This window comes from Stenotrophomonas maltophilia, from assembly GCF_002799245.1.
GTDB classification, from domain to species: domain Bacteria; phylum Pseudomonadota; class Gammaproteobacteria; order Xanthomonadales; family Xanthomonadaceae; genus Stenotrophomonas; species Stenotrophomonas maltophilia_S.
The window spans coordinates 278,414-335,048 of the sequence record NZ_NEQV01000005.1 but is presented as its reverse complement, the minus strand read 5'-3'; the positions used below and the strand labels follow the sequence as shown (position 1 = coordinate 335,048).

The 56,635-nt window shown below is 64.1% G+C and carries 51 protein-coding genes (1 of these 51 only partly in view); 18 read left to right on the top strand and 33 right to left on the bottom strand.

Going from position 1 to position 56,635, the window contains the following annotated elements; genetic code table 11:
- Positions 1-98 carry the final stretch of a UDP-N-acetylmuramate dehydrogenase gene (gene murB / locus B9Y64_RS16470; protein WP_100441761.1) on the top strand. It extends 964 nt beyond the left edge of the window, so 98 of the gene's 1,062 nt are visible here — the last part of the coding sequence; the start codon falls outside the window, past its left edge; the stop codon is at positions 96-98.
- Positions 99-130: 32 nt separating this feature from the next.
- Positions 131-1,018 (top strand): DMT family transporter, encoded by an 888-nt coding sequence (locus B9Y64_RS16465; protein WP_100441625.1) that lies wholly within the window; start codon positions 131-133, stop codon positions 1,016-1,018.
- A 126-nt stretch (positions 1,019-1,144) separates the two neighbouring features.
- On the opposite strand, the gene B9Y64_RS16460 is transcribed toward B9Y64_RS16465, so the two are convergent.
- The 4 genes from B9Y64_RS16460 to B9Y64_RS16445 form a co-directional block, all read right to left on the bottom strand.
- Positions 1,145-2,149, bottom strand: a complete 1,005-nt coding sequence (locus B9Y64_RS16460) for an aminoglycoside phosphotransferase family protein (RefSeq protein ID WP_100441624.1) — start codon at positions 2,147-2,149, stop codon at positions 1,145-1,147.
- Between the two features lie 99 nt (positions 2,150-2,248).
- Complete coding sequence (locus B9Y64_RS16455; RefSeq protein WP_100441623.1) at positions 2,249-3,283, bottom strand: DUF418 domain-containing protein; 1,035 nt, start codon at positions 3,281-3,283, stop codon at positions 2,249-2,251.
- Complete coding sequence (locus tag B9Y64_RS16450) at positions 3,280-3,870, bottom strand: TetR/AcrR family transcriptional regulator (protein WP_100441622.1); 591 nt, start codon at positions 3,868-3,870, stop codon at positions 3,280-3,282. Before B9Y64_RS16450 ends, B9Y64_RS16455 begins: the two co-directional genes overlap by 4 nt.
- A gap of 87 nt (positions 3,871-3,957) precedes the next feature.
- Positions 3,958-4,761, bottom strand: a complete 804-nt coding sequence (locus tag B9Y64_RS16445; protein ID WP_100441621.1) for an APH(3')-II family aminoglycoside O-phosphotransferase — start codon at positions 4,759-4,761, stop codon at positions 3,958-3,960.
- A gap of 419 nt (positions 4,762-5,180) precedes the next feature.
- On the opposite strand from B9Y64_RS16445, the gene B9Y64_RS16435 reads away from it, so the two are divergent.
- Positions 5,181-7,127: an EAL domain-containing protein gene (locus B9Y64_RS16435; RefSeq protein ID WP_100441620.1), complete on the top strand. Its 1,947-nt coding sequence runs from the start codon at positions 5,181-5,183 to the stop codon at positions 7,125-7,127.
- Here the strand turns inward: B9Y64_RS16435 and B9Y64_RS16430 are convergent.
- On the bottom strand, positions 7,124-7,735 hold the full coding sequence (locus B9Y64_RS16430; protein WP_100441619.1) for a TetR/AcrR family transcriptional regulator: 612 nt from the start codon (positions 7,733-7,735) through the stop codon (positions 7,124-7,126). The genes B9Y64_RS16435 and B9Y64_RS16430 overlap by 4 nt on opposite strands.
- A gap of 105 nt (positions 7,736-7,840) precedes the next feature.
- Here B9Y64_RS16430 and B9Y64_RS16425 point away from each other — a divergent pair, with 105 nt between their 5' ends.
- On the top strand, positions 7,841-8,917 hold the full coding sequence (locus tag B9Y64_RS16425; RefSeq protein WP_100441618.1) for an MBL fold metallo-hydrolase: 1,077 nt from the start codon (positions 7,841-7,843) through the stop codon (positions 8,915-8,917).
- 27 nt (positions 8,918-8,944) lie between these two features.
- Here B9Y64_RS16425 and B9Y64_RS16420 read toward each other — a convergent pair whose 3' ends face one another.
- Positions 8,945-9,442 (bottom strand): helix-turn-helix transcriptional regulator, encoded by a 498-nt coding sequence (locus tag B9Y64_RS16420; protein WP_100441760.1) that lies wholly within the window; start codon positions 9,440-9,442, stop codon positions 8,945-8,947.
- Between the two features lie 521 nt (positions 9,443-9,963).
- Between B9Y64_RS16420 and B9Y64_RS16410 the strand changes: the two genes are divergently transcribed.
- Complete coding sequence (locus B9Y64_RS16410; RefSeq protein WP_100441616.1) at positions 9,964-13,083, top strand: discoidin domain-containing protein; 3,120 nt, start codon at positions 9,964-9,966, stop codon at positions 13,081-13,083.
- Between the two features lie 174 nt (positions 13,084-13,257).
- Here the strand turns inward: B9Y64_RS16410 and B9Y64_RS16405 are convergent, their stop codons facing one another.
- The 9 genes from B9Y64_RS16405 to B9Y64_RS16365 form a co-directional block, all read right to left on the bottom strand.
- The gene (locus tag B9Y64_RS16405) at positions 13,258-14,235 is read right to left on the bottom strand and encodes an ABC transporter substrate-binding protein (RefSeq protein WP_100441615.1); all 978 of its coding nucleotides are present in this window, start codon (positions 14,233-14,235) and stop codon (positions 13,258-13,260) included.
- 16 nt (positions 14,236-14,251) lie between these two features.
- Positions 14,252-15,997, bottom strand: coding sequence for an amino acid ABC transporter permease/ATP-binding protein (locus tag B9Y64_RS22465; RefSeq protein WP_100441614.1), 1,746 nt, complete (start codon positions 15,995-15,997; stop codon positions 14,252-14,254).
- Entirely contained in the window at positions 15,994-16,545 is a 552-nt protein-coding gene (locus B9Y64_RS16395) for a GNAT family N-acetyltransferase (protein ID WP_100441613.1), read from the bottom strand. Before B9Y64_RS16395 ends, B9Y64_RS22465 begins: the two co-directional genes overlap by 4 nt.
- Positions 16,542-17,762, bottom strand: a complete 1,221-nt coding sequence (locus B9Y64_RS16390) for a M20 aminoacylase family protein (protein WP_100441612.1) — start codon at positions 17,760-17,762, stop codon at positions 16,542-16,544. The genes B9Y64_RS16395 and B9Y64_RS16390 overlap by 4 nt, the downstream gene beginning before the upstream one ends.
- Before the next feature lie 4 nt (positions 17,763-17,766).
- On the bottom strand, positions 17,767-19,110 hold the full coding sequence (locus tag B9Y64_RS16385; protein WP_100441611.1) for an LLM class flavin-dependent oxidoreductase: 1,344 nt from the start codon (positions 19,108-19,110) through the stop codon (positions 17,767-17,769).
- An 18-nt stretch (positions 19,111-19,128) separates the two neighbouring features.
- The gene (locus tag B9Y64_RS16380) at positions 19,129-20,106 is read right to left on the bottom strand and encodes an MsnO8 family LLM class oxidoreductase (RefSeq protein ID WP_100441610.1); all 978 of its coding nucleotides are present in this window, start codon (positions 20,104-20,106) and stop codon (positions 19,129-19,131) included.
- A gap of 14 nt (positions 20,107-20,120) precedes the next feature.
- Positions 20,121-20,483 carry a DUF3088 family protein gene (locus B9Y64_RS16375; protein WP_100441609.1) on the bottom strand — a complete coding sequence of 121 codons (363 nt, stop codon included), beginning with the start codon at positions 20,481-20,483 and terminating at the stop codon, positions 20,121-20,123.
- 156 nt (positions 20,484-20,639) lie between these two features.
- Entirely contained in the window at positions 20,640-21,221 is a 582-nt protein-coding gene (gene msuE, locus B9Y64_RS16370; protein WP_100441608.1) for an FMN reductase, read from the bottom strand.
- 45 nt (positions 21,222-21,266) lie between these two features.
- Positions 21,267-23,843, bottom strand: coding sequence for a TonB-dependent receptor plug domain-containing protein (locus B9Y64_RS16365; RefSeq protein ID WP_100441607.1), 2,577 nt, complete (start codon positions 23,841-23,843; stop codon positions 21,267-21,269).
- Between the two features lie 339 nt (positions 23,844-24,182).
- On the opposite strand from B9Y64_RS16365, the gene ftrA reads away from it, so the two are divergent.
- Positions 24,183-25,184: a transcriptional regulator FtrA gene (gene ftrA / locus B9Y64_RS16360; RefSeq protein ID WP_100441606.1), complete on the top strand. Its 1,002-nt coding sequence runs from the start codon at positions 24,183-24,185 to the stop codon at positions 25,182-25,184.
- Between the two features lie 34 nt (positions 25,185-25,218).
- On the opposite strand, the gene B9Y64_RS16355 is transcribed toward ftrA, so the two are convergent.
- From B9Y64_RS16355 to B9Y64_RS16345, 3 genes are all read right to left on the bottom strand, one after another.
- Complete coding sequence (locus tag B9Y64_RS16355) at positions 25,219-25,713, bottom strand: hypothetical protein (RefSeq protein ID WP_100441605.1); 495 nt, start codon at positions 25,711-25,713, stop codon at positions 25,219-25,221.
- A 91-nt stretch (positions 25,714-25,804) separates the two neighbouring features.
- Positions 25,805-26,392 carry a TetR/AcrR family transcriptional regulator gene (locus tag B9Y64_RS16350; RefSeq protein WP_100441604.1) on the bottom strand — a complete coding sequence of 196 codons (588 nt, stop codon included), beginning with the start codon at positions 26,390-26,392 and terminating at the stop codon, positions 25,805-25,807.
- A gap of 145 nt (positions 26,393-26,537) precedes the next feature.
- Positions 26,538-27,482, bottom strand: coding sequence for an AraC family transcriptional regulator (locus B9Y64_RS16345; RefSeq protein ID WP_100441759.1), 945 nt, complete (start codon positions 27,480-27,482; stop codon positions 26,538-26,540).
- A gap of 107 nt (positions 27,483-27,589) precedes the next feature.
- On the opposite strand from B9Y64_RS16345, the gene B9Y64_RS16340 reads away from it, so the two are divergent.
- Positions 27,590-28,429 carry an oxidoreductase gene (locus B9Y64_RS16340; protein ID WP_100441603.1) on the top strand — a complete coding sequence of 280 codons (840 nt, stop codon included), beginning with the start codon at positions 27,590-27,592 and terminating at the stop codon, positions 28,427-28,429.
- Positions 28,430-28,477: 48 nt separating this feature from the next.
- On the opposite strand, the gene B9Y64_RS16335 is transcribed toward B9Y64_RS16340, so the two are convergent.
- Positions 28,478-30,247 carry an oleate hydratase gene (locus tag B9Y64_RS16335; RefSeq protein ID WP_100441602.1) on the bottom strand — a complete coding sequence of 590 codons (1,770 nt, stop codon included), beginning with the start codon at positions 30,245-30,247 and terminating at the stop codon, positions 28,478-28,480.
- A gap of 94 nt (positions 30,248-30,341) precedes the next feature.
- Positions 30,342-30,866, bottom strand: coding sequence for a GNAT family N-acetyltransferase (locus tag B9Y64_RS16330; protein WP_100441601.1), 525 nt, complete (start codon positions 30,864-30,866; stop codon positions 30,342-30,344).
- Positions 30,867-31,061: 195 nt separating this feature from the next.
- Between B9Y64_RS16330 and B9Y64_RS16325 the strand changes: the two genes are divergently transcribed.
- From B9Y64_RS16325 to B9Y64_RS16290, 8 genes are all read left to right on the top strand, one after another.
- Complete coding sequence (locus tag B9Y64_RS16325; protein WP_100441600.1) at positions 31,062-32,861, top strand: DUF885 domain-containing protein; 1,800 nt, start codon at positions 31,062-31,064, stop codon at positions 32,859-32,861.
- Between the two features lie 112 nt (positions 32,862-32,973).
- The gene (locus B9Y64_RS16320; RefSeq protein WP_100441599.1) at positions 32,974-33,429 is read left to right on the top strand and encodes an SRPBCC family protein; all 456 of its coding nucleotides are present in this window, start codon (positions 32,974-32,976) and stop codon (positions 33,427-33,429) included.
- Between the two features lie 11 nt (positions 33,430-33,440).
- Positions 33,441-33,755, top strand: coding sequence for an ArsR/SmtB family transcription factor (locus B9Y64_RS16315; RefSeq protein ID WP_005416268.1), 315 nt, complete (start codon positions 33,441-33,443; stop codon positions 33,753-33,755).
- A gap of 2 nt (positions 33,756-33,757) precedes the next feature.
- A complete protein-coding gene (locus tag B9Y64_RS16310; RefSeq protein ID WP_100441598.1) occupies positions 33,758-34,216 on the top strand; it encodes an SRPBCC family protein in 459 nt (152 codons plus the stop codon).
- A gap of 133 nt (positions 34,217-34,349) precedes the next feature.
- Positions 34,350-34,769, top strand: coding sequence for a helix-turn-helix domain-containing protein (locus tag B9Y64_RS16305; RefSeq protein ID WP_100441597.1), 420 nt, complete (start codon positions 34,350-34,352; stop codon positions 34,767-34,769).
- Positions 34,766-35,632 carry an alpha/beta fold hydrolase gene (locus B9Y64_RS16300; protein WP_100441596.1) on the top strand — a complete coding sequence of 289 codons (867 nt, stop codon included), beginning with the start codon at positions 34,766-34,768 and terminating at the stop codon, positions 35,630-35,632. The genes B9Y64_RS16305 and B9Y64_RS16300 overlap by 4 nt, the downstream gene beginning before the upstream one ends.
- Positions 35,625-36,002 carry a DUF4180 domain-containing protein gene (locus tag B9Y64_RS16295; RefSeq protein ID WP_100441595.1) on the top strand — a complete coding sequence of 126 codons (378 nt, stop codon included), beginning with the start codon at positions 35,625-35,627 and terminating at the stop codon, positions 36,000-36,002. The genes B9Y64_RS16300 and B9Y64_RS16295 overlap by 8 nt, the downstream gene beginning before the upstream one ends.
- Positions 36,003-36,099: 97 nt before the next feature.
- The gene (locus tag B9Y64_RS16290; RefSeq protein ID WP_100441594.1) at positions 36,100-36,864 is read left to right on the top strand and encodes a COG4705 family protein; all 765 of its coding nucleotides are present in this window, start codon (positions 36,100-36,102) and stop codon (positions 36,862-36,864) included.
- Here B9Y64_RS16290 and B9Y64_RS16285 read toward each other — a convergent pair.
- The 3 genes from B9Y64_RS16285 to B9Y64_RS16275 all read right to left on the bottom strand — a co-directional run bounded on the left by B9Y64_RS16285 (position 36,861) and on the right by B9Y64_RS16275 (position 39,045).
- Positions 36,861-37,643: a 3-hydroxybutyrate dehydrogenase gene (locus B9Y64_RS16285; protein WP_100441593.1), complete on the bottom strand. Its 783-nt coding sequence runs from the start codon at positions 37,641-37,643 to the stop codon at positions 36,861-36,863. The genes B9Y64_RS16290 and B9Y64_RS16285 overlap by 4 nt on opposite strands.
- A gap of 60 nt (positions 37,644-37,703) precedes the next feature.
- A complete protein-coding gene (locus B9Y64_RS16280; RefSeq protein ID WP_100441592.1) occupies positions 37,704-38,183 on the bottom strand; it encodes a tetratricopeptide repeat protein in 480 nt (159 codons plus the stop codon).
- Between the two features lie 130 nt (positions 38,184-38,313).
- Positions 38,314-39,045 (bottom strand): hypothetical protein, encoded by a 732-nt coding sequence (locus B9Y64_RS16275; RefSeq protein WP_100441591.1) that lies wholly within the window; start codon positions 39,043-39,045, stop codon positions 38,314-38,316.
- Positions 39,046-39,683: 638 nt separating this feature from the next.
- On the opposite strand from B9Y64_RS16275, the gene B9Y64_RS16270 reads away from it, so the two are divergent.
- A complete protein-coding gene (locus B9Y64_RS16270; protein ID WP_100441590.1) occupies positions 39,684-40,259 on the top strand; it encodes a 5' nucleotidase, NT5C type in 576 nt (191 codons plus the stop codon).
- 95 nt (positions 40,260-40,354) lie between these two features.
- Here B9Y64_RS16270 and B9Y64_RS16265 read toward each other — a convergent pair whose 3' ends face one another.
- The gene (locus tag B9Y64_RS16265) at positions 40,355-41,194 is read right to left on the bottom strand and encodes a type 1 glutamine amidotransferase domain-containing protein (RefSeq protein ID WP_100441589.1); all 840 of its coding nucleotides are present in this window, start codon (positions 41,192-41,194) and stop codon (positions 40,355-40,357) included.
- Between the two features lie 96 nt (positions 41,195-41,290).
- Between B9Y64_RS16265 and B9Y64_RS16260 the strand changes: the two genes are divergently transcribed.
- Positions 41,291-42,214, top strand: a complete 924-nt coding sequence (locus B9Y64_RS16260) for a LysR family transcriptional regulator (RefSeq protein ID WP_100441588.1) — start codon at positions 41,291-41,293, stop codon at positions 42,212-42,214.
- 554 nt (positions 42,215-42,768) lie between these two features.
- Positions 42,769-43,125: a hypothetical protein gene (locus B9Y64_RS16255; RefSeq protein WP_100441587.1), complete on the top strand. Its 357-nt coding sequence runs from the start codon at positions 42,769-42,771 to the stop codon at positions 43,123-43,125.
- 81 nt (positions 43,126-43,206) lie between these two features.
- Here the strand turns inward: B9Y64_RS16255 and B9Y64_RS16250 are convergent, their stop codons facing one another.
- The 9 genes from B9Y64_RS16250 to guaB form a co-directional block, all read right to left on the bottom strand.
- The gene (locus B9Y64_RS16250) at positions 43,207-44,127 is read right to left on the bottom strand and encodes a restriction endonuclease (protein ID WP_275539679.1); all 921 of its coding nucleotides are present in this window, start codon (positions 44,125-44,127) and stop codon (positions 43,207-43,209) included.
- A 496-nt stretch (positions 44,128-44,623) separates the two neighbouring features.
- Complete coding sequence (locus B9Y64_RS16245; protein WP_100441585.1) at positions 44,624-46,231, bottom strand: type I restriction-modification system subunit M; 1,608 nt, start codon at positions 46,229-46,231, stop codon at positions 44,624-44,626.
- Positions 46,228-47,358, bottom strand: a complete 1,131-nt coding sequence (locus B9Y64_RS16240) for an AAA family ATPase (RefSeq protein WP_100441584.1) — start codon at positions 47,356-47,358, stop codon at positions 46,228-46,230. Before B9Y64_RS16240 ends, B9Y64_RS16245 begins: the two co-directional genes overlap by 4 nt.
- Positions 47,355-48,653 (bottom strand): restriction endonuclease subunit S, encoded by a 1,299-nt coding sequence (locus tag B9Y64_RS16235; RefSeq protein WP_202909073.1) that lies wholly within the window; start codon positions 48,651-48,653, stop codon positions 47,355-47,357. Before B9Y64_RS16235 ends, B9Y64_RS16240 begins: the two co-directional genes overlap by 4 nt.
- On the bottom strand, positions 48,643-51,627 hold the full coding sequence (locus B9Y64_RS16230; RefSeq protein ID WP_100441583.1) for a type I restriction endonuclease subunit R: 2,985 nt from the start codon (positions 51,625-51,627) through the stop codon (positions 48,643-48,645). Before B9Y64_RS16230 ends, B9Y64_RS16235 begins: the two co-directional genes overlap by 11 nt.
- A gap of 71 nt (positions 51,628-51,698) precedes the next feature.
- Positions 51,699-52,601, bottom strand: coding sequence for a transcriptional regulator (locus B9Y64_RS16225; RefSeq protein ID WP_238379920.1), 903 nt, complete (start codon positions 52,599-52,601; stop codon positions 51,699-51,701).
- Between the two features lie 368 nt (positions 52,602-52,969).
- On the bottom strand, positions 52,970-54,535 hold the full coding sequence (gene guaA / locus B9Y64_RS16220; protein WP_005413109.1) for a glutamine-hydrolyzing GMP synthase: 1,566 nt from the start codon (positions 54,533-54,535) through the stop codon (positions 52,970-52,972).
- Entirely contained in the window at positions 54,532-55,008 is a 477-nt protein-coding gene (locus tag B9Y64_RS16215) for a hypothetical protein (protein ID WP_202909076.1), read from the bottom strand. The genes guaA and B9Y64_RS16215 overlap by 4 nt, the downstream gene beginning before the upstream one ends.
- Before the next feature lie 107 nt (positions 55,009-55,115).
- Positions 55,116-56,573, bottom strand: a complete 1,458-nt coding sequence (gene guaB, locus B9Y64_RS16210; protein ID WP_100441757.1) for an IMP dehydrogenase — start codon at positions 56,571-56,573, stop codon at positions 55,116-55,118.
- Positions 56,574-56,635: the final 62 nt, after the last annotated feature.

The window sequence follows — 56,635 nt, the reverse complement described above, 5'->3', positions numbered from 1 at the left end:
AACTGCTGGCACTGGCGCGCCGCATCTCGGCCTCGGTGCTGGAAAAATTCGGCGTGCCGATCGAACCGGAGCCCCGCCTGCTCGGCGCACAGTGGTGAACCACCCCGCCCTTTCTCCAGGCGCCACCCCGATGCGGGCGGCGCTGCTGATGCTCGGCAGCACGATGGCGTTCGGCCTGATGGCCGTGGCCATCCGCTACGCCACCCGCTACGTCCCGACCCAGGAAGTGGCGTTCTTCCGCAATGCCTTCGGCCTGCTGGCACTGCTGCCGATGCTGCTGCGGCCCGGCCGTGCTCCCTTGAAGACACAGCAGCTGCCGCGCTATTTCGTGCGCAGCGCGATCGGCCTGGGCTCGATGCTGTGTGCGTTCTGGGCATTGGGTCATCTGCCGTTGGCGCAGGCGGTTTCGCTCTCGTACTCCACGCCGCTGTTCGTCACCATTGCCGCCGTGTTGTGGCTGGGCGAAACCGTGCGCGTGCGCCGCTGGGCCGCGGTCGTGGTCGGCTTCATCGGCGTGCTGGTGATCGTGCGTCCCGGCACGGCCGGCTTCACCGCCGGCAGCCTGGTCGCGGTGGGTGCGGCCGTGCTCAGCTCGCTGGTGGCGATCCAGATCAAGCAGCTGACCCGCGTCGACAGTGCCGATACCGTGGTGCTCTATACCTACGTGTTCTGGGTGCCGCTATCGCTTGTCCCGGCGCTGTTCGTCTGGGTCTGGCCGACCGGGTTGGCCTGGCTCTGGCTGCTGGCGACCGGCGTGCTCGGCACCATCGGCCAGCTGTTGTGGACCCGTGCGCTACGGCTGGGCGAAGTTTCCGCCCTGACCCCGATCAGCTTCCTGCAGCTGCCGCTGGTGACGCTGTGTGGCTGGCTGTTGTTCAACGAAAGCGTGGACCGCTGGACGATCATGGGTGCCGGCATCATCCTGGCCGCCAACGCCTATATCGCCCACCGCGAAGCCGTGCTGTCGCGCCGCGCCGCGAGCGCGGCCGCCTCAGCCGCCGCCAAGCCCGCCGAGTAGATCCAGCTCTGCGCGGGTGATTCCTGCGCATCGGCCGGATCAACGCTGGCGGCGCGAAGAGCAGCCGCGCGCAGGCCCGGCCCTGCACAAGAGCGCAACGCAGCGCCATCCACACCACAGGTGGCGCTACAGCGCGCGATACACCCGCTCGGCCGCGTCGAACACATTGCCCGGTGCGAACTGTTCGCTGAGGAAATGCAGCGACTGCCGGCGCAGCTGCGGCGAACGATCCTCTCCATCGCTGCCCAGCAGCACCTGCTGGAACTCGATCAGGTCCTGCAGGATGCGCCAGTGCCGGTACCAGGCGATCCAGCGCGCGTCGCCGTGGTCACTGCCATAGCCTTCCTCGAATCCCAGCGGATTCTCGCGCCCCCAGCGCCCACCGACAGCGGCACCGATGAACATCAGGTCACGCTCGCGTGGCGCCAGCGACAGGCCATCCCAGTCAATCAGGTGCAGGCCACCGTCGTTGCCCATCAGCAGATTGCCGGCGTGCAGGTCGGTATGGCAAAGGTGCAGCTGCACCGGGACATCCTGCAACGCCGCATGCAGCTGCAATGCCCGCCCATGCAGCGCCGCGATGCGCGCGCGTTGCTGGTCCCAGACGGAAACGAAGGCACGGCCCAGCCCATCCCTGGCGGCCGCCAGACCTTCGCCGGCCAACCATTGCCCGACGGTATCAAGCGCTGCGGTTTCCATCCGCAGGCTCGGCAGCGCCTCGTGCAGCTCCGGTGGCGGGCATGCCTCGTGCAGGCGCCGCAGCACCTCGCCCAAGCGTTGCCACTGCGCGCGACTCAACGCCGCCTCGAAGCCGGACTGGCCTTCCACATACGGGAACAGGGTGAACTGCAGGCCCCAGCGCTGCACCGACGCGCCACCGGTCAGAGCCGGCCAGGGCGCAACGATTTCCTCGATGCCCAGCGTGCCACGCAGCCAATGCAGGGTGTCCCAGACAGCAGGGGCCACCTGGTAGCTGCGGCACTTCAACCACCATTGCCCACGGCGTGCATCGATGCGATACACACTGGCGTTGGCATCGGCGCCCACAGGGCGTGGCACCACTGCGGTGGCGGTGATGCCATAGGACTGCTGAAGGACTTCGCCGAGATGCTGCGCCGAAGCGAATGACATGGATGCAAGCGGAAAGAATTACCTGCCGCCACTATCGCAGATGCGCGCGCCGCGACACAGACATGTCCGTCACAACATCGTGCCTGGATGACCAACATGCTAGCCAGCGATGCGCCGCATCACCGCTTCCAATGGCCCCCGCGCGAACCGCCAGGACCACAGCCACGCGGCGCCCGTGGCCAGCATCAGGAACAGCAGGGCCCACAGCAGCACGGCCGGCAGCGAAGCACTGCCATTGAGCAGGCCCAGCCATTCCAGCGTACCCATGCCCAGCAGGATGTGGGCAACATACAAGGTCAGGGTCATTCGCCCTGCCGCAGTGAGCGGCTCCAGCCAATCCCCCGGATACCGGCAGGTGACCCACAGGCACACGGCAATCGCGCTGCAGGCCGCGCCCGCGCCGGTCAACACGTAGGCCGGTCCCGGCGGCATCGGCTGCGTCCCCAGCCACAGCTGCCAGGGCGTTCCCTGCGCAAGCTGCTGCACAGCCTGGCCCGCGCCGATCAGCAGCACGCCCAGCAGCAACACGGCACGCTGCACCCGCGGCTGTGACAACTGCAGGCGCGCCAGCAGCATGCCCAGCAGGAAGAAGCACATCCAGGGCAGCAGGGGATGGAAGCCGTTGAACAGCAGATTGCGCGCGGCACCCGGCCATTGCCAGAGACCGGCGTACTGCAGCGTCTGCCAGTTCCAGCCCTGGCTGTAGTCCCAATGCAGCAGGGCCCAGAACGAGCAGGCCGCCAGGACGACGATGCTGGCCAGCAACACCTGCGGCGAAACGCGCAGCCACAGCACCGCCAGCGCGAAGTACACCGCGTAGTAGTGCAGGATGTCGGCCGGGAACAGGGTCAGGTTGAGCAGGCCCAGCACCAGCAGGAACACGGCGCGGCGCCAGGTCTGCACGCTGGCCTGGACCCAGCCCGAGCGCTGCGTGGCCAGTACCAGGCCAAGCCCAGCCAGGGTGACGAAGGTCGCCGAGGCCTTGCCCTCCAGCAGATGGAAGCATCCAGCCAGCCAACCCTCACCGTCTGCTTCGACGGCCATCGCCAGGCGGAAGTTGACCAGCACCATGCCGGCCAATGCGAAGTAGCGCGCCAGATCCAGCCCGTGCAGGCGGCGGTCTGCAGCACTCATGCGCGCGCGCCCAGCAGCGCAGCCAACAACGCCGGATCCAGCACGGCTGTGCGAGCGTCGCTGCCCTCGCCCAGCCCCCGGCGCAACGCATCACTCTCGATGGCATCCAGCAGTACCTGCGCCTGAAGGCCAGCGGTCAACGCCGGGCGCCGGCGTTCGCGGCGGGCTATGCGTTGCAGTGCATCGGCCAATGCCTGCTGCAGGCGACGGCGATTGGCAGCGAACGCTTCGGCCACCGCCGCATTGCGCGCACTCTCGGCCAGCACCTCGACGCTGAGCAACGCCCATTCCGGTTGCCGGCACAGCGCGTGGAAGTCGTGCAGGAAGGCCAGCACCTGCGCGCGTTCGCCGTCGGCTGCGGCCAGCCGTTGCAGCAACGGCGCCAGTTCCTCGCTTTCGGCCACGGCCACCGCAAGGATGATCGCCTCCTTGCCCGCGAAGTGGTTGTAGAGATTGCCCAGGCTGACGCCGGCCGCCTGCGCGATATCGCGCATGCTGGTCAGGTGGAAGCCCTTGTCCAGGAAACACTGCAGGGCCGCCTGCAGGATCTGCGCGCTGCGTTGCTCATTGCGGTCGGCTCGGTTCATGACGCAGATAGTGAACGAACGTTCGTCCATTTTTAAGGGTCGACAGATCCGCCGGCAGGGCACCGTTCAGCCCTGCCCTGCGGGGATTCAGAAGAACTCGTCGAGCAGACGGTAGAACGCCAGCCGCCGCTCATCGGCCGCAACGCCATAACGCCGGAACAGCGGCGCGACCCAGCGCGTGTCGCCGAAGTTGTGGACCAGGCTGCGCGCGGCCAGCGCCAGATCCTGGTAGCGATCGGCTACGCCCAGCCGGCCACAGTCGATGAAACCACTGAAACGGCCCTCTGCTGCCAACAGGTTCGGCAGGCAGGCATCGCCATGGCTGACCACCAGATCCTCGTGGCCAGGCCGGGTGGCGCGCAGTTCGGCAAACACCTGCTGCGCGCTCTGCCCCAGGCGCTCGTCATCGAAGTCATCGGCGTCGACCAGGCCCGCCTCGACCCGTGCCTGCGCGGCCTGCAGGCGCGAGGCCAACCGCTGGTCGAACGGGCATGCCGCCACCGGCAGGGCATGCAGGCCCCGCAGCGCATCGGCCAGCAGTTCCACCAGGTGCTGCGGCGCGAGCTCCGGTGACGAGGCCAGATCGCGGCCGGGCAAGGCACTCATCAGCAGCCAGCGCCGCCCCGTCTCCTCGGCGGTGGCGATCACCGCAGGCGCCGGCTGCCCTTGTGCCAGCAGCCAGCGCAGGCGGGCGATCTCATCGCCCAGCTCACTGAAGGCATTGATCACTTCCGATTTCAGGAAAGCGTCGGCGTGTCCCGGTCGATGCACCCGCGCAACATCCGCGCGCGACACGCCGATCGACTGCCGCTCGATGCGCGCAGCAGCCAGTGCGTGCTGCCACGCCCGGGGCAACGGCATGCCATCGAGGCTGGTGTGGGTTGCATCCATGCCGGGGTGATCCTGTTCTGTTGCTGATGACCCCACGGATTCTGACTCATTGTGCGTTGAGCGTCGCCCACAGCAGAGCCGTGAGATATGAGATACAAGCCTGCTCCGAACAGCCTGTGCGCCACCCGGCTGCGCAACCGCGCCTTGCCCCGTGCCGGCTCTTCGATGGGGAGCAATTGCTGGCCGCTGGCAGCATGTACCCGTGGGATCTTGATCCAGCGCTGGCCTTCATCGGCGTGCTGTCCCTGGCTGAAGCCCGCGGTTGCGGCCATGATCGACATCAGCAACCGCGTACCCGGGTGTTTGTCAGTTTCATGGCCGAATACATCCGTCCCGGAAACGGCCACTGCAATTGAACCTGCGCGCTGCTGCGACTACGCTGCTCGTCACTGGCCGTCGGTCACAGGCGAGAACCTGCTATGGATGCGCTTTCAAGGGTCTCGGCCCAGGTCCTGGACAGCGCCCTGCCCAGCCTGCCGCTGTACCTGCTGCAGGCCACCGCGGTGATCGGCATGATCGGCGTGCTGCTGGTCGCCACCCGTCACGCCGGGCACGCCATTGAAGGCCGTCGCCTGTACGTCGGCGTGGCGCTGGGCCTGATCTACCTGTTCAATTCCTGGTTCGTGGCCCGTTACACCCAGGGCATGGTCAAGCTGCACCTCGGCTTCGACATCCTGCTGGTCAGCGGCCTGCTCGGTGGCTGGCGTGGCGGCCTGGCCTGCCTGGCCGCCGCCCTGCTGGCCCGCTACCAGTTCGTCGGCACCCAGTTCTTCCTGCCTGCCAGCCTTGAGGCGGCGTTGCAGATGATGGCCGGCGTCTGGCTGCGCAGGCGCCTGCATCCGCGCATGCTCAACGAACTCTCACCGCGCATGATCCTGCAGGCGTGGTCCGTGCGTATCGGGATGACCGCGTTGGGCCTGGCGCTGGGTGTGGCGATCATTGGCGCCGATCAACTGCCGGTGGCCGAACTGGCAATCCAGCGCGTGCTGGCACTGCCGGTCTCGCTGCTGGTGCTCGGCGCGGTGTTCGCGCTGGTCTACAACGATGCCCAGATCGATGCGCAGCGCCAGCGCGAACAGGCGTGGCTGCGCATCGATCCGATCAGCGGCCTGCCCAACATGCGGGCGCTGGGCGAACGGCTGCAGCATTTCTGGCGCGGCAACGATGGCCTGGGCAGCGCCTGCCTGGTGGTGGTCGAGATGGGCAACCTGCGCGACCTGCGCCTGCGCTATGGCCCGCTGCAGGACAGCGGGCTGTGGCATCACGATACGCCAGCGGACGTCCACCGCCTGCTGCCATCGCTGGCTGCGGACGACGTGGAGGTCTACCAGTTCGGCGACGCCGCGCTGGCCATCCTGGTGCGCGGCATGTCATTGATCGAGCTGCGCAGCCAGGCCCATATCACCGAGCTGGCCAGCAATCTTGCCGATCGCATCGGCCGCGACTGGCCAGGTTTCCGGCCACTGTTCCGCTGCGCGGTGGTCGAGCTGAAACCTCCGGCCACCGCCGACGAAGGTCACCTGCCGTTCCGTGCCATCACGCTGGCACTGAGTACGATCGAGTCGGGCGTGGTGTTTTTCGATGCCCCGATCCAGCGCGACAGCGAGATCGATACCCTGATCGAGATCGCACTCGAGCGCTGGCTGCAGCGGGGTGACGCGCCACTGTGCTACCAGCCCAAGCATCGCCTGCGCGACCGCCGGCTGGTGGGTGCCGAAGCGCTGCTGCGCATGCGCGATGGCGAAGGCCGGCCGATTGCGCCGATGCGGGTGATCTCGCTGCTGCGCCGGCAGGGCCGGCTGGCAGACCTGGAATGGGCCACGCTGCAGTCGGCGGTGCATTTCCTGCAGCGCTGCCGGCAGGACGGCACGGCACTGACCATCGCAGTCAATGTTTCAGCGGAATCCCTGCGCCTGCCCGACTTCGGCCTGCGCCTGCAGGAACTGCTGCAGCTGCACGACATCCCCGGTGCGATGCTGCGGCTGGAAATCGTCGAGTGGACCGAGATCGTCGAGCGTGACGTGGTCGATGCCAACATCGCACAACTGCTGGCGGCCGGGGTCACCCTGTCGCTGGATGACTTCGGCGCGGGCTATTCAACCCTGATCCTGCTTTCGCAGCTGGCCATCGCCGAGGTCAAGATCGAGCAAGCGCTGATCGCTTCGCTGTCCGACGCCAAGTCGCAGTCGATCGTGCGCTTCATCGTCGAAGTCGCGCACCGCTGCGGCGCGATCGTGGTGGCCGAAGGTACTGAAACCCTTGCGCAGGAACAGCAACTGCGCGCACTGGGGGTGGATGTCGGCCAGGGCTATCTGTACTCAGCCGCGCTGCCGGCCGACGAGTTCCGTCGCTTCGCCGCCAACTAGACCGCGTAGAACCCCAGGAACATCGCCACCGCCGAGTCCGCCACGCGTGCACGTTCCTGGGCGGTCAACGGAGGCTGCCCCATCGTCACCTGCGGCCAGAACGCGAAGCTCTTCACCAGCCCGTGCAGCTGGTGGCCGGCAAATTCCGGATCGACCTCGCGCAGCCGGCCGTCGGCGATCGCCGCGCGGATCCAGGCACTCTCGCCACTTTCCTTCTCGCCCATGCGGCAGACGATGGCCTGCGCGCGCTCGGGTGAGTGGATGATCTCGGCCATCGCAACCCGCGCCAGGTCGATGAAGTTTCCATCACTGAGCAGTTCCAGCTTCTGGCCCAGCAACTGCAGCAGCTGCGCCTGCAGCGGCTGGTCGGCGCGGTACGGCAGTGTGTCGCTGGCCACACTGCGCTCCCACAGCTCCTCCAGGATCATCGAGAACAGCGCTTCCTTGCTCGGGAAGTGGTTGTAGACGGTGCGCTTGGAGACCTCCGCCGCCTCGGCGATACGGTCCATGCTGGTCGCCTCGTAGCCCGAGGCACGGAACTCCTCCACCGCCGCACGCACGATGGCATCGCGTTTGCGGTCGGTCAGGCGTTGCGGGGCATCGGACATGGCGGGAACCGGATAACTGAACGGATGCCACCATTTTACACTCGGCAGTGTACTTTTGAAAAACACGAAACTACACTGTGCAGTGTACTCCGTGGACATCACCCCATGAAGCGCCTGCTCCTTGTCCTTTTGCTTGGAATCCTCGCCGTGACCGCCTACACCTTCTGCAAGTCCTGGTCCCTCCCCGACTTCCCCGATTCGCCGCAGTACCGTGATGGCAAGTTCCGCAATGCCCTGCCCCGTCCGGCCATGGGCCTGCGCGATGGTGCGGAGATCTGGTGGACGTTCCTGTTCAACAAGCCCAAGGGCACCGTGCCTGCTCACCCGATTCCGGTGAAGCCACTGGACCGCGCCACGCTGGACGCCGCACCGGATCGCAGCCTGTTCCGGCTTGGGCACTCCACGATCCTGCTGAAGCTGCGTGGCCAGTACTGGCTGACCGACCCGGTGTTTTCCGAGCGCGCATCGCCGGTGCAGTGGATGGGGCCGGCACGCTTCCATGCGCCACCGATCAGCATCGACGAACTGCCACCGATCACCGGCGTGATCCTCTCGCACAACCACTATGACCATCTCGACCATGCCGCGGTGATGCAGTTGGCCGGCAAGACCGCGCGCTTCATTGCACCGCTCGGCGTCGGCGACCAGCTGATCGCGTGGGGGGTGGACGCGCGCAAAGTCGAGCAGCTGGACTGGTGGCAATCCACCGAAGCCAATGGCCTGCGCCTGACCGCTACCCCGGGCCAGCACTTCTCCGGCCGCGGGCTGGGTGACAGCGACCGCAGCCTGTGGGCCTCATGGGTGATCCAGGACGGTGACTTCCGCATCTTCTTCAGCGGCGACACCGGCTACTTCGACGGCTTCAAGGCCATCGGCGAGAAGTACGGTCCGTTCGACCTGACCATGATCGAGACCGGCGCCTATGATCCGCGCTGGGCGTTCGTGCACATGCAGCCGGAACAGACGCTGCAGGCGCACCTGGACCTGCGTGGCAAGTGGCTGCTGCCGATCCACAACGGCACCTTCGACCTGGCCCTGCACGAATGGCAGCAGCCGTTCGAGCGCATCACAGCATTGGCCGCCGCGAAGAACGTGCCGGTGGCCACGCCGATGATGGGCGAAGCGCTGGACATGCAGGCGCCGCAGGCGGGTACACGCTGGTGGGAGACGGTGGAGCTGTAATGCGATGGGCTCCGATCCTGGCCACCACTATCTCTTTGAGTGAAGCCTGCGCCCTTCCCGGGCCAGATTGAGCTGCAACGCGGCGGCGGCGAGTTCGGTCATTTCCGTTGTGACCTTGCCGCTGCCGCGCGCTCGCAGCCAATCGAGAATGTCGGCAAGGTGCCAGATCGAGGTCGAGCCGTCGTGCACCGGGGACGGAAACGATTGCGGATTGGCCAGCATGAGCTTCCGCATGTTCTGACGCGACATTCCAAGCAGATCCGCGACATCAGTGAGCCCCACCAGGTCGGGGCTCACTTCAACCAGCTCGGCGCCGGGAATGGCCCGCTGCACATCATCAAGCGCCGAACGCAGGGCAGTCCCCGCACTGTCCGCTTCGCGGCAGAAGGCCAGGGCCAGCCTTCCTGGTAGACCGATGCCCACAAGCGCATCGTCACAGCCGCCCTCGGCCAGGCGCTGCTCGAGGACACCGATTTCATCGCATGTGTCCGGCACGCGGTACTTCAGGGTGAAATTGAATTCCATCATTGCCCCCCTCGCTTCTGACGAAGCCTGGTTTCATTGTTCACGGCTGCAGTTCTCGACTACACGCCGCAAGGCCCTTGCATGATTGCTGCCACTACGCGGCGTGCTCCAGATGCTCACGATGCAGAACTCTCCGCATCGGCAATCGGTGTCGTTGTAAGGGCAATACATCCGGCCCCATGCATGACCGCCCGCCATGCGGAGCCTCCACCCACGCTCCTCCATGAACTGCAACGCCGCTTCGATGTCCTTGTCCGGATGACGCGCCCGAGGCATTCCCTGCTCTCCGCAGTCTGCACATGATATTGGATAGTTGTCAAATGACAACCCAACTGAAACAACACCCGTTGTGACCCTGGCCAATCCGGGCTATGCGTCCAGAGCCATATCCGTCAGCCCTCCCGCCTCCCGCGATGACAGCGCCAGCGTCGAGCGGCGCTGCAGTGCGTCATGTAACCGATTACATCCCTTGCTAGCGTAGCGCTCACCCTGTTCCGGTCGAACCTGCGAGGCAGTCCGTAATGACGTTGCACGCCGAACGCTCCAAGGTCTCCCGCTCCGCCACCCCATGCCGATCTGCCGCCGCCCTGTTGCTCGCCGCCCTGGCGTACTCCGTGCAGGCGCAGCCTCTTCCACCGCGCAGCCAATGGCAGGCAGGCAGTTCCTCGCAGCAGGTGCCGGCAATGGCGATCGGCCATCTGATCGACGGCGACCCGAAGACCGTCACCGGCGGCGCCTTCAGCCCCGGCCACTGGTTCCAGATCGATCTTGGCGCACCAACACTGCTGGCCGGCGCGCGCCTCACCTGGGATGTATCCAACCCGGAAGGCTATTCACTGCAGACCTCAACGGACGGCACGCACTGGCAGACCGCGTACACCATGGCCGATTCGCTGGGCGATGTGGAAACGCTGTACTTCGCGCCGCGCCAGGCACGCTACCTGCGGCTGGCCAGCCCCCAGCGCACCTCTGACTGGGGCGTGTCAATCTTCGAGATGGAGCCGCTGGACAACACGCTCAGCGCACGCATCAGCGGTGTCGATGCAACGCAGGCAGCGGCGCTCTGGCAAGGCGGTGGCACCGTGGCGATTCCGGCCGGAAAAGGTGGATCGCATACGCTCGAGATCACGCTGCCGCAGGCTCAGTTGACGGCTGGCCTGGTGGTCGACTGGGCCGATGGCGCGCGCGGCGCCGCCCGACTGCAGGCACAGGATGCACAGGGCCGCTGGCAGGACCTCGCACACGATGCACAGGCGGCCAGCCATCGGCAGAGCTGGCTGGCTGCTGGCACGGCACAGCCTCTACGTGCATTCCGCCTGAGCGTGGACGGCGCTGCACCGCAGCTGGCTCGCCTGCGCCTGCTCGGCCCAAAAGCCGTAATGACGCCGATGAAGCAGTATCAGATCACCGCCAGCGGCGCGCAGCGCGCGTTGTTCCCGGCGTCGCTGCAGATGCAGCAGACCTACTGGACGGCCGTCGGTGTGCATGCAGGACGGCAGAAATCGATCTTCGACGAATACGGCAATCTGGAGGCCTTCAAGGGCGCGCCGCTGGTGCAGCCGATCTGGCGCAACGCCGACGGCCAAACCGCCGGCGCCGCCGGGCAAGCCGTGCAGCATGCCCTGCGCGACGGCTGGAAGCCGATGCCCTCTACCACCTGGTCTCCGCAACCCGGCCTGCAGCTGCGCAGTGAAGTGTTCGCCATCGAGCGCGATGGCCAGCCGGTGACCTTCCTTCGCCATCGCCTGCACAACACCGGCAGCACCCGCATCGACGGCACGCTCAGCCTGGTCGTGCGCCCGATGCAGATGAATCCGCCGTGGCAGAACGGCGGGCTGTCACCGATCCGCGACGTGGCCATCGAAGGACAGGCCGTGCGCATCAATGGGCGCACGCTGCTGCAGTCGCTCACGTCGGTGGCTGCTTCGGCCGCCGCACCGTTCGGCAAGGACGGCGCTACCGAAATCACCGCGGACATCGCTGCCGGTCAACTGCCTTCCACGCAGCGGGCGCGTGATGACCAGGGTCTTGCCTCGGCGGCTTTGAACTACCGCATCTCGTTGGCACCGGGAGCCAGCGATGCCATCGTGGTCGCGTTCCCGCTGGGCACTGCCGCCACCGATGCCAATGGCGTGCTGCCCGAAGCACCCGCGCTGGATCTGGCCACGCTGCCCCGCGATGCCAATGCCGCGTTCGATTCCCTGGCCACGCAGGCGTCTGCGGACTGGCAGGCTCGGCTGGGCCAGGTCGGCCTGCGCCTGCCCGATCCGTCACTGGTCGACATGCTGCGCGCGCAGGCTGCCTACATGCTGATCAACCAGACCGGCCCGGCCATGCAGCCCGGCCCGCGCAACTACAACCGCTCCTTCATCCGCGATGGCATGGCGACCTCGGCGGTGCTGCTGCGCATGGGCGAAGCCCGCGTCGCGCGCGACTACCTGGCCTGGTACAGCGCGCACGGCGTGCATGCCAACGGCCTGGTTTCGCCGATCCTCAACGACGATGGCAGCGTCAATACCGGCTTCGGTTCGGACATCGAGTACGACAGCCAGGGCCAGTACGTGGCGCTGGTCGCCGACGTTGCACGCCTGGATGGCGGACCAGAATCCGTGCGTGCCTACCTGCCCAAAGTGAAGGCCGCGCTGCGCTTCCTGCAGGAACTGCGCGAGCGCACGCTGGTACCTGGCTACAAGGCCGACCAGCCAGCGCCGGAGCGCTTCGCGGGCATTCTTGCGCCATCGATCAGCCATGAGGGCTATCCGTCACCCACCCACAGCTATTGGGATGACTACTGGGGGCTGAAGGGGTGGCACGACGGCGCCTGGCTGGCCGAAGCACTGGGTGACCACGAGACCGCCGCCTGGGCCCGTGAGCAGTACAGACTGCTGTACGACGCACTGCATGCCTCGATCCGGGCCACGATGGCGTGGAAGGGCATCGACTTCATTCCGTCCTCGGCGGACCTGGGCGATGGCGATCCCACTGGCGTATCGATCGCGCTGGACCCTACCGGCGCGCAGAGCGTGCTGCCCGCCGAGGCGTTGAAGACCACCTTTGCGCGTTACCTGGAGGACGTCCGCAAGCGCAGCCAGCCCGGTGCGCTGTACGCCTACACGCCGTACGAAATCCGCAACGTGCTGAGCTATGTGCACCTGGGCCAGCCGCAGGCAGCCGATGAGCTGCTGCAGGGCCTGTTGCATGACCGGCGCCCGCTTGAGTGGCAGGTGCTGGCCGAGGTCGTGCACTCACGCCTGCGTTTCCCGCGCTACCTGGGCGACATGCCGCACACCTGGATCGGCGCCGAGTACGGCCGCACGCTGTTCGGCATGCTGATGCGCGAGGACGATGATGCGTTATCGCTGCTGCCGGGCACGCCGCCGTCGTGGGTGGCTGGCGATGGGTTGGCGGTCGAGCGTCTGCCAACCGCGTATGGCACGTTGCAGATGCAGGCGCGGCAGCGCGACGGGGTGCTGACGGTGACGCTTGGCCAGGGGCTGCGCAGCGGAACGCCGGTGAAGGTCTGGTGGCCGGAGCGCACCCTGCCGAAGACGGTGCGTGTGGATGGGCGTAGCGTTTCCGGCTTCGATGCCGAGGGCGTGCGCTTGGCGAAGCCGTTCCGGACGCTGGAAGCGCGTTGGTAGAGCAGCCGAGCGTGGCTCGGCTCTACCGAAAGCAGACTCCGCGAGTAGATCCACGCCATGCGTGGATGCTCCTGTAGAGTCGAGCCATGCTCGACTCATCGCGCACCGCGCGAACTGCAGCCGAGCATGGCTCGGCTCTACAAAAGCGGCGGTGGCGCCGGGTCATGCTCGGCGTCATTGCAGCGTGGGCAACCCCGGCGGGTTGGTCTGCGACTGCGGCACCGCTTCCTCGGCCACATTCCACCGCTTCAACGCCTGCGCATAGGTGCCGCTGCCGATCTGGGTGTTCAACGCCTGCGTCACCGCGTCGGCCAGGCCACTGCCCTTGCGCGTGGTCACCGAAATCGCCGCGGCGTTCGGCCAGCCACCGGGGAACAGGCCTACACGCCGCACCTTGCCGTCGCGTGCCGAGTACGCGCCGGTGGCATTGGGCTCGAACGAGACATCGGCGCGGCCGGTGATCACCGCCAACCGGCCCACCACGGCGTCGTCGAAGTACTGGTACTGCACCGGCTTCAAGCCGGCCGCAATGTTCTGCTGGTCCCACTGCCGCAGAATCTGGTCCTGGTTGGTGCTGGCACCGACCACCACCTTCAGCCCGGCGACATCGGCCGGCTTTTCAATCTTCTGGATCGGCCCATCGCTGCGCGTGTAGATGCCGAGCAGGTCGTAACGGTAGCTCGAGAAATCGAACTTCTTCTTGCGCTCCTCGGTGACCGTCACGTTCGACAGCACGGCATCGTACTTGCCCGACTCCAGCCCCAGCGGCCAGTCGGCCCATGCCACCGGTACGATCACCAGCTTCAGGCCCAGCCCGTCGGCAATCAGCCGCGCGATGTCGGGCTCGATGCCCACAACGTCCTTGCTGTCGGCGCCGTAGTCGGCCAGCGGCAGCTGCCCCGGATGGGTGGCTACCGTGAACGCACCGGGGGTGACGAAGCGGTAGCTGGCGGGAATCAACGCCTGTGCCTTCGGATCGAACGTACCTTTCAGCACGGCCGTGTTCGCGCCCGCCAGGCTGGTCGCAGCCACGACGCCGGCATCCGGTGCTTGCCGTACGCGGGAATAGACGATGCCGGCGATACCGACGACCAGAACGCCTGAGATCACCAGGGTGCTGCGGGAGATTCGACGCGGTGCTGCAGGGCTCATGGTGTTCCTTCCGGGGTTACAGGGTCTTGGCCAGGAAATCGGCAGTGCGTTGCTGGCGCGGGCGCTCGAACAGGGCCTCGGGCGTGCCCTGCTCGATCACCCGTCCCTGGTCCATCATCACTACGTGGTCGGCCACGCGGCGGGCGAAGCCCAGTTCATGGGTGACGATCACCAGCGTGGTGCCGGAGCTGGCCAGCTCTTCGATCACGCTGAGCACTTCGGTCACCAGCTCCGGGTCCAGCGCCGAAGTCGGCTCGTCGAACAGCAGAACCTTCGGCTGCAGCGCCAGTGCGCGGGCAATCGCGATGCGCTGCTGCTGGCCACCGGACAGCTGGCGCGGGAAGGCATCGGCCTTTCCGGCCAGGCCGACCCGTTCCAGCAGCGTCCGCGCCTGCTGCTCGGCCTGAGCGCGTGGCATGCCGCGCACCGCGATCGGCGCCTCGATGATGTTCTCCAGCGCGGTCATATGCGGGAACAGGTTGAAGCCCTGGAACACCATGCCCACTTCGGCACGGCGGCGGCGGATCTCGCGCTCCGGCAGCTCGAACAGGGTGTCACCGTCGCGACGGTAGCCGATCAGCTGGCCGGCAACGGTCACGTAGCCGCTGTCGGCGCGCTCCAGGTGGTTGATCAGCCGCAGCAGCGTGGACTTGCCGGCGCCGGACGGGCCGATCAGCACGGTCACGCTGCCGGCGCGAAGGTCCAGGTTCACGTCTTCCAGCACCGGCTGTTCACCGAACACCTTGCCCACGCCATGCAGCGACACCGCCGCCCCCTCGCCTGCCTCGACCGGGGCCGCAATGCGCGGACGGCTGGCCACGCGCGGCGCTGCATCTGCGGGTCCACGCAGCGGCTGCGAGACCCGCGACACCGAGCGCTCGCGCTGCAACTGGCCGCGCGCAAAGCGCTGCTCCACGCGCCGCTGCAGCAGAGACAGCACGGTCAGGATCACCAGGTACCAGACCGTGGCCACCATCAGCAGCGGCACCACCTCCAGGTTGCGGCGGTAGATCACCTGCACGGTGTAGAACAGCTCCGGCAGCGCCAGCACGTAGACCACCGAGGTACTCTTCGCCAGGCCGATCACATCGTTGAACGCCGCCGGCAGGATCGAGCGCATCGCCTGCGGCAGGATGATGCGGCGCACCTGGCGGCCACGCGGCAGGCCGAGTGCGGCCGCGGCCTCGTACTGGCCGTGGTCGACCGAAAGAATGCCACCGCGGATCACCTCGGCCGAGAACGCGGCCTGGTTCAGGGTCAGCCCCAGCACCGCGGCAGTGAACACGCCGATCAGCTGCGTGGTCGGGTACGAGAACAGGCTGATGCCGGTGAACGGCACCCCCAGCTCGATGGTGCTGTACAGATAACCCAGATTGTTCAGCAGCAACAACAGCACCAGCAGCGGGATCGAACGGAACAACCATACATAGCCCCACGACACCGCCGACAGCAGTGGCGAACCGGACACACGCGCCAGTGCAAGCAAGGTACCCAGCGCGAAACCAAGGCCGGTACCGAGCGCGGTCAGCAGCAACGTGCGACCCAGGCCTTCCAGCACCGGGCGCGCGAAGAACCACTCGGCGAAGGTACTCCACCCCCAGCGCGGGTTGCCCAGCACCGATTGCAGTGCGATCAGGATCAGTGCCAGCGCCAATACGGTACCGACCACCTGCAACGGGTGCCGCGCAGGCACGATCTTCAACGTCGGTGCTGGCGCCGGCCGTGCAGCGATGCCCTCCAGTGCGGTCGACGGCGTGCTCATGCGTGGGCTCCCTGCAGCTGTGGCTGCGCAGGCGTGATGACGGGCGCCGCCGCCCGCAGGCGCTTCTCGAACGGCAGATGCGCAATGGCCTCCGGATCGGCATCCAGATCGAACAGCGCGGTATAGCCGTGGCTGAGGTACAGGCCGACCGCCTCAGGCTGGCGGAAGCCCGTCGTCAGGAACACACGCAGGTAGCCCTGGCGCGCCGCCTGCTCTTCCAGTTCCTGCAGCACGCGCCGCGCGATGCCCTGCCGGCGCAGCCCCGGCAACGTCCAGATGCGCTTGAACTCGGCAGTGTCCGGATCGCGATGTGGCATGAACGCGCCGCCGGAAATCGCCACACCGTCGCGCAGCAGCAGCACGAAGGCACCTACCGGGGCAGCAAAGGCCTGCGCCGGATAGCGCTGCAGCTCCTCGCGGGCGCTGCCGCCGATGCGTCGGCGCACGTCTGCGTAGCGGCTGTCGTACTCCTGTTCCAGGCCATCGAACAGCGGCCGCGCCAGCGGATCATCCACCGAGGTATAGAGGAAGCGTTCGTCGCTGCTCATGTCGCATCCTTCACCAGATAGTCTTCGGCCAGCCGCGCCCACAGGCTGGCGGCGGGTGCAATGGCAGCATCGTTGAACACGTAGCGCGGGCTGTGCAGCGGTGCACTGTCGCCGTTGCCGACGAACACGAAGCTGCCCGGCCGTGCCTGCAACAGGAAGGCGAAATCCTCGCTGGCGGTGCGCGGCGCGAACCCGGGCACCACCTGTCCGGTGCCGAAGCCCTTTACTGCTACCTCGCGGATGTAGGCGGTCTGCTGCGCGTGATTGATCACGCTGGGGAAGCCGCGCGGGAACTCGATCTCGGCGCGTGCGCCGAACGCGGCAGCGGTCTGCTCGGCAATCCCGGCAACCCGGCGCCGCAGGGTGTCGCGCACCTCGGGCAGGTAGGCGCGCACGGTCAGTTTCAACTCGACCACGTCCGGAATCACGTTGGCGGCCTGCCCGCCGTGGATCGAACCGACGGTCACCACACCCATCTGCCGCGGATCGACATTGCGTGACACCACGCTCTGCAGTGCGGTGACGATGTGCGCCGCCGCCAGGATCGGGTCGACACTCCCTTGCGGCTCGGCACCATGTCCGCCCTTGCCGATCACCTTCAGCCGCGCCCAGTCCACCGATGCCATCGCCGGGCCATCGACAAAGCCGAAGTGACCGACCGGCACGCCCGGCCAGTTGTGCAACCCGTAGATCGCGTCCACCGGGAAACGCTCGAACAGGCCGTCGGCAATCATCTTCGATGCACCCGAACCCGTTTCCTCCGCAGGCTGGAACACCAGCTGCAGGGTGCCGTCGATATCGCCGTGATGGGCCAGGTAATGCGCAGCGGACAGCAGGATGGCGGTATGCCCGTCGTGGCCACAGGCATGCATCAGCCCGTCGGTCTGGCTGGCATAGGCCAGGCCGGAGTCCTCGTGGATCGGCAATGCATCCATATCGGCACGCAGGCCGAGGCGGCGGCGGCCCTGCCCGCGCTGCAGCGTGCCGACCACGCCGGTGCCACCAAGGCCGGTGGTGACCGCATAGCCCCACTGCTGCAGCAGCTCGGCCACACGGGCGCTGGTGCGATGCTCCTGGAAGGCCAGCTCCGGATGCCTGTGCAGGTCGTGGCGGATCGCAATGGCGGCCTCGGCCCGTGACGCGATTTCGGGCAGCACGCCGAGGGGCGCGGGACTGCGCCGGGCCACACCCGGCGCTACCGAAGATTCTCCGCTCATCGCCTTATCCCGCCTTCCGCGCCGGTTCGGCGTCGGTCGAATGGCGGCTGGCCTTGTACGGCAGGCCCAGGTGCTCGCGCAGGGTCTGCCCTTCCAGCTCGCGCTGGTGGTAGCCGCGTGCCTGCAGGATCGGCAGCACCTGGGTCACGAAATCGTCCAGCCCTTCGCGCTGTGCCGCGAAACCGAGAATGAAGCCATCGCTGGCGCCGGCATCGAACCAGCGGATCAGCTCATCGGCCACATGTTCCGCCGTCCCGATGAAGTTCGGTCGCGGGCTGACCGCCTCCAATGCCACCTGGCGCAGGCTCAGGCCCCTCTCACGCGCCTCCTGCTTGATGCGATCGGTGGTGGAACGGAACGAGTTGCTGCCGATCTCACCCAGCTCCGGGAAAGGGGCATCCGGATCGTACTGGCTGAAATCGTGGTGGTCGAAGAAGCGGCCGAGATAGGCCAGCGCATCCTCCAGCGTGGCCAGCGTGGCAATCGCCTGGTACTTGGCTTCGGCCTCCTCCGCGGTACGTCCCACGATGGGGCCGATGCCCGGGAAGATCTTCACGTCGCTGCCGCTGCGACCCTGCGCGATCGCCGAGTTCTTCACCTTCTGGGTGAACGCGCGGGTTTCTTCCAGCGACGGCGAATGGGTGAACACCGCATCGGCATACTTGCCGGCCAGCGCGATGCCATCGTCGGACGAACCGGCCTGGAAGATCACCGGCTGCCCCTGCGGTGAGCGCTGGATGTTGAGCGGCCCTTCCACCTGGAAGAAGCGGCCCTTGTGGTCGAGCCGGCGGAACGTCTCCGGCGCGAAGAAGGTGCCACTGTCGCGCTCGCGAACGAAGGCACCGTCATCCCATGAATCCCACAGGCCCTGCACCACCTCCAGGTACTCGTCGGCGATCTGGTAGCGCAGCGCGTGCTCCGGGTGCGGCCGGCCATAGTTGCGGCCCGAACCTTCCAGCGGCGAGGTCACCACGTTCCAGCCGGCACGGCCACCGCTGAGCAGATCCAGCGAGGCGAACTGCCGGGCCACGGTGAACGGGTCGCTGTAGGAAGTCGACAGCGTGCCAGCCAGACCGATCTTCTTCGTTGCCGTGGCCAGCGCCGAAAGCAGCGAGATCGGCTCGAAACGATTGAGGAAATGCGGGATCGATTTTTCGTTGATGTAGAGGCCGTCGGCCACGAAACCGAAGGCGATGCCGTTGTCCTCGGCGGTGCGCGCGATGTCGATGTAGAACTGCAGGTTGACGCTGGCATCGGCCGGATTGGACGGATGCTTCCAGGCATGCATGTGGCTGCCGGGACCCTGCAGCATGATGCCGAACGGAATGTGGCGCGGGGTCGTGCTCATGGGAATCGCTCCTGCAGGTCAGGCCACCGCCGCGCGCGGCGCGGGCGACAGCAGTTCAAGGGATGTCAGGCGTGCGTCGAGGTCGGCCACCGGCGCATCGAGGATGAATTCGCCCACGCCGAAACGCCGATGCAGCGCGTCCAGTTCGCCGCGCACATGCTGCGCATCACCGGACAACACGCTCGGGCGTGTCTCCTCGATGCGGAAATCGGCCACGCCTACCTGGCGTGCGTACTCGGCCGCCGCCTCGGCGCTGGGCAGGTTCACCGCCTGCCCGGGGCCAAGGTGCAGCTTGTAGACCCGCAGTGCGCCGATATGGCGCGCCGCCGCTTCAGCGGTCGGTGCGGCAAAGGCCACCGTGGCCAGCAACGGGGGCTGTGCAGAGACGCTGCGGTAGGCGTCGAATGCGGCCTCAATGTGCTTCGGGTCGCCATCGAAGTGCGCGGCGTAGACAAAGCGCCAGCCCAGCTCGGCCGCCTGCCGCGCGCTCTGCGGGCTGGCACCGAGCAGGAAGCGCTCCGGCGCCTGCTGCGGAACCGGCCGCGCCTGCACCTCGGTGCCGGCACCGGACAGATAGCCCTCCAGATCGCGCAGTTGCTGGTCGAAGTCGGCGAACGCCGGGCGCCCTGCCGCCAGCGCGGCGGTCGACGCCGGCAGGCCGCCGGGCGCCTTGCCCACGCCCAGATCCACGCGCCCTGGCGCCAACGCCGCCAGCAGGTTGAAGTTCTCCGCCACCTTGTATGGCGCGTAGTGGCGCAGCATCACCCCACCGCTGCCGATGCGGATGCGCCGGGTCTGCGCCAGCACCCAGGCCGCCAGCACTTCCGGCGCGGGGCTGGCCAGGGCCGGTGCCGCGTGGTGTTCGGCAAACCAGTAACGGTGGTAGCCCAGCTGCTCGGCGCGCTGCGCCAACTGCAGGCTGTTGCGCAGGGCCTGTTCCGGCGAGGCGCCCTCGGCCACCGGGCTCTTGTCCAGCACGCTGATCTGATAGCTCATGGTCGCGTCCTCGCTCAAGGGTGGGCCACGGGAATGCCCAGCAATCCGTTCAGTGCGGCCAGGATCGGCTCGGCACCGGAGATGTACTGGCGGTCCTGGTGCGCGCCACTGGCCAGTTCGCTGTGCACGCCTTGCGGCAGCACCAGCTTCGGCAGCGACTGGTCCTGTTCGCCGATCTCGGCGATCACCTCGCGGCGCGGCCGTGCGAAACCGATGCGACGTACGTCCAGCTGCGCATCAAGGCCGTCGATGCTCGACAGCGCGCCTTCCAGTAACAGGCTGTGCCGGCAGAAGAAGCGTTGACCGGGAATCTGGCCGTCCTCGAACTCGCGGTCGAGCAGGAACAGGATGGGTTTATCGGTTGCGTCCAGGCTCACGGGGTCGTCCTCATCGGGGGCGGCAATGCGATGCCGCTTCGATTTCGATGCTAGAGATGCCGACGGCCGAAGCAGCGATGCCTGGCGACAATCGGCGGTCAGATCCGGCCATGCAGATGCAGCTTGGCCATATGCAAAGCGCCGCCCGTTATGGCGTCAGGCAATACGTCGCAGCGGCGCCGCTGTCGCCCGCCCCTGCGCAGCCAGGTGCCCGGCCGCACGTTCGCTCGCCAGCGCGATGCGCGCCTGCAACGCCGCACTGTTGATGTGCTCGCCGTCGAAGTCGGCCGGGGTGGCATACACCCCGATCGGCAGCGTGTGCGCCTGCAGGAAACTGAACAACGGCCGCAACTGGTGATCGATGACCAGCGCATGGCGCTCGCTGCCTCCGGTCGCCGCCAGCAGCACTGGCGTATCCACCAGCGCATCGAGCTCGATGAAGTCGATCAGGTGCTTGAACAGCCCCGGATACGATCCACGGTGCACCGGCGCAGCCACCACCAGCAGTTCGGCCGCCTCGATGGTCTGCAGCACCTGTTCCACCGCCGGTTCCACCTCCGCGCGCGACAGTGACTGGCCCAGCGAGCGCGCAATCGGCGCCAGCTCCACCAGGTCCACGCTGGCATGCACCCGCTGCTGCAACGATGCCAGCAGATGCCGCACCAGCAGCAGCGTACGGGATGTCGCCGAGCTGGTCGGCGACCCCACCAATGCAACCACCTTCAATGCAGAAGACATGAAATGCTCCCATGTAGCGTCGAGCGTGCTCGACGGCGTTTCGCCTCAGAACCGGTAACTGACCCGCCCATACCAGTACGCGCCTACGTTGCCCAGCACGTCACCGCTGTCCCAGGTGGTCTCGATGCTGGCCACATCGGTGGCACTGCGTGCGTACTCGGGCACCTTGCGGGTGCGCTTGTCGAACACGTTGTTGATGCCCAGCGCCGCGCTCCAGCCAGCGCCCAGTTCCACCGCGCCGGACAGGTTGGTCACCAGCACCGGTGGCTGCTTGTACTCCACGCCGTTGTTCAGGCGCTTGATCGGGCCGTAGTACGTGAAATCGACATTCGAACGCCAGCGCCCGTTCTGCCAGCCCAGCCCGGCCACCTGGGTGTAGCTGGGCGTGCGGAAGCGCAGCGCGTACTCGCTGGTCCTGGTCAGCAGGTTGATGTTCGGCAGCCCCTGCAGCGCCGCCGGAATGTCGCTCACTTTCTGGATGGTGGTGCGGCCGACGTTGGCCGCGTAGCTCCAGCGCAGCTTGCCCCACGCAGTGTCCTGGTTCGCTTCCAGGGTCAGCTCGACGCCGCGCGTGCGGGTGTTGCCCACGTTGGTGAAATAGCTGGCGTAGAACGCATCGCCCGGCAGGATGCTGATGCCGGCAGAACCCAGCAGGGCATCGATGGTGTTCTTCTGCGCCGCACTCAGCACCGTGCCGCTGTTGTCGGTGACGCGCGCCGGATCCTGCGCGTTGTAGCCGATCTGGCTGGACTGGCCGAGCTGGCCGCGGATGTCGATCTGATACGCATCCAAGGCCAGATGGAAGGCCGGGCTCGGATCCCAGGTCACGCCAAGGCTGTAGTTGGTGGCCTTTTCCGGCTTCAGCGCCGTGGCACCCAACGCGATCGCCGCCGGCGACGACACCTGCGCCACCAGCGTGGTGCCGCACGGGCAGCTGCCGGTTGCCTGGTAGAACTGCGCGCCCAGGCTGGGCGCATGGAAACCGTTGCTGACCGTGGCGCGTACGCCCAGCGCGTCGGTGAAGTCGAAGCGCGTGGTCAGGCGGCCGGTGGAGACACTGCCGAAGTCGGAGTGGTCTTCCCAACGCGCGGCCGCATCCAGATACCAGCGCGAGGTGACGTTGGTGGCCGCGCCCACATAGACCGCCTTGCTGTTGCGGGTCGCCTTCACCGCGTCGGCGGTCGAGTAGCCGACGAAGGCCGCCGCACCGAAGCCGGTGTACGACTCCCACTGCCCCGCCCCACGCTCGTACTGTTCATGCTGGTACTCGGCACCTGCGCTCACTTCCAGCGGCGAGGCAAAGGCCGCCACCTCGAAGCCGCGGCGCAGATCCAGGTTGGCGATGCCCTGCTGGTAATCCAGCTTGCCATCGTAGAAGTCGGTGGGCGAACCGGGGTACGGCAGCGAGTAGTTCACCGAGTTGCGGGTGTAGGTGCGTACCGTGCTGCGGTTTCCGGTCAGGCTGGCGTCGTAGTCCCAGCCTGCCAGCTGGCCTTTCACACCTGCAGTACCGGTGTACTGCTTCTCCTTGGTTTCCAACACCGGCAGGAAGCCATCGGGAAACACGCTCAGCACGCCGGGGGCCTTGTACGTGGTGAAGATGGTGGCCGGCAGGCGGAAGTTCTGGATCGCCTGCGCGGTGCGATCGCTGGCGGTGGCATTGGCGTAGAACTGCGCGCTTTCGCCAAGGCCATGGCCCACATTCACCGCGAAGGCCTTCAACGCATACGACGGCGAGCTGAGGATGGTGTTGGCCTCGGCATCGCGATCGGCCTCGGCCGGGTTCGGCAACGCTCCCACCGGCAGCCGGTTGTTCGGGCGCAGCCCCACCCGGTTGCCGCTGCCGTCCACCGCCGGATAGCTCAGGTAGCCGTCGATATAGCGCCGGGTGCGGATCGCATGATGCTGGCGGGTGGTCTCGCCGGACAGGTTGACGAAGCCATCCTCGCCCCACGGCAGGCCGACATTGGCGCGTACGCTGGTACGCGAGCCATCGCCATCAATGCTCTGCCCGCTCTCCACCGACAGATCGCCACCGTGCGCCTGCGATTTCAGGATCACGTTGACCACGCCGGTGATCGCATCCGAACCATAGATGGCCGACGCGCCATCACGCAGTACTTCCACGTGGTCGATGGCCGAGACAGGAATCAGCGCCAGGTCGGCCCAGGCATGGCCGGGAAAGCCACCGCCATTCGCTCCGCTCACATAGGCGCTGGCATTGCGGCGTTTGCCGTTCACCAGCACCAGCGTGTAGCCCGGCGACAGGTTGCGCAGCTGGTAGCCGCGGATCAGGCTCTCCTGATCGCTCTGGTAGCCGCCGATCTGGCTCAGCGACGGCAGGCTGCGCTGCAGGGCTTCCAGCAGATTGCCCTGCCCGGTGGCGGCAAGGTCCTCGGCGGAGATCACATCGATGGGCGTGGAGCTGTTCTTCACCGTGCGCGTGCTGGTGCGCGAACCGGTAACAACCACCGCGTCCAGCGTGGACGCTGCCACATTGGCCGCCGCCGCTGTGGTGGTGGGGTCTGCATCGGCTTCAGCCGCATGGCTGGGCGATGCGGCGAGAACAGCGGCGATCAGGACAGCAAGCGTGCTCAGGACAGGGGCGTGGGCGGCAGGCATGGGGGCTCGTGGGGGTGGGCCGGAAACACGCTTCCATTCAAGGGCCTGTTCACCTGCCGCGACAGGCGGGATCACGTCACCCAACCGTCATATCCGGCCACCCACATGACCGCTGGTAATGAGGTTAGGCAGCAGTCCCGGTGCGCTGCTCCCTGTAGAGCCGAGCCCATGCTCGGCTGAACTTCGCGATAGCATCACGTGCTTCCACTTCTGCCAGCATCAAGCCGAGCGTGGGCTCGGCTCTACAGAGATGGACAGCTCCCCGCATATACCCCGCAGGCATCACCTCATGCCTGCGCAGTGCGCCGCGCCGCGCACCGCCCCACGTAGCATCAACCCATGCCCAGCCCACCCGCCGATCCCAACGCGCCGCTCGTCGCCATCGTTGCCTGCCACGGCCAGGGGCTGTTCGAATTCGGCTGCGCGGTGGGCCTGTTCGCACCGGTGCGGCCGGAACTGGGCGTGGCCTGGTACCGGACCCAGCTGTGCGCGGCTGAGCCCGGTGCGCTGCGCATGCTTGGCGGCACGCAGGTCCAACTCCCCTACGATCTCAGCAGCGTCGATGACGCCGACACCATCGTCATTCCTGGTTGGCGCGAACCCAGCGAGCGCCCGCCGCAGGCGCTGCTCGATGCACTCATTCGTGCCCATGCACGCGGCGCGCGCATCGCCTCGATCTGCTCCGGTGCGTTCGTGCTGGCCTGGGCCGGGCTGCTCGATGGCCGCCAGGCCACCACCCACTGGCGGCTCACCGAAGCACTGGCGCGCGACTTCCCGCGCATCGATGTGCGCGAGGATGCGCTGTACGTGGATACCGGCAGCATCATCACCTCGGCCGGCTCGGCCACCGGCATGGACATGATGCTGCACCTGGTGCGCAAGGATTACGGCGCGCGCGTGGCCAACCTGGTGGCCGAACGGCTGGTACTGGCGCCGTGGCGCGATGCCGAACGCAGCCAGCGCGTCAGCCGCGCCATTCCCCATGGCGAGCCCACGCGGCTGGCAAAGCTGATGGAATGGATGCGCCGCAACCTGCGCGAGCCACACTCACTTGGCAGCCTCGCCGAGCAGGCCGCGCTCAGCCAGCGCACGCTGCAGCGGCAGTTCCTGGAAGCCACCGGCCTGTCGCCGATCGACTGGCTGATCCGCGAGCGCGTGGCCTTCGCCCGTGAACTGCTGGAAACCACGGACCGGCCACTGCAGTGGATTGCCGAGCAGGCCGGATTCGGTTCGCAGGAATCGTTCCGCCGGCACTTCCGTGGTCAGGTCGATGCGAGCCCTACCGAATACCGCAGCCAGCACAGGGGCGGCATCGGTGTCGACAGGTTGGTTGGCTGCTGATTCTGCGGGACCGGCAATCGCGCAGCGGCATGGCTCACGGCTTCGTGACGCGTCGATGGATCCGCCAGCACTGCCCGGCAAACCCGACCACGAACACGGCCAGGCATCCCAGCAATGTCTGCAGCACCACCGGTGCCATCGGCGCCGCCGCCAGCGGATGCGCCACCGGCAACCGCGTCAGTGTTTCATTCACCCCCGGCACCAGCGACAACAGGAAGCTGAAAGACAGCGCAAAGGTCGACAGGTATGCCGCCAGCCGTCCCAGGAAACGCAGTCGTGCCACCAGCACGCCGCCGAACGCCACCAGCAGCACGATTACCCCGAACGCGTGGCCCGGGTTGAGCCCGCCGGTGCTGGACACAGTGAACGAGGTCGCCACCGACAGCACCAGGCCGATCAGATAGACCTTGCCCGAGCGCGCGGCGGGATCGATCGCCCGGTGGCGGATGAAGCCATGCAGCCCGGCCAGGATCGGCACCAGGCTGATGGCGGTGTGGATCGCTCCGAGGAGGGTAAGGGGATGTGCCATGGGAATCTCCGTTGCTGGAATATACCTACTAGTAGGTAGGTTGTTGATGCAAATAAAAGGCCCGCGTCGCCGCCGGCCCACCACACGCACGTCAGGCGGTCACGCTCACCCGCGCGATGGCCAGCCGGGCCAGCGTCGCGAACGTGGCCGCATCTCCGAAGCTACGCGCGGCCAGCATGGCGCCGTGCACCGATGACATGAACGCCTTGGCTTCATCGGCCGCCGAGCCCTGCAACTGCAGCTGGCCCATTGCCGCCCCCTTCTCCAGCGTCACCGCCAACCAGCCGCTCAGGTCCTCGAAATGGCCGCGCACTTCCTCGGCGATTTCGGCCGGAATCAACGGCGCCTCGGCGGCCAGCATCGCGCAGATGCAGAACGAAGACGTGCCGCCTGCAATACAGCTGGACCAGTAGTCCACATAGGCATTGAGCTCCTGCAGCGGGTCGCCCAGCTGCCGGTCCAGCAAGGCCAGGCCTTCGCGCGCCTCGGCCCGGTACAGTTCAACCACGGTGCGCACCAAGTCTGCCTTGCTGGGGAAATGGTGATGGATGCTGGCCTTGCTGATGTTCACCCGCGCCGACACGTCGGCGTAGCTGAAACCGTTGTAACCACCGGCTTCCAGCAACGAGCGGGCATGGGCCAGGATCTCCTGGGCCTTGGGCGAGAGCGACTCTTTCATTGGACATAACCTACTAGTAGGTAGACATCCAGTCAATACCCCACCCCTACCACCCCCGCCGGTAGTGCCGGCCGCCTGCCGCCGCCCCGGTAGTGCCGGCCGCTGGCCGGCTTGCAGAAAAAACAGGGCGATCCTCGTCAGCCCCTCAATGCGACGACACGTACACCGCATCCGCTGGCGATGGTGGCAGCGCGAAACTCCGCCGCATCCGCGCGACCTCGGCCGCCGGTGGCAACGCGAACAACCGCTTGAACTCGCGGTTGAACTGGGACGGGCTGGCATACCCCACCGCCAGTGACGCAGCCTCCGCCGTCATCCCCTGCCGAAGCATCAGCAACCGCGCCTGATGCAGCCGGGTCGATTTCACGTACTGCATCGGCGACGTACCGGTCATCGCGCGGAAGTGGTCGTGGAAGGTCGCCGCGCTCATACCGGCCTCGGCGGCCAGCTGCGCCACGTCCAGCGCGGTGTCATACGCCGCGTGGATCGTGCGCAGCACCCTGCCGATGCTGCCGAAGCGCCCGCGCATGGCCAGCGCCTCGCGCATCGCGCCCCCCTGTGCACCGGTCAGCACGCGGAAATACAGCTCACGCACCAGCGACGGCCCGAGCACCGCAGCCTCCAGCGGATCGGCCAGCGCCTCCAGCAGGCGCAGCACCGTGGCCTGCATCGGCGCCTGCATCGGGCTGGACATCATGCTCTGCGCCGGCGCTTCGCTCATGCCCGGTTGCTCACCCAGTTCAATCAGCAGGTCCGCCGCCATCTGCAGGTCCAGGTGCAGGTAGATCGCCAGCAGCGGTGCGTCTGCCGATGCTTCGGTTTCCATCGTGAACGGCACCGGCACCGACACCGCCAGGTAGTGCTGCGCGTCGTACTGGTAGACCTGCCCGCCGAGGTAGCCGCGCTTCACGCCCTGGCAGACGATCACGATGCCGGGGTCATACAACACCGGCGTGCGTGCCAAAGCGCGGTCGGATCGCAGCAGCCGTACCCCCGGCAGCGGCGTGAGCGTATAGCCCTCCTGCACCGCCAATGTCTTCAGCAGGCCGACCATGCGTGCCTGCACCTGCGGTTGCAGGGAATCGACCACCGGCACGGGCGCTCCAGAGGAATAGGCAAGAATGGGCGAATCCTAGGCCTGGGACCGGGAATGCTCAAGCACTAACGTGCAAACCCTGTCCAACGTGAGTCCATCACATGCCCGCATCCCGCCTCTTTCTCATCACCGGCGTCAGCAGCGGCTTCGGCCGTGCCCTTGCCCAGCAGGCACTGCTGGCCGGCCATCGCGTGGTCGGCACCGTGCGCAACGCAACCGCCCGCCAGGATTTTGAAGCCCTCGCGCCGGGTCGCGCCTTCGGCCGCCTGCTGGACGTCACCGATGCCGACGCCATCGATGCACTCATCGACGATGTCGAAACCCACGTCGGCGCCATCGACGTGCTGGTCAACAACGCCGGCTACGGCCACGAAGGCATCCTCGAAGAATCCACGCTGGCCGAGCTGCGGCAGCAGTTCGAAGTGAACGTGTTCGGGCCGGCTGCAATGATCAAGGCCGTGCTGCCACACATGCGCGCGCGGCACCGCGGCCACATTCTCAACATCACCTCCATGGGCGGCTTCATCACGATGCCCGGCATCGCCTGGTACTGCGGCAGCAAGTTCGCACTGGAAGGCATCAGCGACGTGCTCGGCAAGGAAGTCGCGCCGTTCGGCATCCACGTCACCGCCGTCGCCCCGGGCTCGTTCCGCACCGACTGGGCGGGCCGCTCGATGGTGCGGGCACCGCGCAGCATTGAAGACTACGACGCGCTGTTCGACCCCATCCGCAGCGCGCGCGAGGCAAAGAGCGGCCACCAGCCGGGCGATCCAGTGAAGGCCGCACAGGCCATGCTGCAGATCATCGACAGCGATGCACCGCCCAGCCATCTGCTGCTGGGCAGTGATGCGCTGCAGCTGGTACGCGCGAAACTGGAATCGATGGCCAACAGCATCGACGCGTGGGAACAGCTGAGCCGTTCGACCGACAGCGTAGCGTAAGACCTTGAGGCAGCCGATGCCCTCGCCGGCTGCCTCCCTCCTTCCTGCTCAGTCCTCCTGCACCAGCTTGAACTCGCGCAGCAGCCCACCGATCTGGGTCTTGTCCAGCTTGCTCATCAGCAGGTTGCGCAGGAACGCCGGCCCGGGGATGTCCAGTTCCTTGCCATCGCGAAGGCGACCGGTCGCGGCCAGCAGCGAGCGCACGTCGTAGGTGGAATTGAACACCTCCGGCACGCCGCGTTCGATATCCAGCAGCGTGTATACCGCTTCCATCGGCGTGCGCACCGAGTATTCGGTGGTGAAGATGCAGTCGCGCTGCTTCGATTCGGCGAACTGGCCGATGAAGGCGAAGTTCACCGCCCCGTCCGGCACCACGTCCGGGCGGTCGCCGGCCTGGCGCGGCATGAAGAACGCGGTGATGTACGGCATCATCACCGGCACCGTCCTGGCGCCGGTTGCGGCCAGTTCATCGATCTCCTCCACCGGCACACCCAGGTGGTACAGCCACTCGCGGGTGATCTCCTCGCCGGTGCACTCCTGCATCGGCTTCTTCACGTAGTCGCCCGGCGTATCCACGAACAGCGAATACACCCAGACCACGATCTGGTCCCTGGGCTGGTTCTTGAAATGCGGTTGCCGGTTCACCGTCCAGCTCATCAGCCAGCGCGAGTCGCGCACGCTGACGATGCCGCCGGTCACCACCCTGCCACTGAACGGGTCGCGCTTGGCGATCTTCTGGATGTAGGCGGGAATGCGTGCATCCAGCGTGGTCACCGTCGCCGATTCCCACTTGGTTTCCGGTATATGCGCGCCGAATACATCCGGGCGGCCAAAGGCCTCGTCCTTGGCGGCGATGCGGCGCCACAGGTCCCAGGCCGGCGCCGGGCCTTCGTTCAAGCGCGCAGCGGTGTGGTGGTCGCCGTTGTCCGAGTTCTCGGTCAGCGAACCGATGGTCATGAAAACAAGGTCATCCGCGCTCAGATCCACGCCACCCGCCACGCCCTCGCGCGTCCAGTGGATGCGCGTGGCCTGCTTGCGGCCCGCCGCCAGATCGAAGTCGACGTCGGTCACCTCGGTGCCGTACTGGAACACCACACCCTGGTCCTGCAGCCACTTCACCAGGGGCAGCACCAGCGATTCGTACTGGTTGTACCTGGTGAACTTCAGCGCCGAGAAATCCGGCAGGCCACCGATATGGTGGATGAAGCGATGCAGGTACAGTTTCATCTCCAGCGCCGAGTGCCATTCCTCGAACGCGAACATGGTGCGCCAGTACAGCCAGAAGTTGCTGTCCAGGAAGTCGCGGCCCAGCACCTCGTTGATGCGCTTGTTTTCCATCTCCTGCCGGGTGGCCAGGAACAGCGCGATGATGTCCTTCTGCGCCTGCTCGCTCAGGGTGAACAGGCCGTCGGTATGTGCATCCTCGCCGCGATGGATGGTGGCGCGCTGCAGCGAATAGTTCGGGTCATCCTTGTTCAACCAGTAGAACTCGTCCAGCACGCTGGCATCGTCAATCTCCAGCGACGGAATCGAGCGGAACAGGTCCCACAGGCACTCGAAATGGTCCTCCATCTCGCGCCCGCCGCGGATCACGAAACCCTTCTCCGGCACTTCCAGGCCATCCAGCGCGCCGCCGGCAATCTGCTGCTGCTCAAGAATCGTGATGCGCTCACCGGCCATGCGACCATCGCGCACCAGGAACGCCGCACCGGCCAGCGAGGCCAGCCCCGAACCAACGAACCATGCGCGCTTGCGATCGACACCCGCCGGCTTGCGCGGGCGCGCGAAGGCTTCGTAGTTGCCACTGCTGTAGTACATGCATTGCTCCTTCCTGGAGGGGTTCTCCCTACTCTAGCGCCGAACCGATGTACCGTTTCCTGCACGCAGGCTGCGACGGAATGACGCAGCCGCGTCAGAGCTGCCGCCCCAGCAGCATCCCCGGCCAGCCGTCCACATTGAACGGCGCGATGCGCGCATAGCCGCAGGATTCATAGAAGCGCACCAGGTCGCCGCTGCCTCCGCCATAGCAATCCACACGCAGATGATCCAGTCCGGCAGCGCGCGCCTGCTCGTCGGCAAACGCCATCAAGCGGCGGCCGATGCCGCGCACGCGCACATCACGCGAGGCCACCACGACCCGCACATACAGTTCCGGCCCAGTGGGCGCAGGCACATAGGGCATCGACTCGCCCAGCGCCAGGAACGCACGCACTTCACCCTGCTCGTTCTGCGCCACCCATGCATCCGGCAGCGCGCACGCTTCGGTCACCTGGGTGATCCGGCGCGGCATCGTCGACCACGGCTCGCTGCCCCATTGCTGCAGATTGCCGATCGACACGAACCACGCGATGACTTCGTCGAAGAGCATCAGCACCGCGGGCGCATCGGCCACGCTGGCACGGCGGATGTTCAAGGTGTCCTTTCCTGCTTCAGCCATGTCTTCCACTCCTGTCATTCCACGAACCCCAGCCCGGGAGTGCCGGGGTCGTCGGCCGGTTCAAGCAGTCTAGCGCCCCGCGGCAGCGGCCACCTGTACCGGACTGAAGCAGTCGGAAGTCCAGGTGACTTCCAGCGCTGTTCACCGTCAGTACCGCCGCCGAACCTGCGGCGAACCACCCGCGACGGATGCCCCATGAACCGCTCCCTGCTTTTCGTGATCGCGCTCTCCCTCCCGGCATCATGCACCCTCGCCGCAGCTCCCATCCACGCGGCCGAGGTGCAGCCAAGCAGCACGTCGTCGGCCGCCTGGGTCACCCGAAGCAACCAGTACGCACAGATCCTGCTCGATGCACAGGCACCGTTTGGGCCCGAGGACATGTCGTTCATGGGGATCCCCGGCTACGACCATCTCATCACCGACCTGCTGCCCGGCTTCCCTGCGCGCTTCCGCGCCGCCAGCGCGATGGCACGCGACAGACTGAAAGCACAGCAGGCCAACGAACAGGACCCGAACGTCCGTCAGGACCTGGACATCATGATCCGCGCCGCCGACGAGGCCATTGCCAGCAGCCAGCTCAACGAGCAACTGTCATTGCCCTGGCGCGATGCGCCGCAGATCATGTTCAATGGCCTGCGCACACTGCTCTCCGAACAGGCCACGCCCGAACGCCGCGCATTCGCGCTGCAACGCCTGCAGCGCTACGTAGGGCAGGACGGCGCAACGCTACCGTTCACCGGCCTGGCCAAGGCCCGCTACGCCGAGCGCGCAACTGATCGCGCGTTGCTTCGCCCCTCCAAGGCAGAAATTGAGCAGGCGCTGGCCAACGTCGATACCTACATCACCGGCATCCGCGCCCTGTTCACCCGTTACCCGCAGCCCGGCGCCGAAGCCAGCCTGGCGTTGATGGAAGCACAGTTGCAGGACTACCGCCTGTGGGTGCGAACCACGGTGCTGCCCGAAGCGCGCGCGGACACCCGCCTGCCACCGGCGCTGTATGCCAATCAGCTCCGGCAGATCGGCATCGACATCGATCCGCAACTGCTGGTACGGCGCGCGCAGGTGGAGTTCATGGAAACACGCGCAGCGATGCGGCAGCTGGCGCCCCGGGTGGTCAAGGAACATGGATTGCAGGTCGCCGATCCGTACGATCCCATTGCAGTGGTCCGCGCCCTGAAGAAACACGCCATCCCCGACGAACAGCTGGTCGCGCGCTATCAGCAGGCCATCGGGGTCATCGAACCCATCATCCGCACCCAGCGCATCGTCGACCTGCCGCACCGGCCGATGATCGTCCGCCTGGGCACCCCGGCGGAATCAGCCGTGGTGCAGGCCCCGCATCTGCTGCCTGCGCCGCTGGTCGGCAACACCGGGCAGCAGGGCCAGTTTGTCCTGCCGGTCGCATTGGCCACCGCCAACGGCAATACGCTGCACTACGACGACTTCAACTTCGATGCCGCCCGCTGGACGATGTCCGCCCACGAGGGACGGCCGGGCCACGAGCTGCAGTTCACCGCGATGATCGAGCGTGGTGTCTCACTGGCGCGCACCCTGTTCGCGTTCAATTCCGTCAACATCGAGGGATGGGCGCTGTACACCGAAGCGGAGATGGTTCCGTACGAACCCCTCGACGGCCAGTTCATCGCCCTGCAGTTCCGCCTGATGCGCGCAGCACGGGCCATGCTTGATCCGATGATCAACCTGGGCCAGATCGACCGGGCCGCCGCTGCACGCATCCTGCGCGACGACGTCGGCCTGTCCGAGGCGATGACCCAGCAGGAGCTCGACCGCTACACCTTCAACGCACCGGGCCAGGCAGGCGCCTATTTCTACGGTTACAGCCGCATTCTCGAGCTGCGCATGGAAACCGAGATCGCGCTGGGCAGCCGGTTCAACCGCCTTGCATTCAACAACTTCCTCATCGACCAGGGCCTGCTGCCGCCGGACCTGCTGGCCAAAGCGGTACGCGAGCAGTTTGTGCCGGCGCAGAGATAGCCCTGCCTCGGCCCCGTCCACGTACCAGGGGAACGGATTTGACATGCAGGTATTTACCTGCATATAGTCCACTCAAGGGCGACGCCTGCGCGCCCATCGCGAGGAACCTGCAATGGTGGATATCGCACATCGGGTCGGCATCAAGGCCTCCGCAAACAAGGTGTATCAAGCCTTGGCCACCCCCGAAGGGGTTGCCGCCTGGTGGGCCGAGGACACCAGCGGCGACCGTGAGGCCGGCGGCACGGTCAAGGCGCGCTTCACGAACAACGGCCAGGAGATCGGCGCCATGGAAATGAAGCTGGAACAGTTCATTCCTGGCGAGCTCGTGCTCTGGCAGTTCCTGGCCGGCCCTGCCGAATGGATCGGCACCCATGCACGCTTCGCACTGAAACAGGAAGGCGACTACTGCATCGTCCTGTTCACCCACGAAGGCTGGAAGGAACGCGTCGAGTTCACCTCCCACTGCAGCACCAAGTGGGCGGTGTTCCTGATGAGCCTGAAATCCCTGCTGGAAACCGGCAAGGGCCAGCCCAACCCGCACGACGTCAGGATCGACAACTGGAACTGAAGACGCCCCGCATGAATGCAGACAAGGTGTTCAAGGCCCTGGCCGACCCCACGCGCAGAACCCTGCTCGACCTGCTCTGCGAAGACAACGGCCAGACCCTGGGCCAGCTCTGCGAGCACCTGGACATGGCCCGGCAATCAGTCACCCAGCACCTGGGCCTGCTGGAAGACGCCAACCTGATCAGCACCGTGCGTCGTGGCCGCGAGAAGCTGCACTTCATCAACCCGGTGCCGCTGCATGAAGTCTACGAGCGCTGGGTACGCAAGTTCGAGCAGCAGCGCCTGAGCCTGCTGCATGACCTAAAACGAGAACTGGAAGGAGAATGACCATGTCCGCAGAGACCACCCGCTTCATCCACGTGATCTACATCGCCTCCACGCCGCAGAAAGTGTTCGAGGCCATCACCCGCCCCGAAATCGCCAGTCGTTACTGGGGCCACGAAAACGTCTCGGACTGGAAGCCCGGCTCGCGCTGGCAGCATGTGCGTGCCAACGAAACGCGCTCGGTCGAGCTGGTCGGCAAAGTGGTGGAAAGCACCCCGCCCTCGCGGCTGGTCATCACCTGGGCCGCCGCCTCGCAGGCCGACAACCCGGAGGCCTACAGCAGGGTCACCTTCGAGATCGTGCCCTATCAGGACATGGTGCGGCTGACCGTCACCCACGACGAGCTGGAACCGGGCAGCGGCATGGATACCGGCATCCGCCAGGGCTGGCCGATCGTGCTATCGAGCCTGAAGTCGCTGCTGGAAACGGGCAAGGGATTGGATGTGTTTGCGAAGCCGGCGTAGTCGTCGGGGCGGCGGGCCGGCCCGAGCGGCATCGGCGAGATCCCCGCTGCCGCTACCGCGCCACAACTCCCAATCACTCCATTCAAGTGGATATTATGGAACAATAAGGAACATATGATTCCGGAGTTCCGATATGCCCCCGGCGTTGCTGACCGTAGAGCAGGCTGCCCAACAGCTCAGCCTGCACCCCAAGACCGTCCTGCGGCATATCCGTAGCGGCCAGCTGCGCGCGACCCGCATCGGCAAGTCCTATCGCATCACCGCTGAAGACCTCGACGCGTTCACCGGCACCGTGCGTGAGCCCTCGGCTCCGCGCCCGCAGCTCACCACGGTGGTCGACGTTCCCGGATGCGGTGCGACACATGCCGCCGAGCTGGTCCGTGCCCTGCATGCGCGTGTCACCCGCCGCGAGGCCGACGACGAACCGCTGCGCATGGAGACGATCTATTCGCCCGAGCATGATGTGCTCAAGCTGATCGTGATCGGTGGCCTGGCGGATTCCACCGCGCTGCTGGTCAGCCTGCAGCGTCTGCTGCAGGACCGCAGCACATGAAGCGGCAGCGCCCCGGCATTCCCACGCAACAGGTACTTGCCGCCTACCACCAGGTGCTTTCGGACTGGCCCGTACCACATGAATCGCAGCATATCGCCACCCGCGCAGGGTCGACCTTCGTGGTCAGTTGCGGCCCGGAACAGGCTCCTTCCCTGGTCCTGCTGCATGGCACCCTCAGCAATGCGGCCAGCTGGATGTTCGATGCCGCAAATTGGAGCGAGCACTATCGCGTGCATGCCGTCGACATCATCGGCGAACCCGGCCTCAGCGCCGGCACGCAACCTGCGCTGGACAGCGATGCGCATGCGCAATGGCTGGACGATGTACTCGACGCACTCGGCGTCGACAGGGCAGCGTTCGTGGGCCTGTCGTTTGGCGGCTTCCTGGCACTGGACTACGCGTTGCGAAGGCCGGCCCGGGTCAACGCACTGGTCCTGATCAGCCCCTCGGGCATCGGGCGCCAGCGTGCATTCCTGCTCAAGGCGCTCCCGCTGTTACTGCTTGGCCGATGGGGCCGCGAGCGCCTGCGCCGCATGGTCATGGGCCCCGCGCCACTGCAGGCGCCTGCACCGGCGCAGCCGCTGCTCGACCTGCTGGCATTGATCCGCGCCCAGGTGCGGCCACGCCCGCTGCGCATTCCCCGTTTCAGCGACGAGCGGCTGGCCACGCTGCATCCGCCGGTGGCCCTTGTCATGGGCGCGCGAGATGCCCTCATCGACACCCCCGCCGCCGCCGAACGCATGACGCGGCTCGTCCCAGCGGCAGACGTCACGCTGTTGGCAGACGCCTATCACTACATCCCTGGCCTGCGCGAAGACATCCTCGCCAGGCTGCATCAACTGCAGAACGTCCGGCATGAATGATTCCATCGAGCATATTGGCACCATCCGCATCCTGCGCATCGGGTCGCAGGGCCCCGCACTCGATGCCAACGGCCTGCGTGATCGGGTCGGCGATGCCCTCGGGCACCAGGCCGAATGGATCGCCGTGCCGGTGCAGCGCCTGTCACCGGACTTCTTCGAGCTGCGTACTGGAATCGCCGGGCACTGGCTGCAGATGCTGGTGAACTACCGCCTGCGCTTCGCCGCGCTGGGCGATGTCAGCGCCTACCGCGCGCAAAGCGCATCGCTTGACGCGTGGATCACCGAGTGCAACCGCGGCCGCGACGGCTGCTTCGTGGCCGACTGGGACGCCCTGCTGGCACGCCTGCCGACCCAGGCCAGCGCCGGCTGAACGCCACCTCCACGCTCACCCTTCCCGAACCCGGTTCCGACCGCACTCCGACGCGGCCCGCCACAGCATCGCCCACAGGCTCCCAAGGCGACGTTCGATGAGTGCTTCAGACGCAGATTCCCTGCATAGCAAAGTAGCGGCGGTCACCCTCGGCTTCTGGGTGATGAAGATCGCCGCCACCACCCTCGGCGAGACCGCCGGCGACCTGCTGTCGATGACACTCAACCTGGGCTACGTGGCCAGCTCGGCCATCCTGCTGACCATCTTTGCCGGCCTGCTGGGCATGCAGTTGTCGGCACGACGCTTCCACCCGGTGCTGTTCTGGTCGGTGGTGCTGGCCACCAGCACCGCAGGCACCACCATGTCCGACCTGCTCGACCGCACGCTTGGCCTGGGCTACGCCACTGGCGCCAGCCTGCTGGCCGGCTGCCTGGCGCTGGTGCTGCTGGCCTGGCGGGTATCGGAAAAGTCGATCTCGGTCAGCAACATCGAATCGCGCCGCGCCGAAGGCTTCTACTGGACCGCCGTCCTGTTCTCCAACACGCTCGGCACCGCACTGGGTGATTTCCTCGCCGACGATTCCGGGCTCGGCTTCACCGGCGGCGCACTGCTGATCGGCAGCCTCATCGCGCTCACCGCACTGGCCAGCCGCATCAAGGGCATCAACCGGGTCATCCTGTTCTGGATCGCCTTCGTGCTCACCCGCCCGTTCGGCGCGACCTTCGGCGACCTGCTCACCAAACCGCTGGAAAAGGGCGGCCTGGGTTTCGGCACGGTGGGCTCGTCGCTGGTGCTGTTCACCCTTCTGGTGACGCTGGTGGCGTTGCCGATGCTGCAGCGTAAGCCACAGCCGGCCAGCTAGCGCGCGGTCCAGCCCCCATCTACCGGCAGCGCCGTGCCGGTGATCTGGGCGGCAGCGTCCGAGGCCAGGAACACCACCATCTCGCCCAGCTGCTCGGGCGTCACGAACTGCAACGAAGGCTGTTTTTCAGCCAGCAGCGCGCGAGCAGCGGTCTCCTGATCCGTGTCCTCGCGGCCGGCCAACGCGGTGATCTGCTGCTCGACCAGCGCCGTCCGCACCCACCCCGGGCAGATCGCATTGGCGGTGATGCCTGCGCTCGCATTCTCCAGCGCGGTCACCTTGGTGAACCCCACCACGCCATGCTTGGCCGCGACATAGGCCGACTTGTTCACCGAGCCCACCAGCCCGTGCACCGATGCGATGTTGATGATGCGGCCGGCGCCCTGCTGCTTCATGTGCGGCAAGGCCGCCGCCGTTGCATGGAACACCGCCGAGAGATTCAGCGCCAGGATCGCATCCCACTTGTCGGCAGGAAACTCCTCGATCGACGCGGTGTGCTGGATGCCCGCATTGTTCACCAGGATGTCGATGCGCCCCATCTTCTCAACAGCGTGGGCGATCATTCCGCGCACCGCCTCGCCACGCGAAAGATCGGCGCCATCGTGCGTCACCCGCACACCGAACTCGGCTTGCAGCTGGGCACGAATACGTTCGATCTCCGCCGTATCGCCGAATCCATTCAGCACGATGTCGGCACCTTGCCGCGCCAGCGCCGTGGCAATGCCAAGACCGATACCACTGGTGGAGCCGGTGACCACCGCAACCTTTCCACTGAACATGGGCGAGCTTCCATCGGGCATGGGCAGCCAGTGTAACGTCACCGGCCGCCGCCCCACCTCCTACGTGCCCACGTCCAGGGAATGCGCCAGCAGGAACTCCCTGGCGTACTCATTCCCACCCTGCGCCGAAGCGCGGATCAGGTACACCGCACGCGGCACGTCCCTGGCGACACCCTTGCCATGGAACAGCGCCAGCCCGAATTCGTACATGGCCGACGGATAGCCGGCCTGCGAGGCCCGCTCAAAGTACACGGCCGCCCGCGCGACGTCCTGTTCAACACCGTCCCCCGTCAGCAGACGCAGCCCCAGCGCGTAGATCGCGGGGATATAGCCTTTCTCTGCAGCCTGCCTGAGAGTCGCCACGCTGTGCGCCTCGGCCTCTGCATCGCTCTCGCCTGCAGGAATCGAAGAAGAGAGAAACAACGCCTCGGCCCATCCGCGTGCAAGCTGCGGGGCCAACTGCCGCCGCGCCTCGGCAATGTCGCCACGGTCGAGCACCGCATCGAAGTCGGTCGTGAGTTGGGTTGGCATGTCAGTCATGGCGCAGGGTTCCTTCCTGTTTGCGAGCACGCTCACCACCGTGGCGCACCGCTGGATGCTCGGGCAACATCGAAGCCCGCTGTCTCAGTAGATCCACGCCATGCGTGGATGCTCTGGCTTCAACGCCCCTTCACTTCCAATGATCCGGCCCCAGGAATGGCAGGCTCAACACAAACACCGGAACGGCCACGGGAATCAGCGCGGCACCCAGCACCTTCCCGGCGGCCGTCCCAACACCCGGCTTGTCCGCATCCTCCGGCTGGATCCGCTGTGCCCGCGCACTGATCGGCTGCGCCAGCTTCGCCTTCTCCGCCAGCGCAGCGGCATCCGGCAGCTTCACTCGCTCGCCATCGCCCTCGAACAGCACGCTGTAATAGCTGCCGCCCTTGGTAGACAGGTTGCAGGCACGATCAAACGCCAGCGCGTAACGGGTTCGATCCTGCGGCAGGTAGTAGCGCGCACGCTCATCCACAGACTTTGCCTCGCGCGGAATCACCTCAATCCGCTCCAGCCTGAACTGCGCGGCCTGTTCCGGCGTCACCTGCTCCGGCCGCAGCAGCAGCGCATAGCTGCCGTGCACCTTGGCCTTGTTGGCCGGGTCGCGCCAATCCTCGTGGAAGTACATCTGCGCGCAGGCCACCGCCTCGCGCAGCGGGCTGTCCATCAGCGCCCGGTACTCGCGGAACGGTGCGGCATTGAAGCGCATCGGCTCCTCAAAGCGCGGCAGCAGGTACAGCTGGCCGTCGTCGGCCACGAACGCACCGGTGATTTCGCGGCTTGAGGTGTTCACTTCCGGGCCACTGGCACAGCCAGACAGCAGGCCAAGGCACAGGGCGGAGAGAATGAAGAAGGACGTTCGCATGTCGTGTTCGAGGCTTCCCTGGGAAAACCGGCTCCACCTCAAAGGAGGAAGCCGATCCGTCATGGTGCCATGGCAGCCCTGCCAAGCCCAATCAAACGCTGGAGATCGGCCGAGTTAAGGCCGCTGGCAGGCCATAGCCCTGCGAGCGCAACGGGCACCCGGTGACCTTCAGTGCGATTCCACCTCGGGCACGATGCCGTACAAGCTCGTTACGTGACCCAGCATCTGATGCACGCGCCTCTCGGCGCAGCGCTTGCGACCGTCAGGCAGCGTGCGCATGCTCTCATCAAACGGCATATGTTCGTCCTGCAAATAGCGGTACATCAGTGCAGGAATGCGACATCAGCCGGTGGACGTCCTCCTGATGCGAGTTCCATCTCGGTTTCGATTTTGGTTGGTGGGCCCGTATTGTGTGGTTACGGCGCGGTGCACTGCCCCGTTTCAGTAGTGCCTGATGGACTCAGAAGGCGCTCTGGTTTTCCGCATGGGCGGGGGTCGCAGGCCATCATCCTTCAGCCACGGACCGACGCCGGCGGCATCGTGATTGCCGCCATGTTTGTCGCAATCGCCAAGCGCATTACCCCGCTGCTGGGGAACGGACGAAGAAGAAAGCCCACTTTTGAGAGGAGAACGCTGTAATGAACTCTGATGATTTGAAGTCGATACAGGTGATGGCCCCCCTCGTGAAGAAACACACGGGCGGATCGAGTGCATCCAGACGCACAATCTACGTAGATCTTGATGGTGTAATGGCCGACTTCGACGCGGCATTTCCCGCCCTGTTTGGCGTGGACCATCGATTGCTTGCCGACGATGAGATGTGGACGCACATCAACAACCATCCGTCGTTCTTCCGCGACCTCCCGCCGATGCACGGTGCAGTGGAGTTCTTCCACAGCATCCACCACTTGAACCCGGTGATTCTTACTGCCTGCCCGAAATCGAACTATCCGCTCGCTGCCGTGCAGAAGCGACAGTGGGTTCGCGAACACTTGTCAGCAACCTGCCTGGTGTTGCCTGTGCTTGGCGGCAGGCACAAGCCTCTTTTCATGCACCAACCGGGCGATGTTCTGATCGATGATTTCAAAGCAAACTGTGATGCCTGGACAGCGGCGGGAGGAGTCGCGATCAAGCACTCCGGCGACTGGGCCGTGACGCGTCACGCGCTTTCCGAAATAGAAGATCTGTCAGGCACAGCGCTCATGGCGGGCTGATTCCTCCTGTAACGACCACGTTGACATTTCCATAGACAGGCCGAGGAGCTGGCCCCTCGGCCCTCACGGCTGACAGCCAACTTGTAGGCCCCGCCCTACTTCAACCGCTCCACCAACCGCTGCCCCACCTCCAGCGCCGAAGCCGGGTTCTGCCCGGTAATCAACTCGCGGTCCACCACCACATGCCCGGTCCACGGCGTGGCGTTGCTGCTGAAGCGCGCACCCGCCCGCTGCAGCGCAGTCTGCGGGTAGAACTTCATCTCGCCGCCGCCCAGCAGCGGCTTGGCCTGCTCTTCTTCCTGGTTGCTGATCACCGTCATCTGGTAGCCGCTGTAGATCCACTTCGGCGTGGCCGGCATCGCACCGGCTTCCAGCGTCGCCACGAAACCATCCGCATCCGGCAGCGTGGACAGCAGCGCGATTGGCCCGTGGCAGACCAGCGCGGTGGTCTTGTTGTGCTGGTGGAAGTCGGCCAGCAAGCGGCCCAGCGCCGGGCTCTTCAGCAGGTCCTGCATCGGCGCGTGGCCGCCCGGGATGTAGACCGCGTCGAAGTGCGCGTAGCCCTGCTGCTCGACGCGCGCCAGGCTGACCACCGGCGACGCCGTCGGCGAGGTCAGCGCCAGCTTCTCCAGCAGGTCCTTGTGCAGCTTCAGCTGCGCGGCATCGTTACCGAAGTAGGCCTGCGCCACCGAGGACGCATCCACCGTCGGCGCCCGCCCCTGCGGCGTTGCGAAGGTCACCTCGTGGCCTGCGTCCAGCAGCAGCTTGACCGGCTGCATCAGCTCGTTGAGATAGAAGCCGGTGGACAGCACCTTGCCGTCCTTCAGGTCCAGATGGTTTTCGTCGGACAGCACCACCAGCACGTTGGCGGCATGCGCGCCGGTCGCGGCCAGGGTGAGGGCCAGTGCGGTGGCCAGCCGGGTCATCAGGTTCATGGGGAGCTCCTATCGGGGAATGGACGCCACTTTATTCATCGCCCTAGCGGCGATAAATTGGCCCCATCGCAAAACACCTGTTCCCCGGAGAGCTAAATGAGCCGCAAGTTCGACTACCTGGGCGATGTGGAGGTGTTCCTGGCGGTGGTCGAGCACGGCTCGTTCACGGCCGGCGCGGTGGCGCTGTCCACCACGCCCTCGGTGCTGAGCCGTGCGGTCACCCGCCTGGAAGCGCGGCTGGGCCGGCAGCTGCTGCAGCGGACCACCCGCCGCGTGGGCCTGACCGACGCCGGGCGGCTCTATCGCGAACAGGTGCGCACCGCCTTCGGCCTGCTGGACGACGCCGAGCGCGACGTACTGGCCCAGGACGGTGCGCTGGCCGGCCGCGTGCGCCTGAGCGTGCCGACCACCTATGGCCACTACCGGCTGCCGCCCGTGCTGGCGCGCTTTGCGCAGCAGCACCCGCAGGTGCAGGTGGAACTGAACATCACCAACCGCAACGTGGACCTGGTGGCCGAAGGCTTCGACCTTGCCATCCGCCTGGGCCAGCTGCCGGAGAGCGGGCTGGTGGCACGCACGCTGGAAGATGCCCCACTGCTGCTGGTGGCCGCGCCGGACTACCTGCAACGCCGCGGCACACCGCAGACGCTGGACGACCTGCAGCAGCACCTGTGCCTGCCGTTCGTGATGCCGCGTACCGGGCGGCTGGCGCCGTGGGTGTTCCGGGATGGTGGCCGGGATGTGGACTGGCTGCCGCGCTCGTCCATCGAGACCTCCGACGATGTGCTGGGTGTGGTGTCGCTGGCCGAACAGGGCATCGGCATCTGCCAGAGTTATGAGTTCATCGTGCGTGAGCGGTTGATGCGTGGGGAGCTGGTGGAGGTGCTGCCGCAGTTGCGAGGACGATCGCGACCGTTCTCGGTGATCTATGCGCCGCATCGGCGGCAGTCGGCGGCGGCAAGGGCGATGATTGAGTTGTTGGTGGGGAATGCAGCGGTGGTTGGGGATGGTGCTGGTTGAGGCCGCCTTGCTTGCTGGCGGTGTCGGGTTTGAACCGGTTTTTGGGGGGTGTGGCTGATCGGGCGCCTTTGCCACCCGGTGCTGACGAGGAACTGTTGCAAAGAATGGCATCGCGCTATTCGCTTGTAGCGCGGGCGGTTGCGTCATTGCGAATCGCAATCGACAGACAAGCTGAGCAAATACGTCTGGTGATGACGCGTGCCGCATGAATGGCGCGTGCCACAATAGTTCTTCGCTCTCGAATTTCGCGATTCCTTCGCAAACTTCTATTAGCATTTGAAGCGGCGGCGTAAACACCATGGCGCGCCACCGAAAAAGGGTGGCAGCGGGTCTGCAAACCCGTTTGATGCACGCGCAAGTTGTTTACGCTTGCCCGTCGGCACCGTCCTTAACCGGTGCCGGCGGGCAATCCGTCGGCCTTTATGGCGGGCGGTGCGTGGGAGTCTTCGGACTCACCGGCCTATTGCGCTGCATCAACCGGTTTGCAGCCACGCATCGTCCGCCACCCCGCTCAGGCGGTGGCGCTGTTAAGCACAGCCAAGGAAACCGACGCCATGAACGAATCCGACACCTTCTCCTGGTACACCGTTGTTGAGCCTATCAACGACGACACTCCCCTGCCCGACCTGAGCTTCCTGCTCGGCATCCTCAAGCGCATGCGCGGTTGCGAGGGGGCGGATGGGCAGCCGTGGCCGGAAACCGATCTATCCCCCGGCCGCCGCGTGAGCCTGGCGAGAACCGAGCGCGCGTTGGTCGGGGCGCTGACGGTGTTGGAGCTATTGCACGCGGCGGACCGCTGCCGCGTGGCAGCGGAGCCGGAGAGGCATTTGGATGAGGGGGTGGTGGATGGGCTGTTTCTGGCTTGCCGGGGGTTGGTTGAGTGGGCTTGCCGGGAGGTTAGGCCGGAGTGAGGCGGCATCCGCTCACAAGGCCTGAAACCAGCCCAAACAGGACTCGCGTCTGTTTCCTCGAAAGCGTCCCCTGAATGCAAATCAAGCATCTTCGTCGAAATAATCGCTATCCACGGACGGGACCCGAAGAATACGCGAGCTCACACCTACCTCATTGTCGATCATGAGACCAACCAATCGATCTCCATCGACGATCACAATGCCCTCAACAGAGCCAACAAAGTCAACAGCCTGAGGCGTGAAGCCAGACGTGGTTATGAAAACTCCGCGTTTGGCCTTCTGTCCGGCGAGCGCCCCATAGAAAGCTTGAAGCTCGGGCCTGCCAACCGTACTCTTCCAGCGCTTCGCTTGCACGTAGACTTTGTCCAACCCGAGCTTATCCAGCGAGATCACGCCGTCAATTCCACCATCTCCAGCTCCGCCTACGCGTAGTAAATCTGAGCGACTCGTCCCGTATCCCAATCGATGCAGGATATCAAGAACGATGATTTCAAACCGCCCAGGAGAAACACGCAGCAGGCAGTCCAGAAGCTCCACCGCTGTCGCCGACTTCAGCTCAGAAAGCGCACTATCAAGTCGATCATCGGGGCTCAAAACGGGCGATCCATGAGCTAACTCAGTGGAGTCAGGAGCATCCAGCACTGCAGCATCTACCGAAGATCGAAGCTTAACCGCGAGGTAGCCATTTGCAATTCTCCCAACCTCCTCATCGTCCAGCGGGAACGGATGATCGCCAACGTAACTTCTCCCGGCCTCCGTCAACTGCCAGATGCCGCGCCTCGGGCTAGACGAAAGGCCCGCGCGCTTCAGCCGATCATGCGCCCAAGCAGCACGATTCTTGTAGACCTGCGCACCGCTATCCAACACCCGGAGCTTCTGCTCCTCAGTCAGCCCCAAGACTCTGGCCGCAGCATCATATGCCGCGGCAGCAGGAACGCCTCCAAGATGTCCCTCGAGGAAGCGCAACACCGGATCAATGAACTTGTCGTAAGTTGGAATCATCAAATTCGCCTTCGCGTCGCGTAGTTTGTGGCAACTATAGACTCATTCCGAAACATGTAATGACCCACCATATTTTTCTCAGGTCATGCGTCTAATGAAGTGGTATAGGCCGCATCTGGGATCATCATCGATGTCTCCCTCGGAAAAAGTAGCACCTAAGCAGGAAACGAATGGTTCACTACGCTCGCGCCTTGAGGGTGCACGGTATCGGACAACGGTCGCGGCTATGGCGATGAGATCAGGATAGACGGCTAGACACGACATTGGCTGTCACAGTGTAAAAACCGAACTTAAGCCCAAGCTCGCTGGCCCGAAGCTGGAAGCCCGGTCGAAGGCGCTAGAGATGAGCGAATGGCGAACCTGGGACAGCATGGTCCACGGAGCAGATTCGCCCCACACTTAATTCTTCTTCAGGGCGATCTTCCACGCAGGCCGTGACCACCGTCCCAGATTAAACGCCGTTCAACTTGCTCCCTGCTAATTCAGCGAGGGCTCGTTAGGGCAGCGTTGGCAATCCAAGTTCCTTAAGGAACTCGTTGTGCCGCTTGGTGGCTACCTTGATCTTCTCTTCCAGCGAAACCAGCTCCGAATTCACCGCAGTGAGGTCGACCTCCTCCTCGGCCTCCGTCGTGCTCACGTAGCGCGAGATGTTCAGGTTATAGCCTTCCTTCTCGATACGCTCCATCGACACGCGCATCGAGTAGCGGTCCTCTTCGCGGCGGTGCTGGTATGTATCGAGAATCTTGTCGATGTGCTCGGGTAGCAGTCGGTTTTGCCGCTTGCCAGGTTCAAAGTGTTTGGCCGCGTTGATGAACAGCACGTCATCGGGCTTTTTGCACTTCTTAAGCACAAGAATGCACACTGGAATGCCGGTGGAGAAAAACAAATTGGCGGGCAGGCCGATCACCGTATCGATATGGCCATCCCTCAGCAGTTTGGTACGAATGCGCTCCTCTGCACCACCACGGAAAAGCACGCCGTGAGGCAGGATGATGGCCATCACGCCGTCTTGCTTCAGGTAGTGGAAGCCGTGCAGCAAGAAAGCGAAATCCGCAGCTGACTTTGGAGCCAGACCGTAATTCTTGAAGCGCATATCCTCACCAAGCGCCTCGGTCTGCTCCCAGCGGTAGCTAAACGGCGGGTTCGCGACCACCGCATCAAACCTTGGCTGCTTGGCCGGGTTCATTTCCCGCAACGCATCCCATTCGTTTGTGAGCGTATCCCCGTGATAGATCTCGAACTCAGAATCCTTCACCCCGTGCAGCAGCATGTTCATGCGCGCCAAGTTGTAGGTGGTAATGTTCTTTTCTTGACCAACGATTTTGCCGATACCGTGCGGCCCCATACGGTGGCGCACGTTTAGCAAAAGAGAACCAGAACCACAGGCCAAGTCGAACACGCTTTCCAGATGCTTCCTTTGGCCGGTGGCGGGTTCCTGACTGTCCAACGTGACAATTCCCGAGAGGATGCTGGAGATCTGCTGCGGCGTATAAAACTCGCCGGCCTTCTTACCACTACCCGCTGCAAACTGACCGATCAGGTATTCATACGCATCGCCCAGCGTGTCCTTGTCGGTCGAGAATTTCTCCAATCCATCGGCAATCGCCTTGATCACCGTGCAAAGCTTAGCGTTCTGCGCGGTGTAGCCTTTGCCCAGCTTTTCCGAATTCAGGTCGATCTCCGAAAACAGGCCGCTGAAGGTGCTGGCGAAGGATTCGTTCTCGATGTAATCAAAGCCTTTTTGCAGGGTGCGCAGCAGCTCACCGTCTTGCGTGCGCGCCATCTCGGCAATGCTGCTCCACAAGTAGGCGGGTTGAATTACGTAATGCACCTTGCGGCGCATCTGCTTTTCAAATTCCGCTAAATCCTCCGAGTTTTGCGCATACCACACGGATAACGGTGCACGACGATCATCCTCGCTCAACTTCGGATAATCAGATCCAAGTTCCTTCTGTGCCGCCGCCTCGTAATTGTCGGACAGATAGCGCAGGAACAGGAAGGAGAGCATGTAATCGCGGAAGTCGTCCGCATTCATTGCCCCGCGCAAGGAGTCGGCAATCCCCCACAAGGTGGTGCCCAGTTGCTTTTGGTCTTGTTCGGTCATGGTGTAGCTTCCTGTTCTTGCGTAGCGGGCATCAGTTCCGGGTTGAAGGGATAAAATTCCAGAAAGTCTGCCAGTATCTTTTCGAAGTGCGCCTTGTTTTCCGGCAGCATTTCCACGGGATCATAAAACGAGTAATTACCGTGACTCAGAATGTTGACGAGCCTCCCGTACATGGTGTCGTCCGGGTCGTCATCCTGCTGTTTGATGCATACGGTGAATTTCTTGTGACCGTGGAAGATGGATGATTTTTCCAGAAGGCTGCGCAAGGCGTTAAAGTGGTGCGTGTAAATTTCGCCTACTTCATTTGCTCGCCAAATTTCCTGCAACAGCGTCAGGTGATGAAAGAAAGGCGTGTCACCGGTGTAAGAAAGGTGATACTGGCCAGTCTTGCGGGTGTGAGACAGAAAATGGGGCGCAAACTTCTTACGGTCAATTTCCCGCAACTCATTCCAAAGCACGTTAAAAAAAAGAGTGTGATGCGATGAAATAACCGTTCTTATGGCGTGATCTTTTCGCTTCAGGAACTGAGCCAAGTGATTCCCCACTGCAATTGCATTATGCTCATCCAGCGAGGTAATTGGATCATCGATGTAGATATACTTGACCCACTGATAGGCTTCCGCACCATCCATTGCAAGTTGAACGATGGCCAGAAAGAAGCACCAGATAAACAGGCTCTCCTCGCCGCGCGACACCTTGATATTGTCAATGGTCCGCGTGGTCTCACCCACTTGAATATCGCGCGAGAAGTGGATCGACCAATCGCTGTAGTCGATGGTGAAATCAAAATCGGCATACCGATGGAGGAAGGGGCGAATGCGGTTTTCCATCTCCAGGGCATCCAGCCCCGCAAAGAAACGGGAGGTCGCGTTCATCTTTAGCGCGCGTGCGCTGTCGCCTTCCAAGTCATTGTCCCAAGTAAATAAATCCTCGGTAAACGCGTTGAAGTAGAGCGTGTCACGCATAGCGTCCTCTCCTTCGCCTTGCTTGCCGATGTCCTTGAATGCCATCGACAGCCGGGTCTTTCCGGTGCCGTTGTAGGCGTAGAGCAGTACAAACTTCTTCTCATCCAACTCAGTACGCAGATGCGTGGCCAGATCATTCATGCTGGCTAAGGTGGCGCTCATTCATGCACCTCACTCACCGCTGGAAAAATCTTCTGCATTAGTGCGATCTTATGGCACTTGAGCGCAGTGATCTTTTGCGCCTGGCTGGCGATCAGATTGTCAAAGGAAACAAGGCAATCAGCGATTTTCTTTTGCTCCTTCAATTCTGGAATTGCAACAGTAAGCAGCTTCAACTGGCTCGCGTACAAATGAACAACAGCGTCACCCTGCGCAATTCTTGCAATCTCCCTACTGCAGGAACCATTCAGCAAATAACTCAAGAAAATGCCGTCCTCGGTTGATCTAAGAACATTTAAATCCCCACCTAAAGCAACATCGTCAACCAGCACGCAGGATGCCTTTGCGATGTCCTGCTTGGTCTCGCCTGACGACGGAATCAGAACGTCGTTACGGCGACTTAGAAATGACTCAGCGGATTGAACATTTGTTCTTGAAACAACCTCATCAATAACTTCACCATAGGACGTATAAAGCTCGCCGTAGCGAATGCATTGCCTTGCCCCGTTAGGATCAATGTCGACCTTTGCAATGCCTTTTCCTTTATGGAAGGTGGCAATATCTTCAAGCTGCATTTTTTTCCACTCACCCGCACCAACAAATTCGGGGAATCGCAGCTCCGGCAGTGTTTCGCCGTAGATGGGAAAAAGTCGCTGCATCAATCCATTCTTATGAGCCTTTAGCTCACCGAGCTTTTTCGATTCCAGGGTGAGGCACTCATCGAGCGAGGCGATGCAGTCAGCAATGTTCTGTTGCTCTTCCGGCGTTGATACAGGAAGAGGCATGGCCATGAAATCATCATTTGAAATGGCCATTCTGTCGTGCCGAGCCCCGGTACTGGATGCCTGGCGCATATATTGATGCCAACCCGTGGTTTTAAAATAATAGGCGTAGAAGTCATTATTAACCTCGCCAAACCTAAATACGGAGTACAAGGGCGACATAACGCCGGTTGCGACATTATTCTTTGAAATTGGCCCCACTGGCGCACGCGCAGATATTCTAGGATTGTATACGTAGTCACCCTTCGCTACAACGTAGTAACTTTCCAAGTTTCCTTGCGTGGCGATATCCCTGTCAAAGTAATCGCGTTGATCAACTACGCCGTATTCCGCTGAGTTCGTTAGGACTCGCGTTATTGCGCCACCCCGATTTTTCTGGGCGCAACGTTTCGCCAGCTTGTTTAGCGGGACGAGTTTCCACTCCACTGCATCCACAAACTTGGGGAACCGCAGCTTGGGCGCGCAACTTTTTCCCTTTTCTGGCTGCATTTGCATGCCTTCCTCTTTACTGTTCATATGCACCCAGCCCTGAAATCTCCCGCCCTTGGGCGAGCTTCTTAAATAGCGGAATTAAGCCTTCCATCAAGGCCAATTCCGCCTTGGTGCGCGCCTTCCAGCCCAGTCCTAGCGGGGTGAACAGCTCGCTCAACTGGTCACCATCGAACACCATGCGGCGCAAGGTAGTTTCCACAAACGCTTGCAGATCAGCGGCATTCAACGAGTGCTTGACAGCAACGTCAGCAAGAACTTTCGCATGCTTCTCGGCCTTGAAGCTGTCAAACCCGGCGCGGATGGCCTTCTCATCTAGCGCCTTACCTACTTCCAGCGTGCTGATGTACTCGGCGATATCGTCACGCTCATCGATAAACTTGGCATCGGCCTGAATCACGCCAATCAACTGCTCGCGGCTCATCTTCTGCTTGCCAGGCGTCTGGCTTGAGTAGCGCGCAATCAACTCCATGATGTAGTCGTAGTCGATGATGCTGCTGGCAAATAGCACAAACTCAAAATCGAGCTGCTGCACCGTCGGATCGGTCTTGTTGCCGCCGATGTCTTGCTTTTCCTTCATACGCTGGGCCGTGTCGATGTACATACCCTTGAAGCCCTGCAACTGATCTTTTGGCAGGATCTTCTCAATGCTCGTCTTGTTGTCTGGCGTCAGGTCGGTGTACTGGTCAAGCTGAGTGTTGAGGCGCTGCACCTCTTTGAATAGATTGATAAACTGCGCGCGCGCAGCATCGCCCTTGAGATTGGCGACCGCTTCGGGCTTGTTTTCCAGCCCTTGAGATTGCATGAACGTGTCTAAGGCTTGCACGGCAGTTTGCAGTTTTTCGATGACCACTGGAGCCTTGTCCACCAGCCAGATTTCCTTGGCGGGCTTGCTGGCTTGGCCGGAGAACAGGCCAATAGCGGTATCGACTGCATCCTGCTGTTGACGAAAGTCAAGAATGTTGCCGTAAGGCTTGGTGTCGTTCAGCACACGGTTAGTGCGTGAAAACGCCTGAATCAAACCGTGAAACTTGAGACTTTTGTCCACGTATAGCGTGTTCAGGTATTTGGAGTCGAAACCGGTGAGCAGCATATCCACCACGATAGTGATGTCGATCTTCTGCGCGTGCGGCAGATCGGCATTGGGCCATTGCTGATCCTTGATGCGCTTTTGCACGTCCTGATAATAGAGATCGAACTCACCGAGCTGAAAGTTACCGCCGTATTGGGCGTTATAGTCGGCAATAATGGCTTTCAGCGCGGCTTTTTTTTCGTCCGGCGCTTCTTCATTGTCAGCTTTTTCCTGTAGCAGGTCTTCCTGAATCTGCTGTACGTCTTTATTGCCCTCGGCGGGCGGGGAAAATACGCAGGCAATGTTCAGAGACTGGAAGCCTGAGCCATCTGCCAGCTTCTCAGCCTGCAGAGTCTTGAACAACGCATGGTACTCGATGGCGTCGTTGATGCTGGCAGTGGCCAACACAGCGTTGAACTTGCGCCCATTGGTAGCGGCATCGTGCTTAGTGAGAATGGCCTCGACGATGGCGCGCTTGGCCAGTGGCTCGCCGGGTTTGGGCCCCTTCTTGCCGCCGAGCTTTTTGTCCGGTTTGTAGTAGTCCACGTGGAAGCGCAGGACATTGCGATCTTCGATAGCGTGGGTGATGGTGTAGGCATGCAGTTGCTGTTGAAAGATGTCCGCCGTGGTCTTGAAGGTGGCCTGCTGCCCCTCGATTTGCTGATAGCTGGCGTTGTCTTCAAAGATGGGGGTGCCGGTAAAACCAAACAGCTGCGCGTTGGGAAAGAACTCCTTGATAGCTTTGTGGTTCTCGCCAAATTGCGAGCGATGGCATTCATCGAAGATAAACACCATGCGCTGGCTGCGCAGCGGCTCCAGTCGCTCTTTGTAGTTTTTCTTGGAGCCACCATCCAGCGCCAAGCCTAGCTTCTGAATGGTGGTGACAATCACCTTGTCGGCGTAATCATCAGAAAGCAGACGGCGCACCAGCGTTTCGGTGTTGGTGTTCTCCTCGACGCAATCCTCTTGAAATTTGTTGAATTCTTCCCGTGTCTGCCGGTCGAGGTCTTTGCGGTCGACCACGAACAGGCATTTGTCGATGTCCGGGTTGTCTTTCAGCAGCGTGGATGCCTTGAACGAGGTCAGCGTTTTGCCGCTGCCCGTGGTGTGCCAGATATACCCATTGCCGCAGCGCTGGTGAATGCACTCGACAATCGCCTTGACCGCATAGATCTGATACGGACGCATCATCAGCAGCTTGTGCTCGCTGGCCACCAGCACCATATAGCGGCTGATCATCTGCCCCAGCGTACATTTGGCAAGGAAGGCGTCTGCAAAGCTGTCCAGGTGTGTGATTTTGCTGTTGTCTTCTGCCGCAAATTGATAAAGCGGCAGGAAGCGCTCATCGGCATTGAAGCTGAAGTGACGACTGTTGTTGTTGGCGAAATACCAAGTGTCCGAACGATTGCTGACGATGAACAATTGCAAGAAGCACAACAAGGTCTTCGTGTAGCCATTACCAGGGTCGTTCTTGTAGTCGACGATCTGCTGCATTGCCCGGCGAGGGCTGATGGCCAGCGTTTTCAGTTCGATCTGTACTACAGGCACACCATTGATCAACAAGATCACGTCATAACGGCGGTGGCTGTAGTCGGTACTGATGCGCAGCTGGTTGACCACCTCGAAGTTGTTCTTACACCAGTCCTTGATGTTGACGAGTGTGTAGTAGAGCGGCGTGCCGTCGTCGCGCATGAAGCTGTTGTGCTCGCGCAGGTGCTTGGCAGCAGCAAAGACATCCGGAGTGACGATGGATTCCAGCAGACGGGTGAATTCGCCATCGGTTAGACGAACGCGGTTGAGCGCCTCGAAGTGCTGGCGAAAATTCTGTTCCAGGGCAGCGCGGTCGCGGATGTCAGGGCGTGACGTGTATTTGAGATCTTCCAGCTTGGAGATCAGATTCTGCTCGATCTGGTTTTCTGTTGTTGTCATGAGCCAAGCCTCCAAATTGTGAGATCAGCAGAGATCTGTCTTTTGCTCGAATCGGTCTGTGTCATCGCGTTCTATCCTTTGCCATCCTCGCCGCTGGATTGATAGCCCGGCGCGAGCTTTGCGTTCTCAACGCCGTACAGCGCCAGCGGATCTCTGAGCCACAAGCGGTACTGTTCTTCCTTGAGACGATGGTCGGGCGAGCAGTCCACGCTCCAGCGCAGCAGCATGTAGCCCGCGACGGCGGCGCGCACACGCATCCGGATCGAGCCGTCGGTCATCCCGTAGTCCATCTTGATAATCTTGGGTCGCTCAAGTCGAGGGTGTGGCACGAAGTCCAGCTCGACGACGCGCGTCCACTGGATATCGTTGTCCGGACATTCGTTGGCCTGCGGCTCCTCATCAAGCAAGGTCGGAGCTTCGATCCGCGTGATGACAAAGTCCCGAAACCTCCTGCTCTTTCTATCAAAAGCCCGGACGTGCCAGCGCAGTCCGGTGTCCACGAGCGCAAAGGGAACGATAACCCGCTCGGACTTACCTCTGCTCAACGAGTGATAGCGAATGGCGACTGGCCGCCTGGCGTGGATCGCCCGGCAGACCGGTGCCAGCACCTCCATCCTCGGGCTGCTCAGTGCCGAGGGCGACTCGCACGGCAGCAGTGGCTGCGCTGCGCCGTTCACACCATCGCCGAAGCCTAGAGCCAGCGCTGACAGAACACGCTGAGATGTGTGGTCGAACAGCGGGGCGAACACCTGCCCGATGCGATAGATCTTGTTGCTGCCATCGAAGATGATGTTCTGCGACGCGATTTCCCGGTACAGAGCTAAGTCGCGTGTGGCCCCGGCCGGAGCCACGCTGAAGCGCTCAATCAGGTCTGCGCGACCAATCTCACCGAAGAAATAGAGCCGGAAGTCGATATAGGCCAGCCGCTCGCGCTGGGCGTGGCTCAAGCTCTCGACGCGCCGGGGTTGATTCACCGGTGGTCTCATCTTAGAAGAGCAATCGAAAGACAGTTGCTAGCTTGAGGGCTATCCATTTTTAGACAACTAACATCATCAAGATGATGACATTATGCAGTAGAATTCCCTTCAAGCGACTCATTCCCAGCATGCTTGGTGGGCTTGATCTTTGCCATGATGACTCCTTGGCGAGCCGTTCCCAAGGGCCACATCGAAGCCACGCAAGGGGAAGCCGGATCAAGTTTCGGAAGGCACCAGCCTGTATCGCGCCCGCCCTACCGATTGACAGACCAGCCGCACCTAGACTTGGCGTAGCCAAGCGGAATGCACTGCTGGAGTCATAGTAGAACAACAAGGGCGCCTCTCGGCGCCCTCGCTCTTCCAACTCACTCCCACTCAATAGTAGCCGGCGGCTTCCCCGAGATGTCATAAACCACCCTCGACACCCCCCGCAACTCATTGATGATCCGGTTGCTCACCGTCCCCAGGAACTCATACGGCAGATGCGCCCAATGCGCCGTCATGAAATCAATCGTCTCCACCGCCCGCAGCGCAATCACCCACTCATAAGCGCGCGCATCGCCCACCACGCCCACCGACTTCACCGGCAGGAACACGGCAAACGCCTGGCTGGTCTTGTCGTACAGGTCCGCCTTGCGCAGTTCATCAATGAAGATCGCATCGGCCTTGGCCAGCAGTTCGGCGTATTCGCGCTTCACTTCGCCCAGGATACGCACGCCCAGGCCCGGGCCCGGGAACGGATGGCGGTAGACCATGGTGCGCGGCAGGCCCAGCTCCACGCCCAAGCGGCGCACTTCGTCCTTGAACAGCTCGCGCAGCGGCTCCACCAGGCCCAGCTTCATGTGCTCCGGCAGGCCGCCCACGTTGTGGTGGCTCTTGATCACATGCGCCTTGCCGGTCTTGCTGCCGGCCGACTCGATCACGTCCGGGTAGATGGTGCCCTGCGCCAGCCACTTGGCGTTCTTCAGCTTGTTCGATTCTTCGTCGAAGATCTCAACGAACAGGTTGCCGATGATCTTGCGCTTGGCTTCCGGGTCGCTCACGCCTTCCAGCGCGGCGAAGTAACGGTCGGCGGCATTCACGCGAACGACCTTCACGCCCATGTGCTCGGCGAACATCGCCATCACCTGGTCGCCTTCCTGCCAGCGCAGCAGGCCGGTATCCACGAACACGCAGGTCAGCTTTTCGCCGATAGCCTTGTGCAGCAGCGCAGCCACCACGGACGAATCGACGCCGCCGGACAGGCCCAGGATCACTTCGTCATCGCCCACCTGCTCGCGCACGCGGGCGATCTGGTCGTCGATGATGTTGGCGGCGGTCCACAGGGTCTGGCAGCCGCACACGTCCACCACGAAGCGGCGCAGCAGCGCCTGGCCCTGCAGGGTGTGGGTCACTTCCGGGTGGAACTGCACGCCGTACCAGCGCTTTTCTTCGTTGGCCATGGCGGCCACCGGAATGCGGTCGGTGGTGGCGGTGATGGTGAAGCCCGGCGGTGCAACGGAGACGTGGTCGCCGTGGCTCATCCAGACATTCAGCTTCGGCTCGCCGCCGTGGTCGCTCAGGCCCTTGAACAGTGCATCGGGGTTGATCACGTTCACTTCGGCGTGGCCGAATTCGCGCTGGTCCGCCGCTTCGGTGGCACCGCCCAGCTGCGCGGCCAGGGTCTGCATGCCGTAGCAGATGCCGAAGATCGGCAGGCCGCTGTCGAACACTTCCTGCGGCGCGGCCGGCGCACCCGGCAGCGTGGTCGATTCCGGGCCACCGGACAGGATGATGCCCTTGGCGCCGAACGCCGCGATCTCGGCCGGGTTGTGGTCCCACGCCCAGATTTCGCAGTAGACGCCCAGCTCGCGGATGCGGCGGGCGATCAGCTGCGTGTACTGCGCGCCGAAATCGAGGATGAGGATCTTGTCGTTATGGATGTTGGTCATGGTGCCGTTCCAGTGGTGTTTTTCACAGCGCCCGGCGCTTCAAGGCTCTGCGTCAGCGTGGCGATGAACGCCTCGCGTTGTTGAATATGTGAGGTGTCTTCCTCGTCCCAGCGCAGCATCAGCAGGCCATGCGGTGCGTTGGGGTTGGAGCGGTCGGCGCGCGGCAGTTCGGCAATTTCCTGCACTTCGGTGCCGGGCGCGATGCGCCGTTGCAGCGCCGTCATCGAGAAGCCGGGCTCCGCAGCGCCCCAGGACACCCAGCGCACGCTCATTCTTGCGGGCTCCAGCGCGCCCAGTACCGGCATCAGCACCGGATCATCCGGCCCGTGCAGCAGCTCGGTAATGCATTGCAGCGTGACCTGCAGCGGGCGCTCGCCGGTGCCTTTCAGCAGCCAGCGCTGCTCGCCAGCGGCCTGCACCTGCCAGCCCTTCGGCAGCGAGAACGCGTTCTGGCACGCCTGCACGTCCTGCAATTGCGAAACCGCCGCGCCCGGAGACCCGGAGCGCGGCGGCGGTTCGGACAACGAACAGCCTGCCATCAGCAGGCTGCCCGTAATCGCAAGAGCAGTTCGCAAGCGCATCAGGCGCGGTAGTTCGGCGGCTCTTTGGTGATGGTCACGTCGTGGACGTGGCTCTCACGCTGGCCGGCGCCGCTGATCTTCACGAACTTGGGCTTGCTGCGCATGTCCTCGATGGTGGCGCAGCCCACGTAGCCCATGGTGGCGCGCAGGCCGCCCATCAGCTGGTGGATGATGCCGCCCACCGGGCCGCGGTACGGCACGCGGCCTTCGATGCCTTCCGGCACCAGCTTGTCGGCGGTGGCGGCGTCCTGGAAGTAGCGGTCCTTCGACCCCTTCTCCATGGCAGCCAGCGAACCCATGCCGCGGTAGCTCTTGTACGAACGGCCCTGGTACAGCTCGGTCTCGCCCGGCGACTCCTCGGTACCGGCCAGCAGGCCACCAACCATGATGGTCGAGGCACCGGCGGCCAGCGCCTTGCCGATATCGCCCGAGTAGCGGATGCCGCCGTCGGCGATCAGCGGGATGCGGTCCTGCAGCGCTTCGGCCACCAGGTCGATCGCGGTCACCTGCGGCACGCCCACGCCAGCAACCACGCGGGTGGTGCAGATCGAGCCCGGGCCGATGCCGACCTTGACTGCGTCCGCGCCGCTGTCCAGCAGCGCCAGTGCGGCTTCGCCGGTGCAGATGTTGCCGCCGATGACCTGGACCTGCGGGAAGTTCTTCTTGACCCAGCTGACGCGGTCCAGCACGCCCTGCGAGTGGCCGTGCGCGGTATCGACCACGATCACGTCCACGCCGGCGGCGACCAGCGCTTCCACGCGGCGATCGGTATCGCCACCCACGCCGACGGCAGCGCCGACCAGCAGGCGGGTCGACAGATCCTTGGCAGCGTTCGGGAAGTCGGTGTTCTTCTGGATGTCCTTGACGGTGATCAGGCCACGCAGTTCGAACGAGTCATTGACCACCAGCACCTTTTCGATGCGGTTGCGGTGCAGCAGATGCAGCACTTCGTCAGACGCGGCGCCTTCCTTGACCGTGATCAGGCGATCCTTCTTGGTCATGATGTGGCGGACCGGGTCGTCCAGCTCGGTCTCGAAGCGCATGTCGCGGTGGGTCACGATGCCGGCCAGCTGGCCGTCGCTGCCCACCACCGGCACGCCGGAGATGTTGTGCGCCTGGGTCAGGGCCAGCACGTCGCGGATGGTGGTTTCCGGGCCGACGGTGATCGGGTCGCGGATGACACCGGCCTCGAACTTCTTGACCTTGGCCACTTCCGCGGCCTGCTGTTCCAGGCTGAGATTCTTGTGGATGATGCCCATGCCGCCGAGCTGGGCCATGGCGATGGCCAGGCGGGCTTCGGTGACGGTATCCATGGCTGCGGACAGGATCGGAAGCTTCAGCTTCAGGTCGCGAGTCAACCGCGTTTCGAGGTTGACGTCCTTGGGCAGGATGGTCGAGTGGGCGGGGACGAGCGAGACGTCGTCGTAAGTGAGTGCTTCAGCCTGGATGCGCAGCATCGGCATACCCGAGATGTGGGGAAGCGCGACATTTTACCCCTTTTCAGGAGCCAAGAACAGCA

Bases quoted from the DNA above. Each gene is read 5' to 3' on its own strand.
- B9Y64_RS16465 (WP_100441625.1), top strand. From the start codon at position 131: ATGCGGGCGGCGCTGCTGATGCTCGGCAGCACGATGGCGTTCGGCCTG.
- B9Y64_RS16460 (WP_100441624.1), bottom strand. From the start codon at position 2,149: ATGTCATTCGCTTCGGCGCAGCATCTCGGCGAAGTCCTTCAGCAGTCC.
- B9Y64_RS16455 (WP_100441623.1), bottom strand. From the start codon at position 3,283: ATGAGTGCTGCAGACCGCCGCCTGCACGGGCTGGATCTGGCGCGCTAC.
- B9Y64_RS16450 (WP_100441622.1), bottom strand. From the start codon at position 3,870: ATGAACCGAGCCGACCGCAATGAGCAACGCAGCGCGCAGATCCTGCAG.
- B9Y64_RS16445 (WP_100441621.1), bottom strand. From the start codon at position 4,761: ATGGATGCAACCCACACCAGCCTCGATGGCATGCCGTTGCCCCGGGCG.
- B9Y64_RS16435 (WP_100441620.1), top strand. From the start codon at position 5,181: ATGGATGCGCTTTCAAGGGTCTCGGCCCAGGTCCTGGACAGCGCCCTG.
- B9Y64_RS16430 (WP_100441619.1), bottom strand. From the start codon at position 7,735: ATGTCCGATGCCCCGCAACGCCTGACCGACCGCAAACGCGATGCCATC.
- B9Y64_RS16425 (WP_100441618.1), top strand. From the start codon at position 7,841: ATGAAGCGCCTGCTCCTTGTCCTTTTGCTTGGAATCCTCGCCGTGACC.
- B9Y64_RS16420 (WP_100441760.1), bottom strand. From the start codon at position 9,442: ATGGAATTCAATTTCACCCTGAAGTACCGCGTGCCGGACACATGCGAT.
- B9Y64_RS16410 (WP_100441616.1), top strand. From the start codon at position 9,964: ATGACGTTGCACGCCGAACGCTCCAAGGTCTCCCGCTCCGCCACCCCA.
- B9Y64_RS16405 (WP_100441615.1), bottom strand. From the start codon at position 14,235: ATGAGCCCTGCAGCACCGCGTCGAATCTCCCGCAGCACCCTGGTGATC.
- B9Y64_RS22465 (WP_100441614.1), bottom strand. From the start codon at position 15,997: ATGAGCACGCCGTCGACCGCACTGGAGGGCATCGCTGCACGGCCGGCG.
- B9Y64_RS16395 (WP_100441613.1), bottom strand. From the start codon at position 16,545: ATGAGCAGCGACGAACGCTTCCTCTATACCTCGGTGGATGATCCGCTG.
- B9Y64_RS16390 (WP_100441612.1), bottom strand. From the start codon at position 17,762: ATGAGCGGAGAATCTTCGGTAGCGCCGGGTGTGGCCCGGCGCAGTCCC.
- B9Y64_RS16385 (WP_100441611.1), bottom strand. From the start codon at position 19,110: ATGAGCACGACCCCGCGCCACATTCCGTTCGGCATCATGCTGCAGGGT.
- B9Y64_RS16380 (WP_100441610.1), bottom strand. From the start codon at position 20,106: ATGAGCTATCAGATCAGCGTGCTGGACAAGAGCCCGGTGGCCGAGGGC.
- msuE (WP_100441608.1), bottom strand. From the start codon at position 21,221: ATGTCTTCTGCATTGAAGGTGGTTGCATTGGTGGGGTCGCCGACCAGC.
- B9Y64_RS16365 (WP_100441607.1), bottom strand. From the start codon at position 23,843: ATGCCTGCCGCCCACGCCCCTGTCCTGAGCACGCTTGCTGTCCTGATC.
- ftrA (WP_100441606.1), top strand. From the start codon at position 24,183: ATGCCCAGCCCACCCGCCGATCCCAACGCGCCGCTCGTCGCCATCGTT.
- B9Y64_RS16355 (WP_100441605.1), bottom strand. From the start codon at position 25,713: ATGGCACATCCCCTTACCCTCCTCGGAGCGATCCACACCGCCATCAGC.
- B9Y64_RS16350 (WP_100441604.1), bottom strand. From the start codon at position 26,392: ATGAAAGAGTCGCTCTCGCCCAAGGCCCAGGAGATCCTGGCCCATGCC.
- B9Y64_RS16340 (WP_100441603.1), top strand. From the start codon at position 27,590: ATGCCCGCATCCCGCCTCTTTCTCATCACCGGCGTCAGCAGCGGCTTC.
- B9Y64_RS16335 (WP_100441602.1), bottom strand. From the start codon at position 30,247: ATGTACTACAGCAGTGGCAACTACGAAGCCTTCGCGCGCCCGCGCAAG.
- B9Y64_RS16330 (WP_100441601.1), bottom strand. From the start codon at position 30,866: ATGGCTGAAGCAGGAAAGGACACCTTGAACATCCGCCGTGCCAGCGTG.
- B9Y64_RS16325 (WP_100441600.1), top strand. From the start codon at position 31,062: ATGAACCGCTCCCTGCTTTTCGTGATCGCGCTCTCCCTCCCGGCATCA.
- B9Y64_RS16320 (WP_100441599.1), top strand. From the start codon at position 32,974: ATGGTGGATATCGCACATCGGGTCGGCATCAAGGCCTCCGCAAACAAG.
- B9Y64_RS16315 (WP_005416268.1), top strand. From the start codon at position 33,441: ATGAATGCAGACAAGGTGTTCAAGGCCCTGGCCGACCCCACGCGCAGA.
- B9Y64_RS16310 (WP_100441598.1), top strand. From the start codon at position 33,758: ATGTCCGCAGAGACCACCCGCTTCATCCACGTGATCTACATCGCCTCC.
- B9Y64_RS16305 (WP_100441597.1), top strand. From the start codon at position 34,350: ATGCCCCCGGCGTTGCTGACCGTAGAGCAGGCTGCCCAACAGCTCAGC.
- B9Y64_RS16300 (WP_100441596.1), top strand. From the start codon at position 34,766: ATGAAGCGGCAGCGCCCCGGCATTCCCACGCAACAGGTACTTGCCGCC.
- B9Y64_RS16295 (WP_100441595.1), top strand. From the start codon at position 35,625: ATGAATGATTCCATCGAGCATATTGGCACCATCCGCATCCTGCGCATC.
- B9Y64_RS16290 (WP_100441594.1), top strand. From the start codon at position 36,100: ATGAGTGCTTCAGACGCAGATTCCCTGCATAGCAAAGTAGCGGCGGTC.
- B9Y64_RS16285 (WP_100441593.1), bottom strand. From the start codon at position 37,643: ATGTTCAGTGGAAAGGTTGCGGTGGTCACCGGCTCCACCAGTGGTATC.
- B9Y64_RS16280 (WP_100441592.1), bottom strand. From the start codon at position 38,183: ATGACTGACATGCCAACCCAACTCACGACCGACTTCGATGCGGTGCTC.
- B9Y64_RS16275 (WP_100441591.1), bottom strand. From the start codon at position 39,045: ATGCGAACGTCCTTCTTCATTCTCTCCGCCCTGTGCCTTGGCCTGCTG.
- B9Y64_RS16270 (WP_100441590.1), top strand. From the start codon at position 39,684: ATGAACTCTGATGATTTGAAGTCGATACAGGTGATGGCCCCCCTCGTG.
- B9Y64_RS16265 (WP_100441589.1), bottom strand. From the start codon at position 41,194: ATGAACCTGATGACCCGGCTGGCCACCGCACTGGCCCTCACCCTGGCC.
- B9Y64_RS16260 (WP_100441588.1), top strand. From the start codon at position 41,291: ATGAGCCGCAAGTTCGACTACCTGGGCGATGTGGAGGTGTTCCTGGCG.
- B9Y64_RS16255 (WP_100441587.1), top strand. From the start codon at position 42,769: ATGAACGAATCCGACACCTTCTCCTGGTACACCGTTGTTGAGCCTATC.
- B9Y64_RS16250 (WP_275539679.1), bottom strand. From the start codon at position 44,127: ATGATTCCAACTTACGACAAGTTCATTGATCCGGTGTTGCGCTTCCTC.
- B9Y64_RS16245 (WP_100441585.1), bottom strand. From the start codon at position 46,231: ATGACCGAACAAGACCAAAAGCAACTGGGCACCACCTTGTGGGGGATT.
- B9Y64_RS16240 (WP_100441584.1), bottom strand. From the start codon at position 47,358: ATGAGCGCCACCTTAGCCAGCATGAATGATCTGGCCACGCATCTGCGT.
- B9Y64_RS16235 (WP_202909073.1), bottom strand. From the start codon at position 48,653: ATGAACAGTAAAGAGGAAGGCATGCAAATGCAGCCAGAAAAGGGAAAA.
- B9Y64_RS16230 (WP_100441583.1), bottom strand. From the start codon at position 51,627: ATGACAACAACAGAAAACCAGATCGAGCAGAATCTGATCTCCAAGCTG.
- guaA (WP_005413109.1), bottom strand. From the start codon at position 54,535: ATGACCAACATCCATAACGACAAGATCCTCATCCTCGATTTCGGCGCG.
- guaB (WP_100441757.1), bottom strand. From the start codon at position 56,573: ATGCTGCGCATCCAGGCTGAAGCACTCACTTACGACGACGTCTCGCTC.